This is a genomic window from Paenibacillus urinalis (assembly GCF_028747985.1).
Lineage (GTDB): Bacteria > Bacillota > Bacilli > Paenibacillales > Paenibacillaceae > Paenibacillus > Paenibacillus urinalis.
Genome location: NZ_CP118108.1, coordinates 428,015 through 485,685, shown reverse-complemented (window position 1 = coordinate 485,685; position 57,671 = coordinate 428,015). Strand labels below are relative to the sequence as shown.

Here is a 57,671-nt window from a genome sequence, read left to right as displayed (position 1 = left end):
CTCTGAGTCAGATGTATGTGCGTGTATTGGCACTTCAGAAGCCGACTACAGGTGAAAAATGGTTTGTCCAGCTTCCCTTCCGGATTTATCTTGGCTGGGTCAGTGTGGCCACCATTATTAATGTGACCGTTTGGCTTAGCAAACGGGAATGGGATGGATTTGGCCTTGGAGATGAGACATGGGCAATCCTGCTCCTGATCATCGGGGCGATTGTCGCACTCGCAGTCAGCTTCTCTTATCGTGATGCCGTACTACCGCTGGTCTTCGTATGGGCTTATATTGCAATTAGTGTGAAGCAATCCGATATCACCGCTGTAGCTTATACCGCAGCCGGAATTGCAGCCTTGCTGCTGATTTACTCGATCTGGCTGTTCTTCTCCAAACGAAGACAGTAAGTAATAGAGGCCTTGAATTCCTCGAGTGGCTCCGTGCCGCATATAAATAAAGAAGGACCGTCTGCCCTGTCAAATCAGGGCAAGCGGTCCTTCTTCTTTATTGTATGCTTCTACCTATACACTCTTGTTATTTCTTCAGCGTAATCGTTTCAATCTCGACCAGCGCATCCTTCGGAAGACGGGCTACCTCTACCGCGCTGCGCGCAGGATAAGGCTGGCTGAAGAACGAGCTGTACACTTCATTTACACGGGTAAAATCATTCATGTCCTTCAGGAATACCGTCGTCTTCACGACTTGGTCCAAGCTTGCTCCGGCAGCTTCAAGGATGGCCTTCACATTCTCAAGGGATAGACGAGCCTGCTCCTCAACGGTATCACCGAATTCACCTGTCTGCGGATTGATTCCGAGCTGACCAGACGTAAATATGAAACCGCCTGCTTCAACTGCCTGACTGTATGGTCCAATGGCTCCTGGTGCCTTTTCTGTGGAAATCGGGTTCTTACTCATATGTATCTCCTCCTCTGTAGGTTAGTTTATCCAAGCATTTCTATAGTCATTGTATTCAAAGCAAGCAGGCTTGTCTATTTTTGTTGTTCAGCCAGCTTCCAGATATCCTTGTTCGAATGGCGGTACACCCCGCTCTGATCTCGCATCGCTGCCCTGATCATGGCCTTCGCAACATAAGCACCCGGAACCGCTCGGTACTCCCGTCCTCTTCCTTTGCGAAGCAGCGGATCGGCAAGCGTCAGCACCCATTCACCTATCTTCTCCCCTGTGCGTTTTTCTTCTCTGTCGCCAAGCAGCAAGGATGGTCTTAGAAAATGAATACCACGAAAGCCTAGTCTCGCGATATCGTCCTCAAACTCTCCCTTGGTTCGGCTGTAGAAGATGCGTGAAGTGCTGTCTGCTCCCATGGATGTAACAGCAATCATCTGTCTCGTCCCATGAGACAACGCGAGTCTGGCTGCAGTAACGGGGTACTCCAGATCAACTTTGCGGAACGCCGCCTGCGATCCTGCCTTCTTGATCGTCGTGCCCATACAGCAGAACAATTCGTCTGCTCCGATGAAAGCCTCCTCATGCCTTTCAAGCTCGTCCCAGTTCACAATCACTTGAGACAGTTTAGGGTGGGATATCGGAAGCTCCTGTCTCACGAGCGTGGTAACCTCTTCATATTCATCATGCGCGAGCAGCTGTGATACGAGCTGCTTGCCGACCAACCCAGTAGCCCCAATGACTAATCCTTTTCGTCCCACTAGCTAGACCTCCTGACAAACTCACTTTTCCCTATCATACCATGCAAAGAGAGCACAAATCCTCTATGGGATCTGTGCTCTCTTATTTTGGAAAAATCTATTAAAGTTTCTATATAGAATGAACTAGATATCTCAAATTCACATGCCTGGTTCAATCTATGTTAGCGGTACGTTCTGCTCCAGTTATCATATTCCTTCTCGGCTTCGTCGCGGGAATGACCGTATCGCTCCTGAAGCTTGCCGACCAGCTTGTCCTTCTCACCATCGATGACATCCAGATCATCATCAGTCAGCTTACCCCATTGCTTCTTGGCTTCGCCCTTCACTTGATTCCATTTACCTTTGAATACGTTGTTATCCATTCTTCTCATCTCCTTGTCTGTATGGTGATTCCAAGTTCCTAGAGACTAGAAAGTATGTCACCAGCGTGTTATATTCTTAACCCGAATCAGGATCTTTGAATCGACAAGGCAGGAGATGAAGTTCTTAACGGATTCTTAACAGCAGGATGGTCTGCACCGGTACTGGTCTACAAATATGCCAGCTATAATCGGGTCCCACTGTGTTCCTCGGCCCTGTTCCAGTATAGAGATGGCCTCCTCATCCTTCATTCCTTTGCGGTAAGGCCGGTCCGAGGTCATAGCGTCGAAGGCATCCGCTACTGCAATAATTCTTCCAAATAAAGGAATACGCTCTCCCGCCAGCTGATCCGGATATCCCTTGCCGTCATAACGCTCGTGATGGGAACGTACCCCGGATAGGAAGGGCTTAATCGACTGTGCCGGCTGGACATGCTGTAATATCGATTCGCCAAGCACCGGGTGACGCTGAATCGTCAAATACTCCTCTTCACTGAGCTTACCTTCCTTAAGCAGCACCATATCGGGGATGCCTACTTTTCCGATGTCGTGAATCAGCGCCGTTTTGTAAAGGGTGTCAAGCTCTTCCTCTGCAAGCCCCAGCTTGCGGCCGATCATGACCGAATATTCTGCCACCCGCATGGAATGACCCGCCGTATAAGGATCCCTGGCGTCCAGCGCTGCGGATAAGGTACTAAAATAGCTGTCCTGCAGCTGCTTCACCAGCTCGTCTCTCTCCTTCAGCTCAAGACTTAATTGATTCATCCCTTCCGTCGTAGAGCCTTCCGTCGTAGAGTGATCACTTTTTATAAGACGGGCTGCTGCAAACATAGACAAGCCAATCCCAAGCAGCAGTAGCCATACGCCAAGTCCGGCATACTCCCTCATGACGGTTTCAGAGTAATAAAATTGCTGAATTTCGGTTATAAAAAACACGAGCAGCAAAGGATAGATGATGATAAAGATTAACCTTATCCATGTGTTGGGACCAAGAGAAACAGGCTGCTGCCCTGTAAAAACTAGCTGGGTAACGCTTGCCTCCGCTTTATTTTCGACGGCTAATATGTAAGGTCTAATGGCTCTCGTTGTCATCATAAATTCGATAATGGCATGCAGGTAAGCAGCGAAAAGAAAGCTTATTACAATATATAAAGTATGTATAAATGATAGTTGGAGAAGATCTAACCGCTTCAGGATCGTACTTAGCAGCACGACCGGTAAAGACAAGCAAATATAATGCGAGTACAGTATCCGACAGAAGGCGTGAGCCGGCAAGGTGTGGAGAAAATCATACGCATACTGAAGACCTGTGCCGGTCTCAGCTTGAAGCTGTATATCTTTATAAGGTCTAACCTGCCTGAGGATAAGGTATATTCCAGTCAGCAGTGTAAGAAGTAATGCGGCAGCCAAGATCACTGCCAAATAACGGGACTCTGCTGCATGCAGATGAAGCGTTAAAGATCGTATAGACAGAAGCGCCAGTACAGCAGTTGCAGCCCAGCTAGCGATGTAGTTAACAGCCAATCTTTTGCGCAGCGCTTGATACCGTTGCAAGATGAATACAACCTCGCTTTCCCTAGAAGCTTATTCTCAAGTTCTATTATAGCCCAGAAGTCCCAATAACGAGAATATGCTTTTTCCTGTTTCCCCTGAAGAAGTTCTGTATTTGTAAATTGCTGTAATCTATGATATACTACTTAGTATTATGAATATTTAACCCCATTACATTCCTCTTTGAAGGTCATGCATTTATTCGCGGCTGGCATAAGAATAATGCATATGATCCGGAGTAAGATAACTCTTCATTTAACCCCATGGAGTAATCGCGTTATAACCCAAACACGAGATTTTATGATTTTCATTCAAACTGGCGCGGTCATCGGAGCCGTAAGGACAAAAGAGAGGTAGGGCTTTTGTTGTGTGAAATGTAAGTAGAGGAATACAATGCAGCTGTAGTTTCTACGCTACTACGAAGAGCAGCATTATAATATAGGTTAAATTTATATTGCTGAACCAAGCCGCTTTTGATCATTTAGACGAGGGCGACCTTGGGAGCACAAACATTAAGCCCCCGAGCATTCATCGCACGGGGGCTGTCCAACGTTCTGGAGTGTACCGCTCGCTTGTGCTGATCGAACTCACGTGGTCACGAGCACGGCTCTCTCCTTAGCGTGACGACTATGTACTGTACGCCCATTCAGGCAATGTGATTACATCGTGTACTCTCTGCCAAAACTTAAGGCCTGCCTATGCAGGCAGACCTTAAGTTTATATCATGGTCAAATCATTACCAGCAGAAAGCTTTAACGATAATAACCAAGAGAATAAACAATACCAAGATTGCGCCGATGGATTTACCTCCATCGTAACCGCTGAAGCCGCCTACTTGGCCGCCGCCATATCCGTATCCTACTTCGCTCATTGTAACTCCTCCTTTCTGTGTACTACACTCATACCATATGTTGCTCGACCTTATTTCGACCGGGCTAATTGCCCTTTTATTTCGAATTTTGAGCTGCCGTTGAATCCGAATAGGATGGTGGTCTGTGATTAGGATGGGGACGACCGGGATGGAACGGATGAGGTGGATGGTGCAGTCCTGCTTGGAAATGCGGGCCATTCGAGTGATGATGCGGTGGCTGCTGAGGTCCTGACTGAGGATGAGGGCCATTCGGACCTGGCGGATGGTGCGGGTGTTGATGTAGTGCCTGCTGGACCTGTGGCTTGTTCGGTAATCCCTGCGACGGTCCCTGAGGAGTCGGCAAGGCTTGCACGGATTGATTCACTTCCGCAGGGGAGGGCTGATCCAGATTCATTTGCTTCAATCTCTGACCGAGCTCCCCCAATGCAGCCTTATATTTCTTCGGCAGATTGAGCTGGTCGGATTGATCAAGGAACTGCACGATCAAACCGTGCATTTTCTGCTTCTTCTCAGGCTTCACCTCTTTAAATATGTCGACAACCCCATCCTTCATCTCCATTAACGTACTGCATAGAGCCAAGAACTGCTCCGGGGATAAATTCTCCAGAAGCTTCGATGACAACAGAGAAAAAGCATTAGAGGCAGCTTCACGCTTCGCCTTCTTCTTTGTCCTTTTTCTAGCGGGGGTCTTGGACACTTTCCTTCTTACATCGGTTCGCTGTTTATTCACGGGCTTCTCTCCTTTCGGGCACATATCGCTTGGGAAAGCACCCTTTTTTAGAACGCCTTCCTATGAGTAATCATAAACTAGAAGAAAGAACGGAGGCATCTTGATTAAAGAGGGTGACATGGATGAAAAAAAGCAGCATATCAAGCAAGAATAGAAATAACAATGGCAACAATTCGGAAGAAGCTGCAGCAAGAAAGATCGAATACTTAGCCCTGATCGCTGCTATCCTTGCATTCATTGCTGCAGGCATCGGATTGTACATCGCCTTGAAAGATTTTTCTCTGCCAGATGTGACGGAGGTTATAACCTGATGCGGAGAACTCACCTTACCTAAAGTAGCTTATGCGAACCTTCATCAATTGATATGGGCACTCGTTTTACGATAGACGAATAGCGGGAAGGCTTCGGCAGATTTTTTCATCGTTCATTCGATCTGACCCGGGCTTATCCCGCATTTTTGTATACTGAAATAAGCATTCTTTTGTGGAAAAAAGAGGATGTTTTTTGTCTTAAAATTAAGTATAATCAAATTACTTAACTGTTTTTTTGTTCCATTATTATCATTTGCGACCATCTAGTCGATACATAGAGTATGTAATATTTTTGGAATGGAGGGATTCTCATGCTTGACACACTGAAATATGCAGAAGATAAAGGATACAGCGTATGCTTGGTGATGCATAACGGCACATCCTACTTCGGTGAGATTGAAATCAGCCCTGATTCAGAGAACCTGGTCATTATTTGTGACCAAGGACGGATATCAGCTAACATACATGATATTAAACACTCCTCTACCATCGTTGCTGCTCACTTCTAAGTTGATTCACCCATTGCACAAATCTCACAACAAGATATTGACATACAAGCACCTATATAGCTCTGACAAGACCAAAGAAGCGAGCGCTGTTACAGCGTTCGCTTCTTTATGTGGATCTATCGATAATAATAGGTTGGCATAATACAAGGACATCCACAGCTTCTCGGTGCTCCTGCCCCAGGATAGCCACCAAATCCGCCGCCGAATCCGCCGCCCATTCCACTGCCGATGCCTCCGCCTCCATGTCCCTGACATTCAGGCAGCCACCACATAAAGCTGCAGTATGGCGGTCTTGGCGGTGGTGTTGGTCCAGGACCGGGACCAGGACCGGGTGCAGGAAGTGTTGGGCCAAGGTATTGGGCCCCGATAATATCCACATTGCTCACTTGCATGAATTGTACAGTGCCGTTCGGAAAGACCAAATTCAAGCTGACAATGCCGCTCGTATCTGGAGGAACAGGAGGTGCGTAGCCGAGGAGCTGCCAGGTCACCTGACCATACCCGGTGATGACGGATCGGTAGTAATGCCCTACTCGGCCTCTGTTGATCTCATCCTGAAAGAAATTTGAAGGTAACAAATATACGGACATGAACGTTACACCCTTTCGTGTAAGAAAATGATCTATACACGATATATGCCCATGGTTCGGGCGAGGTTCAAAGAATCCGCACCAGCCCAAATGAGAGCATCTGCTTACGCTAACGGTGCCAAGCCGCCCTTATCATACAGTACGGGTCCCTTAGACCATGCAACAGCAAGATGCATCAGCAGCTCTGTCTTTAGCATTTCCCGGATTCCCGCATGCTCCTCCGCTTCATACAGGTTAACCCACTCACCAGGATCAGCCGCAAGGTCATACAGCTCTCCCTTAGTATGCTGTACTCTAGCCCCAGCATCCCGCACTGCTCCCTCAATATACAAGATCAGCTTCCATTCCTTCGTTCGCCACATATAGGCCGGTGCGGAATGCGGTGCGCTGACTCCTTTTCCATGAAATTCACAGAATGTCCCTTGCCGTCTCAAGTCACCCAGCAGATCAAATCCCGGCAGCATAGGGTTGCGCGGCAATCCAGCAGCTTCGCTTAGCGTCGGAACAAGATCGATAAGCTCTGCTGGGCGATCATCGATGGTACCCCGCTGCGCTTCTGCAATCCAGGAGCCCGATAAGATCAATGGCACCCGGACACTTGCATCATATAAATTATATTTGGAGAACCGGAATTGTCGCTCACCGAGCATTTCTCCGTGATCCGAAACAAAAACGATCAGCGCATTCTCCAGCCTTCCCAGTCGTTCAAGCTTCTCAAGTGCCAGGCCAAAGTAATGATCGAGCCATGAACAATTGGCAAAATATCGGAGCGTTGTACGCCTTCGCTCCTGCTCGCTCATCGCAAGAAAGGCCTTTTTCTTGTCCAGATAGGACTCCCTGCTTCGGCTGTTAAGTTCATCTGATGCGGCAAGGTGAGTATTCTCTTCGTCGAGCCATGGCGGCTGTGGAATATCCGGGATATCGGCAATGGAGTACAAATCTTCGAATCGCTTAGGCACATTAAAGCCAGCATGGGGCTTAAGGAAGGAAAGGTAGAAAAAAAGCGGACGATCCGGGTCTACGTCTTCATTCAGAAACTTGAGACTTTGCTCAGCGACCCATCCATCACGATGCTGCTCCATAGGCACCTGGCTGGTCATGCCTATATAGCCGTGAACATTCTCCTCGCCACTGCCAAAGTGAGCCGTTTCACTGCTGTAAGCTTCCAGATACTCGGGATGTGTGTCGCCCATCATGATTGCATTTTCCTCGTAATGACCGCTGTTCCGCGCGAGTCCCACAGCCCTCACCTCGAACCCTCGGGAAGACGGAATCTCCGTCCGTTCGCCGTGATTCCAATGCGTTTTCCCGAATCCAGCTGTCTGGTATCCTGCCTTGCGCATCAATTCGGGAAGCGGATCAGAGGGCAGCCTGTCCTCATCGTAAATGCCGCCATAATTGGTTCTGACCCCCGTCTGAGAAGGATAGTATCCGAACATCATGGAGGTCCGGCTCGGTACGCACATTGGAGACTGGCAAACTGCCTGACTGTATGTAATGCCCTCCGCAGCCAAACGATCTAAATTAGGCGTGTGTATATGCTCGTTGAATTTACCTATGCAATCCCAGCGCTGCTGATCTGTCATGAAAAAGATAATATTGGGCTTATCCTGCGGCATTTCCCCTTCATCCTCTCTTCATCTATTCGAGAACTTCAAGGCAAGACGGAACATTTAGACAGTCTGGTCATTATATATACATGTAGATGGAGTCGAGTCAGGCAGGTCGCGGAAATGAATGATGAGAAGACATCAAAATCTACAGCTTCTCTCTGACTGAAGCCAGCTTCTGGGCACTGGAAGACGGCTTATCACGGCGGTCATCAATCTTAACCGAAGTCGAGACCCGCTGTGCGCCTGTACCGAACGGAGTCTCGTGCAATGCCCGAATGGCAGCAAATATATCGTCCAGTTCACCTTCGATAATGGTGCTCATGGATGTAAGCTCGTATTGAATTCCAGGCTGCTTAGCCAGCGTACGCTGCAGCTCTGCCACATAAGGACTCAGGCTTGTGCTTCCTGTTCCAATCGGAATAATAGTTACCTCAGCTATAGCCATTTATATCCCCTCCAAATTAGTCGAAATTCCAATTATTTATAATTTACGCCTCGATAGGCTCTTCACTTGATTCAACATTCTGACTTTTGCTGACGATATACCCATTGTAGCATGATCCTGTTCACAGAAAAAAAATATTTAAGAGATTCTACTACTTCTTCCAGCCCTTTTCCTTTGCGGTATGTTGGGATATTTGCTATAATCGCAAATGCGTTTCAACATCAAGCTGGTGTTTACAAGCACAACATATTGGGGTAATCTTGTAATACATCAACCAAATGTAGTGTTGAGACAGAATCGACCATTGTACGAATCTCTATAACTGTCAAGCTTTTTTTAGTAGAAATTTATGCGGCTCCACATTAGGCAATTCTAGAGATTTAAGAGCTCCATGTTACGGGACAACGAACTGAGCAGGTACATATGGGCTATCCAATAATCCTATATTCACACCTTAACTCGCGTACCCCCGGCGTACAGTATAACTATACCAGCAAGCGGGGACGCAAATGGCATTTATCTGGCCGCGAGAAAGCCGGAAAATGCTTTTTCTATGTAAGATGACTTCAAGTACGATTCTCTAGCCCGAAAATCCACGATGTAGATGCGGCGAAATTCACAGCAGGATGATCTTACTTTTTTTAATGCTTTACTCCATTTATCACTATCATAAGAAAGCGAGGGCTCTTCATGCCACAAGTGGTTAACAAACCAAACAATCGTCAGCTTGCCTTTGACGAGATCCGTATTTCCGTGTACGCAGACCGTATTCTTGCTGATCTGCCTATGCTTGATAAAGAAAAACTCGTTCGTGGTGTAACCTCTAAATTGCGCCGTGACGAAGTATCCAGTGAAGAAATCAGCAATGCATTCTCCATGTCTGCTCTTGAACTGGTAACCAAAGAGGAGCCGAACTGGAAATATGCAGCAGCTCGTTCACTGCTCACTTCTCTATACAAAAAAGCGGCTAACAACCGCCGTTACAAAGCATATCCGGAAGAGCCGTACGGTGCATTCTATCCACTGATTACAACACTTGTGAAAAAAGGCATCTATCGCGAAGAGCTGCTCGATTGCTATACAAAAGAACAAATTGAAGAACTCGGTGCCACGATTGAAGCAAAAAATGACCTTCTGTTCGATTACATCGGACTCCTGACGCTGGCTGAGCGTTATCTTGCGAACGACTTCGACGGCAGAGTCATGGAGCTTCCGCAGGAACGCTACATGGTTATCGCAATGTACCTCATGCACAAAGAGCCTGCAGACAGACGTCTTGAGCTCGTTAAGGAAGCCTACTGGGCGATGAGTAATCTCTATATGACAGCAGCTACTCCAACGATGTCCAACGCAGGTAAGAAGGTAGCTGGTCAGCTGTCCAGCTGCTTCATTGATACGGTTGACGACTCGCTGGAAGGAATCTTCGATTCCAATACGGATGTAGCACGTCTCAGCAAAATGGGCGGCGGCATCGGCGTATACCTCGGAAAAGTACGTTCCAGAGGCTCCGATATCCGTGGACACAAGAATACAAGCTCCGGCGTTATTCCTTGGATCCGCCAGCTGAACAATACGGCTGTCAGTGTAGACCAGCTCGGTACACGTAAAGGTGCGATTGCCGTTTACCTTGATGTTTTCCATAAAGACATTCTGGCATTCCTGGATCTGAAGCTGAACAATGGTGACGAGCGCATGCGTGCTCATGACATTTTCCACGGCATCTGCCTGCCGGACTTGTTCCTTGAGCGTGTAGAGAGCCGCGGCGAATGGAATCTGTTCGATCCGCATGAAGTGAAGAGAGTGATGGGCTGGAAGGACGAGAACGGCCGTGCTCTGGGTCTTGAAGACTTCTATGATGAAGAATTCGGCAAAGGCACTTTCCGCGAAAGATACGAGGAGGCTACCAATCATCCAGACCTGTCCCGCATCACGGTTCAAGCGATTGATATCATGAAGCGTGTCATGAAGTCTCAGCTGGAAACAGGCACACCGTACATGTTCTACCGCGATACGGTAAACCGTGCGAACCCGAACCGTCACAAAGGAATGATCTACTCCTCCAACCTGTGTACAGAAATTATGCAGAATCAGTCTGCTACAACGATTGAGCAGGAAGAGCTTGTGACGAAGGACGGCGAGACCCGTATCATCATTACGAAGAAGCCGGGCGATTTCGTTGTCTGCAACCTGAACTCGATCCATCTTGCACGCGCTGTACCACATGGCGTTCTGGATCGTCTGGTTCCGATTCAAATGCGTATGCTCGATAATGTCATCGACATTAATAATATTGAAGTACTTCAAGCACAATATACAAACAGCCAGTACCGCGCTGTCGGTCTTGGAACCTTCGGTCTTCATCACCTGCTTGCGCTTGAGGGCATTCGCTGGGAATCCGAAGAAGCAGTAACCTACAACGACAACCTGTATGAGAAGATCAGCTATATTGCCATCAAATCCAGCATGGAGCTGGCAAAAGAAAAAGGAAGATTCCCTAAATTTGCTGGTTCAGATTGGGAGAACGGTAACTACTTCGCATCCCGCGGCTACACGGACGGAAGCCGTGAAGGTAAATTTGTCAGCACAGCGCAGTGGAATGAGCTTGCAGCAGAAGTAAGTGAGCATGGTGTACGTAACGGATGGATGATGGCGATCGCACCAAACGCATCGACTTCGATCATTGCCGGTTCCACAGCAAGTATTGACCCGTTGTATGAGCTCTTGTCTTATGAAGAGAAGACCACTTACAAGATTGCGAATCCAGCACCGGATCTGTCCGAGAAGACGATCTGGTATTACAAGACTGCATTTAATATCGATCAGCACGCTTCCATTGATATGGCTGCTGCGCGTCAGCGTCATATTGACCAGGCACAGAGCTTTAATCTGTATGTGCGTCCTGATATCCGTGCAAAAGATTTCCTTGATCTTCACCTGCATGCTTGGAAGGCGGGCATCAAGTCCACTTACTACGTACGCAGCCGTGCGCTGACGATTGAGAACGAATGTGAATCATGTGAATCTTAAGGAGGCAACACCCGAATGAATGAGCAAAAGATCTTCAACACTGAGGCACCGAATAAATCCACCCGTATCATTAACGGCGAGAACTCCGGGATTCTGAACTGGAACGACATTCGCATGCCTCATATGTATAAATTGTATAAAGTGCTGCTGCTGAATTACTGGATCGCTGACGAAATTCCAATGTCCAAGGATGCTCAGCAGTTCCCGCATCTGGATGCCGAAGAACAGCGCACATTCAAGATCAACATCGGCCTGCTGGCCGTGCTCGATTCCATGCAGACCATGTTCGTCGGGGACGTTAGAGAATACTTGACCGATTCCTCCCTTGAGGCGATCTCCGCTATTATTGCCCAGCAGGAAGTCGTGCATAATCAATCTTATTCTTATGTGCTCTCATCCCTCGTATCGTGGGATGAGCAGAAGGAAATCTTCGAGTACTGGAAGCATGATCCGGTTCTGCTGGAGCGGAATCGATTCATTGCGGATATTTATCAGAACTTCCGTGACGAAGCTACGCCGCAAACGTTCTTTGAGGCGCTTGTTGCCGATATGATTCTTGAGGGTATTTTCTTCTACAGTACATTTGCTTTCTTCTACAATCTGGCACGGGATCAGAAGATGATGGGAACGGCACAGATGATCTCTTACATTCAGCGGGATGAGAACCAGCATTGCTACTTCTTCGCTGAAGTTTACAAGCAGCTGCTGGCTGACTACCCAGAGCTGAATACAAAAGAGAACAATGACTATGTCTACCGTACAATCAACCGTGCAGTAGAGCTCGAAACCAATTGGGCACACTACACACTGGAAAAAGTACGCGGCATCAATCTTCCTGAGCTTGAAGACTACATCAAGTTCACAGCGAACAAGCGTCTTCGCCTGATGGGAATGGACAAAGCATACGAGGGCGTTGACGTCAACAGTATGCCTTGGATCAAGCCGTTCTCTGATGAGGCATTGAATGCAACGAAGACCGACTTCTTCGAAGCTAAATCCCGTAACTACGGTAAAGTCGGTGATGATAACGGATTCGACGATCTGTAAGATCAGCTGCGTTCTTTCAAGCGATAAATCATTTAACGGATAAACGATTAACGATATCAAAAAGCGATCTTCCGTCTCGGCGGGAAGATCGCTTTTTTTGGTGCAGTTAGTTCAATCGAGAATGTCAGGCATGAACCTCTACACTCGCTTGATGCTTGTCGAGGAAATCAGCCATCGCTGTATATACAAGAATTTCATTCGCCTTACGAGAGAAGCCATGGCCCTCATCTTCCAGAACGATATATTCGACTTCTGTCCCCTGCTCCTTCAACGCCGTAACAATCTGATCTGATTCAGCCTGTACTACGCGCGGATCATTCGCTCCCTGAATGACAAGCATCGGCTTCACCATCTGCTTCAGGTAAGTAATCGGTGAATCCTTGATCAGTCGTTCACGGTCTTTCACCGGATCTCCCAGCCACTGCTCCATCATCGGCTTCCATGAATCCGGAACCGATTCAATGAAGGTAAACAGATTGGACGGTCCGAAGATGTCTACTGCTGCGCGGAACAGCTCGGGATGACGTCCGGCAAGCAGCAGCGTCATATAGCCGCCGTAGCTGCCCCCCACGATAAATAGACGATCTGGTGAGCTTATACCCTGTTCAAACAGCCATTCGATACCTGCTACGCAGTCCAGTCGAGGGCCTTCACCCCAGTCTCCTTCCACCAGCTTGATGAAGGTCGCCCCATATCCTGCACTTCCGCGGAAGTTAGGCGCGAAGATGTTATAACCCCGGGCTAGAAGGAACTGGAACATCGGTCTAAAAAACTTACCTTCCGAAGCCTGCGGTCCCCCGTGCGGCCAGAAGACCGTATAACCGTTAGCCGCTTCAGGCTTCGCCTTAAACAGTAAGGCCTCAATCTCCATTCCGTCGAAGGAGGTATACCTAACGACATCCGGGTAACACAAATCCTCTTCCGTCAGCCCCACGACGACGTTATTCGTGAGCTGCTCCCACTCCCCATTCACATGACGGTAAATGTTGAAGGGCTTCACTGCCCCGCGGCCAAGAATATATACATTTCCCGATTCAGCCACCGATATCTGCTCTACGAAATCAACGGGCAGAGGAACGGACGTATACCCTTCTTCACCATAAGGGACAGCATACATTCGGCTCTCAATTCCCACACTCGTAACCATATACAAAGTCTGAGACTCTTTGTGCCACTCGATGGCTCCAACCTCTTCCTGATCAAAGGCTTGGACCGTTCTAACTTCACCCCTTGAGATGTTATATTCAGCTGCATAAGAGAATTCCTTTCCTTGGTTGGTCACAAACAGCAGCGTATCGTCATCGACAAAAGTAACGCTTCTAATGACTTGAACCTCTTCTTCAGGGAATACATACTTTACCTCAGCCTCTCCATCCGATTGGATGAACAAGGACTGATGTGTATTTGAGAACATCTTCAGATAGGCTCTGCGCTTCTCATCCGGGCTGATCGCTGCAAGATAAGTCGGTCTATTTGCTCCTTCATGAAGCAGCTCGTCCTGCCCGGATTCAAGGTCAAGGCATCTGGAATTCAGATACACCGGATTATCCTTGGAGGTGTCATAGTATATTCTTTTCCCATCCTTCGACAGCTTCACGAAATAGAACTTATCGTCTGCTTCACCGGGCACAATCTTAACCGGCTTGCCGCCGCTCGGCTTCAGCACATACAGATGCAGATTCTCATCACCGTCTTTGTCAAAATCAGCGAGTATAAACTCGCCGTTCGGGTCTGTCTTCATAAAGCTGCCTGACTGATTCTCATATGTAAGCGGGTAAGGAAAGCCGCCGGGCAGGTCCATAGCCCACAGGTTCGGCTGACCGTTCAAGTTGCTGTTAAACAATAGTCTGGATTCATCCTTGGTAACCGTAAAATATCGAATAACACTGGTTTGGAAAAATTGAGCCACGTCCGGGATAGGAAAGTTAATCATTGCGATAAAGCCTCCTTTATATTCGTTTGCTCACTTCCTCTACATCATAATTTACACATCCCTCATGATCAAGATATGGAATGCGCTTAAGCTAACGTATTGTTCGATATTTAAGGCTCATCGAGCCTCTGCCGAGATAACAGACCGAACCAATGTAATCATTCGAGAGATAGAGCGGACGAGTCGTATAGGACTCCCCTGATTCCAATTGTGAATGCCGAATCCAGGTATAATCCTCCGCAAGCGTATTAAGCTTAAGCCACCGGCCTCCGATCCCGAGCCCCGTCGCTTTGGCGAGCGCCTCCTTGCGCGTCAGCATCTGTAGTAATATTCTTGTTCGGTCCTGTTCATTACTCGAGGCAAGACAGTATTTTCGTTCGGATGGGGTCAGAAACCGGGAAGCGATTCGCTCTGCTCTCAGCATGTCCCGCATGCGCTCCACATCAACACCGACAGGACAGCTGCCTGCAATGGCAACGCATGTCAATTGATCCGTGTGGGCCAGATTGAATTCAATCCCTTGGCGGACGAAGGGCTTCCCATTCGCATGGTACTCCAGCTGTACTGACTGGGGAGAACAATCGAGGTGCTGACTGAGCACGTATTTTAAAAAAGCTCTTGAAGCGGCAAACTGGGTCCTGTCCTTCAAGGTTCGGTATCGCAGCATTCTCTTTACCTCACTATCGTTCAAGGCATTCCGCAGCTCAGGCGCCAGTGTACACTGCCCCTGGGCAGAAGTGTACTGAATCCACACCTCTAACGTGCAGCTCATACATTCACCCCCATTACTATAGCAGCTAGGTCATCACTGACATTCGCAGCTTCTCAGGGACTGCATGTTGATACAAAGCGTGCAGTATTTCCTCATCTGAAGGCAGGAGGAACATTTCTCCCATTTTCATATAATCCAGATTCATCAGTGCCGATTCTGATACATACATGCAGGCCTGCTTGAGCGAATCGAGGTCTGCATAATGTCTGCCAATACACTTCATCCGGCTCATTTGCAGTACCTTCCCGCTGATGCCTTTATACGGCAGCTCCATGAGACAAGAGACGACCTGGTTGTACAGCTGCTTGGGATCAATCGAGAACCCGCTCAGAATGGAAAATGAAAATGAGGATCGATAATAATGCTCCCATGCTGCATTTTTATTGATCAAGCCGTTATGAACTGCCTCTTGAAAAAACAGAGAAGCTTCGCCAAAGAGAGCCTCGAGTCCAACCATCAGCATGACGTGCTCTCTCGTCGACATAGAGGCAGGATCGGCTGCAAAGCCAAATTGAACAACCGGAATCGGCTGAAACCTCTGTGTTTCACGGTACATATCTATTGAGGGCTTCCTGGATAAAGCCACCTGTTCACCTGAGGCAGGAGCGATCACAGCTGGTTCGGGGATTACGCTCTCCAAATAATCAATGACAGCATCTGCCTTAACCGGACCTGCTACCGCCAGCGCCATCCGGTTCTGTGTATAATACGTCCCATAGACCTCATGCAGCACGGATGCATGGATCCCTTCAATGCTATCCGGCGTACCCGCGACATCCATAGCCAGTGGATGATTCTCCCCATACAGCATGGAGAGAAGCTGCTGCATACATAACCATACGGTCTCATCGGTATAGCCGGATAATTCCTGCCTGATGATCGACTTCTCTAATTGAATTCGCTCTTCAGGAAAATAAGGCGTGAGGATCAAATCCATAAATAGAGCCAAGTTGCTGTAATACTGATCTGTAGAAGCCATCTGATAGGTTGTTACATCGTACCTGGTAAGAGCCGAAGTCGAAGCACCTTGCCTACGTAGACGCTGATTAACCGAGGGGCCGGGCTGGCAAAACATCATGTGCTCCAGAAAGTGCGCCGTCCCATAAGGAGCATGTATTGAAGCGGATCTGATCTGTGAATCAGAGACTTCCGGTCCATCATGAATAGCTCCGTAGGATACACTGAGCGAAGTGAACGTGTGGGCATGCTCCGGCCTTGGGAGAATCCGAATGAGCATGCCTCCCGGCAGACAGTGCTCTATCACATCCTGATCGAGTGTTATTTTCATGCTTCTATGCTCCCTTCCCGCTTCTGTCCAGATTCTCATTCGGAAAAAGAACCCAGGTTACAGCTTTTTCAAGGTTCGAAGCGATATGTACAATGTCATCTGAAGTTACAGCTGTGATCTGTGCCAAGAAGTCTGCTGTATCCATTGTGGCACCCGTAAGACATTGATCCAGGTGGATATCGATCTCTTGTTCGGGCAGATCGATGCCGACTTTCATGAAATGAAGTACTCCTTCAATCGCCTGTGTGATCTCGGCCGCTTCCACCTTCCCATCGGCGACCTGCTCCAGCTCTCTGTCAATAATGGAGAGAATATCACTCATATTGCCGACTGTCGTACCCGTATGAACATGCATCAGTCCTTGGAATCGATCCAGCTCGCTCATCACTTGATATACAAGCTGGCTCCGTCTTCGCAGTTCCCGATTGAGCCGGGACATGGGGCCGGCGGCAAACAGATTATGAAATACAAAAAGCGCTGCATAGGCTGGCGAACCATAGGATACATGGGTCTTATAAGTAATGTTTAATTTACACTGATTAAAATTACCGTGTTCAATCATAAGGGAAGGCTCTTTCCCGGCGGGTATGCTGCTCCCCAAAGCTATTTGATTCGCAGATGAGATAAGAATCGGATCCCCTTGCTCTTGTACGGCAGAGGATTGCGGTGTGAACCAGGAGAATACATCATCCGTATAATGTTCAGGCAACACATTACCAACAATGTGGATGTGTATAGGTAAACGAATGGCTTTTTCATAAGCCTCATATATATGGTGCTCTTCTATGGTCCACGAGTCCTCTTCACCATCTTCACAGCTATTCGCTGATTGTGATGCATAGCCGATATAGGATAGACAACGGCTCTTTAACAAGGAGCTTGGATCATGTGCCTCTCGATGTACCGCATACTTAAGCCCATCCATTTCCTCCCTCATTCGCTCTGAATCAAAGCGATTGGGCCCGGAAGGTCTCATCATTATTTCGGATAAGAGCTTGAGCGCCTCCCTAGCGGGTGAGCTCTCTGCCTCTGAATCGCCGGGCTGCAGGACCTTAATAGCATAGGAAAGGATCTGATTGGACCCCTTCTGCTCGATGTGATACTTACAGCTTGCTCCGTACAGCATACATAACCGTTCTCTTTTTGCTGATTCGCTCAGACCTGTGCCTCCTGCTGTCCAGAGAAGCCTTCCGAGCAAGGAGTACATCTGTTCATTAATTTCTCCGCTATTGATAATGGATACCGTCAAATAAGCGTTATAGTACTTGGTCGTAGGCATTAAATGAAGAGATACGTTGCCTCGACTCGTTGATATGAAACGATGGGACATGATGACACCTCCCTAATATGAAAGTCCAGGAATCTTAACTTAGGCTTAGGTTGTATACCTCCGCTTGCTGCAAATTCATTCCGAGCTGGCCGAAGCCTTCAACAGGCCGGCTGATCCAGTCAAGCCGGGGAGGCCCAATAGGAGAGGAAGGAGCTGTCGTCTCCTCGCTCTTCCAAGCTAGAACCTGCTCATGATGACGATCCCAGAATCGCCACTGCTCCGGCTGCTGCAGCAGCTGAGCCCGAAAGGGACCATAGATCTGCTCTGCAATGTGCTGAACATCCTCACTCGGCTGAAACGGAGGAAGAAATACAATCCGGCTCTTGTAGTCCGCCGTCATGGTCATGAAGTACAGACACACCGGCTTTTTGGCTTTGGACAATATTCGGAATATTCCGCTTCTTGTTCGTATATTCGATGTCAGAAACGGCAGCTGCAGCTGATAATTGTCTGTGTTATAGCCCGTCTGTCCGTCCACGAACAAGCTGAAGCAGCCGCCTTTTTTCAAATGGGAATACAGCTTGATGCCGATCAGCTCATCCTGGGAGTTCAGCATCTCCGCTCTTGAATATTTACGAATGGACTCCCACTTATCGAGCTGCTTCTCCTGCATAACGGTATCCCTCTCCGCTACCAGATAAAAAGGAAGACCCTCACGGTAATAGCCATTGCGGATTTCTTGTCCAATCGTCACCATATTGTGTCTGACAAACCCATAGTGAAAGGTGAGGAAGGCCCCTCCCTCCTGAAGAGTATGCTGCACGTGCTCTCGTCCATGAACCTCATCCCATTCCAAGAAGGAATACGGTGACTTCTTATGCTCTTCTACCGTCCGCAAGAAGGACAGATAATCAATCCATGTCTCCTCAGCCGTTCTCGGCCCTCCAAGCGGGTTCATTTCCTTCGCAATATTCATAAGCGCATAGAAGTAGCCCAGCTTGATGCCGGCCTCCCTCTGCTGCTCAAGCTCGAGCTGTACTGCATTTCGGTGAAGCTCAAACGATTCTCTAAGATTCATGACAGATCTCTCCTATATGTAGACTGCAATCGCAAGACATCCGGTTCTGATGCAGACCCTCGAGCATGTGGGCCATCAGCCGCAGGGCCAGCTCCATCTGCCCTGGCAGCCGATCAGAGGCGAGAACGCCTTGACCTTCAACCAAATCGCCGCCAATGAAATACAGGTCGGAACGAAGCACCATTTCCATCGCTTGCAGCACGACGTGCCAGGAAGGTCCGCCGCTCAGCGGAAAGTCGACATGAGGGAAGGTGCCGGGGTCCAGACAATCCATGTCAAAGGAGAGATATGCCACGGCCTCAGGATGAATAGCCCGCAGATCCGAAAGTATTTGCTCGATCGTCTGCGGCTCCAAACGTTCTGCAGAAATTTGAATGAGCTTATCATGGGTATACATTTGATCCACAGATCGGATCCCTCTTAGTCCCAGCTGTACGACCGCTGCAATCTCATCTTGTGCCAGCAGATGGCGTACAAAATTGGCATGATGAATTCGATCATGATGCAGCGCGTCAATGCCGCAATCATGGTGCGCATCAAACTCTATCAAAATAATCGGCTTGTTTATATGCTCCAAAAATGCAGATAAGAGCATATGCGTGATCGAATGATCTCCACCAATACTGTACAGCCCTGCCTGCTCTGCAACCGAGAGCTTCACTGCCTCTGAGACGGCTGCCGAGCTCACACCCAATTCATTACCAATGAAGAGCTCTTTCTCGCACGATCCTAAATCCTGCATAATGACGCCCTGCATCAAACGCCGGTCTGTTCCAATGTCATATAGACCGGAAGTATAGGGTGATACAAGAGCAGGGTACACAGTTCTTTTCCACGATTCGGCCCTGAGGCTGTCCTCGAACAAACCGACGGATGAATCATGAATGCTTGTCCCTCCGGCATAAGGAATACCTAATAAATAGAAGTTTGGCTTCGGCTGACCCAGCAGTGGACTGAATTTAAAATAGGGAATGAGCGGATGACGAACACCTGGAATCATCGGAGTATCTCTATCCTTATTCCAGGTGTCAGGCTGCACCTCATAGAATTGTGTAAAGCCTTCATCTGCCGCAACCCATGATTCTCCCAGACGCTGCATCAGATAGTAGGGATTCATAACGTACCTCCTTAGGCTTGTGGTGAGAATACTTTTTCTTGAGCTCTGTGATCTGAGTCCGAAGCTTCTTGGATGTAGCGCTTCTTATACATTCGAAACGTAGGGATAATAACACTGGCACCCGCTAGATTAGCGAAGAATATGCACCAATAGAAGGCTTCTGGCTGATCTAAGAGTGTCGTCATTCCGAAACCGGCAGCCACGATAAGGATAAAATAAACCGCGTTCAGCAGGAGCGCACGATACCCCTGACCTGTCTGTTCCATCGTCAGAAGAGCCGTCATTAATGGACCCATCAGTATATAGGAGGGCGCCACGATGCTCAGATACTGTACCGCTTCCTGCCGGGCTGCTTCCTCTGCGATGAGAAAGGTAACAATGGGCTCCTTGAAGAGCCATACGCCGGCTGCAATCAGCGCATAGGCAGCGTATGAATGCTGCATTCCTTTCTTGAAGCCTTCATATGCTCTCTCTCCTTTCTTCTCAGCCATGTTCTGATTAATGATGATCCCAATGGCGGAACCGATCACGATGCCTGGCAGAATGGCCATGGTCTGGATTCGATAACCTACCCCGAAGCCAGCGATAACACTCTCACCATAGGGACTGATAATCCGGTTATAAAAGAACGTGCTTAGAAAGATAAGACAGTAAGACACAAAGACGGGTACACCTACATGCCGCAATAGAATTAACTGTGACATCCTCCATTGAAGAGGAGGAAGCTTGAAGTGACCCGTGCGAATGAGATAAATAACCGCAGCAGACAGGGATAGCAGACCGCTGATCATATTGGCATAGACGATTCCACTTAAGCTAAGGCCAATAACACGGACCAGTAAATATACAAGCAGAACATTCACTGCCGCTGTTCCTACCGCTATAAGGGAAGCCTGCTGTGCCCTGCCGAGTCCACGCAGGGCAGCACTCGCAATGGCCCCTAGAACGGTTGGGATGGCCGCAATCATCATCCCTCTTACGTAACCTGAGAAGAGCGGATGAATGGAGTCTGCAATCCCATAATAGTAGCGGAATAGCGGCACACACAGAATGACGATCAGACCGATCGTCATCGTCAGCAGAAGGCCGCCTGCTGCATAATGAGCCAGCAGACTTGAGATTTCTGCCTGATCCTTGCTGCGATGGCGAGATATCGTAACCTGTGCAGACAGCTGGAGCGCTTCGACGAGTGCGATCAAGAGGAATGAAATAGGGATATATAAAGACAGTACATACAGCACATCCTGTCCTGTATGTCCCATAAAGAACACATTCGCCATCTGAGTGATCATATTAACGAGAGAGGCTAGAAGCATAGGTACTGCTGTCTTGAGCAGCAGTCCGCTGATCTTTCCTGTCGTGTAATCCAGGCTCTTCATGACATATCTCTCCTTCGTTAAACGTCAGCAAATTTAGTGCAGGCATCGAATGCACAATGACAGAGCAGACCGACAGCTGATGATGATCCCCTGCCACGAGCAGTACTCTGGTGCCGGTTTCAGGCTGGTTCAAGCGGAGCCATTCGGCAAGCTGTACCCAGACATCTCCACTTAGCGCGTCTTCTGCCCTGCTGTTAACAGCGGGTGCTGAATCAGAATCAAATCCATAATGGAGTGCAGACTGGATAAAGGTCTGGTCCGGGCTGTATCTCTTAATGAGTGATGCTATGATCGTCTCTGCATTCGCAGAAGACCACTCCTGCTTCCCCTCGTAATGAAGCTCAAGTGCTCCTCCTGCCGGGTTCACTTCCATCGCAACTGCCATATCCGTTCGAGGATAGGGTCCCACTTCCTTCTGTGGGAGGGAGTTTCCTTGTTCGGGGAAGTCAGTAACCTCTTTCTTCTGAACAATCCTTTGCTCTGAGAAAACAACAAGTGACTGACGCTGGATTGTCAAGTGCATAAGAGGAATGAATTCTACTGCGGCAAGCGGACCCAGATGAGATAAGCCGAGATAGTTTGCGAAGTGAAGCGGAGTCTCCTCCAGCAGCCGGGCCAGAGGAGGATTAAGTGCATACCTGTCAGGATAGGACTGTGCTAATACAATTGAATCCCAGCAGCTGTCCTTCTGAAAGGGCTCCAGTACTTTACAAGCCATGTCCCCGCTGGTCACGCGCTTTCCGTCTCGAATATATGCGCGGATTACAGAATCCATGGGAGTACCGAAATATGCCTTCTCCGCATACAGGTAGGGAGAGAGGACACGATAGTCTTCCGGTGATGCCTCCAATACATAATCCTGATCAGGTATAGTCAGCCAGTTGATACTGTTGACGAACAACGGAGGAATCTTCAATCTCTTATGCATAGCTCATCTTCCCCGTAATATAAGCCTGGAACACATTGACCTTCTGTATATTGGTCGTTCCCTCCATGAACTCAAATGCTCTCGCGTCCCGATACCATTTATTCAATAGCGGATGCTCATACAGCGATCCAGGACCCAAATAATCTGCTGCCAGCTGGGTGGCTTCCTCTGCAAGCTGAGTTGCCCGGATCTTACCCAGTGAAGCAAGGTATCCCTTCTGTCCGTCAGCATCGATCTCCATCGCGGCATAACGGATCAGTGAACGTGTTGCTGCCAGCCGAAGCCACAGCTTCTCAAGCTCCTGCTGCTCCTTCTCCTTATATTGCCTGCGCTCTGCAAGCAGATAATCGTAAGCTGCCTGGGCAACACCAAGACCAAGCGCGGCTACACCGGGGCGCATCTGATGGAAGGTTTGCAGCGCTCCCCAGAAGCCCCTTCTGGATTTGCTCAAATGTCTGCCGAGCACCTGTTCCTCCTCAATCCTGCAGCCGTTGAAGGTAAGATGACTAAGCTGCACAGCACGGACACCCATCGTATCAAGTGGAACCGCACTAAACCCTTCTACCGAGGTGTCGATCAGCAGAACCTGAATTCCGAGCGGCGTATGGCTGGTCTGGGCAAATACAAGTCCCATGTCTGCACGGCAGCCGTTACCAATAAAATATTTCTCGCCATTTAGAATCATGTCTCCATCAACAGCTCTATGGACTCTCGTCTGGATTCCGGTTGCATCAGAGCCCTTCTTGGGTTCAGACAGAGCAAAGAATGTCCAGGAGGGCGCCTTCAGAAATCGGGAGTAGAAGCGCTCCTTCTGCTGAGAATCTGCAAGCTCATTGATGATAATGCCGGACATGGAGGGACCCGGACAGCCCAAGAATGTGCCTGCATCGCCATAGGCCAGCTGCTCGATCGCCGTGACCCGTTCGATACAGCTAAGCCCATAATATTTCTCTGATCCGATCGTAACGATTGGTTCGCCGCCATATTCAGGAGGAATCATCATCCGATTGGCAAGCTGCAGAGAAGGACGGCTGGTGTATAAGGACAAGCGCTCGGGCTGCTCATCTACCAGCTGTCCTACCTCCCTCAAATCGCTGCCGATCTCTTTCATTTCCTGCTCGAAGACTCGTAATTTATCGGTGGTAATCATGCTCATACTCCCTCCTTTAGGACACGTAATAAATGTTCTTAACTGCCTGGGATATGTAATAGCTATACATGACCGGTCCATTCACGTAACCATGTCCCCCGCCCAGCTTTTGAAGGAGACCAAAAGCACGGTCCAGCTCTTGATGAAGCATAGCTCGCAGCGACGCCCGATTCACAGGGCTGCAGCTATACTCCATATGCTCACTACTCGTGCTCTTGATCATCTCCAAAATCGTCAATATATCCGTAATATTGCCTTTAACCAGCTGATTCTGCAGCGTCGGCCCGTTTCCGGATTCACGCCCGGAGAGGTGCTGTCTTACAAGCTCAAGTCCTGCAGCACATAGTTCTGCCCGGTACAGCAGCATTCTCTCCAGCAGCTCACTGTAGAGCGGATCCTCGTGGCTGCCTTCCTGAACACGCTTCTCCTGTGTCTGTGGAAGCCGCAGCAATTGAAGACCCTCCACCTGCAGAATAGAATCCTGGATCAGATGGATATTCTCCAGCTCGGCGATAGAGAACAGCTCATGACCGTCATACAGGAAGCAGTCCAGCTCTTGAAGCAGCCGCTGAGAGATCATAATATAGCCGGTGCTATTGATTGGAACAATCATTTTATCCTTGATCTGAAATAAAGAATTCTCCAGAAGACGCTCGGCTCCCAGATCGGCAGAGGCACTCGCAATTCCGTTGTCAGCCGTCGCGATACTTCGATTATCCTCGTCTCTGTTCATTCTACTGGCTCCCTTCAATGTCTCATTAACACAAATCCGAAAAAGCTGCCCAGACCAATGCTGGTCATCACATAATGACTCCCTTTCTCCATCCATCCCTTCGCCATCGCTTCCGATAGGTTGATGAACGCATCACTTGAGAAGGTATGACCAATGCTCGGAATCATATCAAGGTATACCCGCTCTTGGGCGAATCCGGTCCGATGCAGAAATTCCTTCCACGTCGTCCAGTTCACATTATGCGGCAGGATATAATCCAGATCTGACAGCTCCATGCGGCAAGAGCTCAACAACTTATCTAAGCCGCTGATAATATGGCTTACATAGGTTTGGTTAAACCCTGCCATCTCTTCCTCCGTAGCATAATATCCTGTATGAAATCTTGTATCGTTGAATAGATAAACCGATTGAATCACGTTACGGGTTCCTCCATTTTCGAGCAGCAGAGCTACCGCTGAATCGCCGAGCATTGTAGACTTGCGAATATAACGCCAGGAGTTTGGCAAAAAGTTGAACTGGTCCGCACAGAGCAGCAGGATTTGGCGAATCTCTGGATCACGTTCAATCATCCGGTTTGCCACATCCAGCGCTGCCATAGATGAAGCGCAGTTCAGCTGAGAGATGCCGTAGCACGGAAGGAGCTCCATGGAAAAAGGACGCAGCACCTTGTGCAGCAAGCCATAATCTCCCGGAACCTGCACATGGGCAGAATGGGCGTACAGCACAACGTCGACCTCATCCAGCGACTGCTTCTCCTTCAATTTCTGAATACACTGGATCAGAGCGTCATCCAATGTCTGATCCGTGTCCCATACCGGTGACCCTTTGAGCTTATGGTATTTACTCAGAAGCTGCAGCTCTCCCTTACTGTAGCCAAGCCCATCGAGGAGGTCGGCGGGAGATTCAATCCGTTCCGGAATACTTACACTGATATCCTTAATGCCTAGCCCCATCGCTCCCCTCTCCCTTCAAGCATCCTTCTTACATTTCCAGCAGCAATTGATACAGATATTCCTCCTCTTCCTCGTAGTGAAGCACGCATACATGGGTATAGGAGTGCTCTTCACTTAGAAGAGAAGACAAGGCCATGAAGGGAGCTGCACTCCACCTGCAGGTGTCGTAGCCCCTGACCTCATAGGATGGATCAAGCAGGCCGCACAGCGAAGGGTGAGCCAGGATGAGCAGCCTTTGCGGTACGGCCCTCTTCTGTACCAGCCATTCATCCATCTGATCATTCAGCACCTGTGCATTCAGCGATGGCATATAGTTCATTCGGATATCTACAATATTTCCCGAGCTTCCCTGTACCCTGTCCATGAGCAGGAGAGCCCCGGTGTCCACGCCTGAGACTTCCTGCAGCTCCTTGGTCTTATACGGCAGAGAGGTCTGATCCATCACCAGCAGCATTGCCCGGCTGAAGCCCGATTCCTTCAAGTACTGATTGATGATATGAAGGGCCATAAAGGGAGCAGCAAAGCCCATATCATTAATGGCAAAGCTCAAAAATCCGGCTCCATAACGGTCCATTATATAATTGACGATTGAAATATCCGGCCTTATATTCGGAAAGCTGTAGGCCAGAATGAATAGATCTGTCCTCGATATTTCCTGCTTCCATCGCTCATCATCCAGTATTTCTGCAGCCATATTGTGGTATGAATTGTTGTTCCCTTTCTCGAGCCATTCATAGTCTGGAGTCATGTCGAAGCCGGATAATAGATCATGATGAAACCGCTCTAACTGCGGATGCTCAAAAGGAGGGCTCTTCTGCGTGAATTCCTTTACGAATAACTGCTGGATTCCGAGTGCCATCAGCTTACACCGCTACAAGCTGTCTCTCGATATATTCAGCCAGAGACCCTACTGTACTGAACACTTCCGGCTCCAGTTCATCAGGATCAATCTCCAAGCCGTCAATCCGATCCTCCAATGTCATCAGCAGCTCAAGCACCGAGGTAGAGTCAAGATGCAGCTCTTCAAACAGGGATGTCTCCAGCCCAATTGGACGTTCCTCCTTTGTGTTCAGCACTTCTTCCAATGCACCTTTGATTTCTTCAATAAGCATATTTGTTGTCATCTCTATTTCCTCCTTAGAAATATAATTTATAGAGCCGGAATCATCGGCTTGACTTCAACCAAATGCTGCTTGCCCAGCAGATCCTGCACCTGGTCCCGGTCTCGGATCAAATGAGCCTCTCCCTTAGCAACAAGCACTTCAGCCGGATACCCATGACTTAAAAAGTTTGTAGGTGAAGCTGTCGGCCCATAGGCTCCGGAGTTGAATATGCCAATCAAGTCACCCGGCTGCACTTTGGGGAGAGCTACTTTCTTGCCCACCACATCGTTCGGAGTACACAAGGGTCCGGTAATGTTGTATTCTCCTTCCGCCGGCTCATCACAGCGGCTTAACAGAGCGATAGGAAAGTTCCGTTTAACATAGGAACCGACGCCGACAGCAGCCATATGGCAATTGGTTCCTCCGTCTGTCACAACAAAAGTTTCATCATACGATTCTTTAACGTACAGTGCCTTGCTCACCAATAATCCTGACCGCCCGACCAAATATCTTCCCAGCTCCATAATGAGCCGTGTCTCAGGATGCGTTTCTTTAAAAGCCGCGAACAAGGGATTCAGCTGCTCAGCAAGGCCATGCACATCAAGAGAGGACTCTCCTTCGAAATAGGGAACACCCAGTCCTCCTCCCACATCAACCATATCAAGCTGCACGCCAAGAGCATCCTCGATCCTTACAGCGAGATCCAGAATATGTCCGGTGTTCTGAACAATCGGATCGATGTCCAGCATCCGTGTTCCCATATAGACATGGATACCCCTGATCGTGATATGAGCATATCCATTCATCCATGCTGTGCTGCTGAATAAAGCCGCCTCATCGATGCCGAATTGACGCGGCTTGCCGCCCATAGTCAGACGAGAGCCCTTAACCGAAAAGGCAGGATTAATTCGCAGTGCAACCTTCGCTTTAACATCAAGCTCTTCTGCCAGCCGATTGATGATCTCCAGCTCCTGAAAGGACTCACAAACGATGGCGTAAATGTTGTAGTGCAGACAAGCCTTGATTTCCTCTTCGCTTTTTCCCGGCCCTAGAAAAATAATGTTGTCCGGATCAGTCCCCGCTTTTATACTTGTTATCAGCTCGGCGAGAGAGCAGACTTCTGCATGGGCTCCGAGGTTTTTAAGATAGTTATAGATAGAGATGTTCGGATTGGCCTTCAGGGAATAAAAAATGTCTACTTCCTGATGGAGCACTCGGCGAAGCTCCGAGTAAACCTCTTCAAGGATGTCTCCGTCATAGATATACAGCGGAGTTCCATATTTGCGTGTCAGACTGGATATTGCATAGTTCTGAATCGTATATTCCTGGCTCATTTGACTCCTGCCTCCCATTCCCTCAGCTTATGATCAATTGATGCATCCAGCTCAAGCAGCGCTTCGCGTGAATCTGCCACAAGCAGACCATACAGCCGCCCTGTAAACAGGCTGCCCGGCTCCTTATAAGCGGCATTTACTGTAGCAAAATTATTAATAATGAACCCTTGCCTGCTCTGCGGGCTGTAGATGAACGCTGAGAGCAGTGTTTTGAGCTCTGGGTATGGGAAATAGTCCTTTAGCGTAAGGGTATATTTCTTCGCAAGACCGCACTGCTCTTGTCCAATGAGCCGGTCCTGCAGATTGGTTTGATACGTAGACATGTTGAATCTGGCATTGATCTCAAGATTGGGATACAGTCTTCCTTCCTGATCAAGAATGGCATCAATACCGACCATCCCATAATATCCGTCTGCAAACATGGCCTTGCCGATCAACTGAGCGGCCTCCTGCAGAATTTCGATCTGAGCCTCCGAAAGTCTTGAAGGCATCACATGTCCCTGATGCACGCCGTTCTCAACCAAGGATTCCTTCACACAGAGAAACTCTACCCGGCCATTGCGATCAATAAGAAATTGGTAGTTCAGGTCACAGATTTTATCAATCCACTCTTCAAGTACATAGTTGATACTGCGGGTTTCCTTTTTCCGAGACTGCTGCTCCAGCATTTTGAGCACTTTATCGAACCGCTGCCTGTCGCCAATGACCGTGATGCCCTTGCCCGACACGCCCAGTGCGTCCTTCAAAACCAGGGTGCCGCCTTCTTCAAGCAAATAAGACAATTCATCAAAGCCTTGCTTCAGCTCTTCAATCGTGCTGCACTCCCTGCCATTGATCTGACGTATTCCAAGCTCTCTGTTCAGCCTGCGCGAATACCCTTTATCATTTACTTTCTGAAAAATATCTGCACTTGGAACTGCAAGAGGTATACCTACGAGCTTCGACAGCTCCTCCTCCTTGGCCGAGACGCCAAAAGGAACGAGATATACAGTGTTATGCCGGGCGATTTCCCGAAGTCGGTTTAATGTGGACTCGCAGTCCAATACATTTTCTGTTATATTTAGCTTAGGTGCGTTATTACGCATTGTTAGAAGTAGTGAATTCCCGAATCCAAGTGATTTGGCGTCTGTCATCATCTCTGGGTCAGGACTTTCTTTTAACAACACATAGTCACCCTTCCCTGCAAGAAAGACACCCAATTCCTCCATTCGATTCACCAGCTCTACAGAGGAACCGACAGTGAGAGATGGCAGCTTCAGGGTATGCTCCTGCTTCCATTGCTCTTCCACTTCAAAATTGTTGATATAGATGAAAGTGGACTCTGAGCTGCCGGTCAACGCTTGCTTCAGCTTAACCGAGAAGTCGTTCGTTAACGCTTGAGACATTGTACTCATCTGCATTTCCACCTTTACTCTCATATTTCATAACAGCTGCACTAAATGTTGCACCAAGCCCAACGGATACCAGCAAATAATAATTTGCCGGCTTCAGCCTGTTTTCGGATATTGCCTTCTGCAGATTAATGAAGGGATCTGAGCAGAAGCAATGTCCTAATTCAGAAATATTGTCTATGTAAATCTGTTCAAGAGGATATTCGAGTGATGCAGCAACCTTTTTCCAGGAAGAAATGTTGACATTGTGCGGAATAATCCAGGAGATCTCCTGCAGTGTTATACCAGCCTCCCTCAAGGTATCCTGTATAACGGTGCATAACGTGGGGACATAAATTTCCTGAAACTCCTTCAATGTTTCTTCTTCACCCGTAAGCACGTTGCAGAACTTGCCAATGGTATGATGCTTGCTGTACACCATGCAGCTTCCCTCGCCTTGCGAGCCAAGCAATACGGCAGTCGATGCTTCTCCCATGACGGTCGTATTGGGTATGAGCTGTACGATTGGGCTGAACGTCTTCTCCCCCGTCAGCAGCAGCACGTACTCATCATCTGACATTGCCCGCAGCAGGCGCTCTGCGATATCTAGAGCTACAATTCCAGTTGCACAGTTTTGCTGGGTTAACGAGAACACGATGCTATGCTCAAAATGATATTTCTTTTTTAATTTCTGGATTATTTTCATATTGTATGGAGAAACATCCTGAATGGTATGACAGTAGATGATGTACTTGATCTTCGAGCTATCGATATCAGGATCACTGCTTACTCGCTCGAGCAGATTACCAAGCAGGTTGAACAAGTTTCCTTGCTCCTCCTGACGAATCTTTTTTAATCCATGTATCTTTTCAAGCACTTTGATCTGTGCTGATTTTAATCCTAGATGCGTATTAAGCTGCTGGACTTCTAATGTGTTGCCCGGAATATAGGTCCAAATGTTCTTTAAGTGAAGCATAATAGGTCATCACCTCGGCAGCATAAGGCTGAATGGATTGCGGAGGATCAGGAGAGCTTCTGATTCACATCGCTCTCCTCCTCTGCAATAAAGAACTGGCGGATAGATGGAATGAAAGTGATTAGTGAGCTATGTAATCCCTTATGGCATCCTTTGTTCATCTACCCATTCAAAAGATAAGCATGATTAGTCCGTGTGAGGAGCTTACGCGCGAGCGGCGACTGCGCGGGCGGCAGCTGCACGAGCGGCGGCTGCACGAGCTTCAGCTGCGCGGGCGGCGGCTGCACGAGCTTCAGCTGCACGAGCGGCGGCTGCGCGGGCAGCGACTGCACGAGCTTCGACTGCGCGGGCTTCGACTGCACGAGCGGCGGCTGCGCGAGCTTCGACTGCGCGGGCTTCGACTGCACGGGCTTCGACTGCACGAGCTTCGACTGCGCGGGCTTCGACTGCGCGGGCTTCGACTGCACGGGCTTCGACTGCACGAGCTTCGACTGCGCGGGCTTCGACTGCGCGGGCTTCGACTGCACGAGCTTCGACTGCGCGAGCTTCGACTGCGCGGGCAGCGGCTGCACGAGCAGCGGCTTCGCGGGCTTCGACCTCCTGCTCTTTTGCTTTTAATTGCTCGAGTGTAATCGGTGTCGCTTTGATTTCCATTTTTCATTTCCTCCTTTCGTGGGATAAGCCCATTCTACATCCTTAATTTTCCTTTTTAAACGGTAAATGGGGGTAAACGTCGTTAATCCGATGTAAATGAATTGACAGTTACTTTGTGTTGAAAGGAGCTTATTCAACTGCCATGCTGGGAAAAAAAATTAGAGAAACCAGAGAACAAAAGGGATTATCTCAAAAACAGCTTGCCGGCGAGGAAATGACAAGGGCTTATATCAGCTTGATCGAAAAGGGAAGAGCAGTGCCTTCCTCACGCATGCTGCGAGTAATTGCCAAGCGTCTGGGCAAGCCTGTTGAATATTTCCTAGGTTCGGTGACAGAGGATGAGATCCACGAGGATGTATCCGAAGCCTTACTTGACAAGGCATACATGCGTTTCAAGGCTGAAGACGACGATTCCTGCATCCGAATCGCTGAACATCTTCTGACGCTTGCCGTGCCTGAGCCTGTACAGGCAGAAGCCTACCTGCTCATGATCAGAAGCTGCAATCGGATGAAGCAGTATTCCAGGGCTGCCGAGCATGGAGAGTCCTCCGAATTTTTGTTTATCCGTTCAGGAGACCGCAAGCTCATTACCCAGTTCTATCTGGAAATGGGCAAAGCAGCGATCTATATGGAATCCTATATCCAGGCGAAGAAGCAATATCAGCAAGCCTACACCTACAGCAGCAAGCTGAAGCATTTACAGGAGGAGCATATTACCGCTCTCACCTTTTTGGCGACCTCTCATATGTTCCTGGGTGAAATTCCGGAAGCGATTGATGCTTACTTAAAAGCCGAGGATGAAGCCAGGATGGCAGGTAACCCCGAGTCATATGGCGAGATTGCCATGGGACTCGGCAAAGCTTATTTCAAATCAGATCCCCACTCACAGGAAAGTCTCTACTGGACTCAAAAGTCTGTGGACTGCTTAAAACAAGGGAATAGCGAATCGTATATCTTTGCCCTCCATAATCTTGCTGTCATTATGCTGCACACAGACAAAAAGAAAGAAGCTCTCCCCCTTCTGCATGAATGTGCATCCATTTACGACGAACGCAACATGCCGGATAAGAAAGCTTCGATATTTGAAGAAATGAGTAAGCTCTATTTGGAGGAAGGCAATCTAGAGGAAGCAGAAAAGGCCTGCAAAACAGCCATTCGATTGCTGGATTTAACCGATAGCGGTGTACAGCGCGCGCGCCTGTACAGGCTGATGGGCGCTGTCTACCATGAGCAGGCTAATCCAGAACAGGCTTACTTTTTCTTGAGAATGAGCTATGATCTGCTCAAAAGACTGAATGCAGGCAGTGAGGCCGAATCCAGCTACAAGCTCCTGACACTCAGCGAGCGTAATGATGGTATGGATTATAATGATTACCGAATGTATCTTAAGTGAGGAAATGACCCTCTCGAATTCATTATTTAGGCATTGGGGAGTTCAGATCCTGCGGCTCTACAGTCCCGGGAGGATTCGTCTGATCCTTTGAACTTCCCTCTATATCAGCGAACACAGCGCCTGTATTGACAGTTAATCCAATAACCAAAGTTAATACAACGGAATATAGAGGTGATCTCATTTTTTTCATTGTCCATCGCTCCCTGTTCTTTTTTCTTAAGTTTATTACGCAGTATGGATGTGATGAAGTTGTAAATGAGGATTTACCCCCTCTTACCTGTGGAAACGGTCTAAAGCCAATATGAATTGCTTCACTGAGTATATTCAATTGCTGCACAATACGAGGACTAAAAAAGAGACTTCTGATCGTTCAGAAGTCTCTTTTCACGTGAAATCCTGCATCAAAAAAACTTGATATGCGGCTTATCTTCCCTATAGTAATTCATGCGGTCCTGCAGTGTCCCTGTATGGAACTCAAACATATGCCCGTCCGGGTCGAGAAAATAAATGGACTGTTGATCCCTTGCATCCCGTTCTCTGCCTGGCAATACCTTGGCATTCACCTCTGCGAGCCGTTCCCGCAGCTCATTCAAATCCTGTTCATCTACGGTAAACGCGATATGCGTGTAGGTCGGTGTCGTATAATTGCGCGGGACATTCTCTTGGTTCAGTGCAATCCAGATTCCGTTTAGATCAAAGTAAGCAAGTGTACGTCCTTCAAGCAGAATCTTGGCTCCAAATACAGTCTCATAAAACCGGATGGACTGACTCAGATTGGATACAGAAAAACAAAGATGATTAATACCTTGGATATTCAAGTATGGCTCACCTCCGTTAAATAGGATATACTCCCATAATACCATATTTAACCACGTCTTATTTCTCGATCCGTAGGGAGAACATGCAATACCCTGCCTCTGATACGACTCCCTCCCAACAGAACTTACTTACACCAAAAAGTCCAGCTGACGACGTTCATCCACTGGACTTCTCTGTTCATATCCGCTTATTTCGAATTCTTCTGGTTCTCTCGAAGCTGAATTTCCTCGGTAAATTCTTGGAGTCCGGCTTGCAGACGCTCTACCAGCTCTGGAGCAATATCCAGGCCCCCTTGATCATTACGTGCAACCTGTGCATCCACCGTATAAACACCCGCCAAAATATGACGAGCGCCGAGCACGGAGAGGACAGGCTTCAGTGCATAATCCATCGTCAGCAGATGGGCCAGGCTCCCTCCAATAAAGAGCGGGAGAATGGTCTTGCCGGCAAGTCCCCGTTCCGGAATCAGATCCAGGAACGTCTTGAGCACGCCTGTATATGATGCCTTGTATACCGGGCTCGCAATAATAACCGCATCTGCTTCAGCTACAATACCGTTAGCCTTCACGATGGGCTCACTTTCAAATTTCGTATGGATCAGGTCTCCTGGCGGGAGCTCAGCAACGTTAATGCGTTCAACTTCAAAACCTGCTTCTCTAAGACTCTTTTCTGCAAATTCGATAACCGCATTGATCCGGGAAGTCAGGGAAGGGCTCCCGTTAATGACAGCGATTTTGGCCACGTTATTCACCTCTGACAAGTATTTGTGTTGCTTATCTATTGTTAATTCCTACTTATTTTCTTGGTATATTGTAACATGATTCCCCTTTCCGCTGTCAACCTGGGAACAAGCTGCATCCTGTCTTTTACAGGTCCTTTGCCACGATCAGTAGATCAATATGACGTGCATTACGTACCAGATGATGGGCAACGCCTCTTCTCCTGCTTGATCCCATTAATCGATAGTGATGCCTGGACTGGCCTGCAATGATCTGTGTGGCCTTATCCTGATTGGCCAATTGAATCAGCAGCTCCGGCACCTGGCTTCGATCACCTGCCTGAATCACACGGAATACTCCGCCAAGCCGCTCTGTCATTAATTTTAACTGATCCAGTCTGTGCTCATACTCCTTATGCAAGGAGCTGCCCCGATCCGTAAACTGTACATGATTCACGTACCAGACCGCTTTGAGCCTGTGCGCAATTCGAAACCCTCGCCTGATGAGACGAGCTGCTGCTTCGTGTGCATCTACACAGACATGAATCACCTCCTCCCTGCGCCATGGACCGCGGAGTGAATGGTTTCGCTCCCAGGCTTCCATCCGTTCATCCACATCATCTGCCAGCTCTCGAAGTGCAAGCTCTCTCAGTGCAATCAGATTGGCCTCTTTGAAAAAATGCTGTAAAGCCTGATCGACCTTTTCCAGAGCGTAAATCTTACCCTCACGCATCCGCTTTCTCAGTGCCCTTGGCGCGACGTCGACAATCTGCACCTCGTCGGCAAGGTGCAGGATGGAATCCGGCACTGTCTCTCTTACTTTAACCCCGGTGATGTGCTCGACCGTATCATTCAGGCTCTCTAGATGCTGTACATTCATGGTTGAGATGACAGAAATGCCAGCCTCAAGAATTTCAAGGACATCCTCGTACCTTTTTCTCAGCCGGCTGCCCGGGACATTGGTATGAGCAAGCTCATCCACAAGTACCACATCCGGTGCTTCCCGTCGTATCGCCTCGGTATCCATCTCCGTCAGCTCCGTCCCCCGATAAGCAATTCTCTTCCGTTCGATGAACGGAAGCTGACCTGTCTGTGCCTCTGTCTCCTCGCGTCCATGTGTTTCAAGCAGACCAATCCGGACATCGAGACCGCTGTTGAGAAGCTCATTACCTTCCCGCAGCATGGTGTACGTCTTGCCTACACCCGGAGCAGCCCCAATGTATAGTTTGAAGTGTCCTCTGATGCTGCGATTATGCCGTTCCTTGATCTCTACCAGGGAGGAGCTCCCGGCAGTATTCAAGGATTTCGTAGGCAGAATCCGTTCCCCATCATGATCAGCCCGATCCGCGACCAGAAACAAATCCACATGACGGATCTTGCGGAGCACCTCCTTCACGACGGACCCCTGCCGCAGCTCCTGGATGAAGCTCTGCTTGGAATGACCCATAACGATGCGGGTCACTCCATTTCTCAAGGCATAGTCAACGAGCTGATCGGGCAGCATTCGTCTTGACCGAAGCGGCAGCTCTTCGAATTTGGCCCCCACTTTATCAGCGAGCTGAATCATCGCTTTGCGAAATGCCTCCTCCTCTTTGGTCCGTTTACGGTCAGGGTCAACAAACGTAACAATTCGCAGATCCCCATTCAGTCTTCTTGCAATTTGCTGCCCTCTACGGATATAGATAGAGCCGTTAAAGTGATACTGCACCGAGACAAGGATCCGTTCTCCCGTGCGGGAAGGCCCTGTATATCCCTGTTCTTCTCGCAGCTTGATCAAGGATTCGCCAACGCCTTCTGCCACCAGCCGCAGGGCAAGCTCACGCAGGACCGAGAGATTCCCCTCCTTCACGACGGAGGAGTGCTGATCAACCCGGAGTTTGTGCTGCTCCACCCTGCTGAGCAGCTTCTCTGGCGTCACATCTACAAGTCTTACTTCATCCGCCATCTCGAGCACATGACCAGGCAGAACCTCCGCCGCTTTGATGCCTGTCAGCTGACTGGCTGTATGCTGAACCCCTTCCAGTTCATAGACATTCACGGTCGTGACCACACTGATGCCATGCTTAAGGAGCCGCTCTACTTCCTCAAGCCGAGTTCTTGCAGCTGCATCTGGACGATTACGGTGGGCCAGCTCATCGACCAGAACCCATTCAGGACGACAGCAGAGGATCGCTTCCACGTCCAGATCCTCCGTCTCTGTCCCGCCTCTGCTCCAGATGATGCCAGGAACTCGGTCCAGCCCGTTCATGAGCTGGGATGTCTCGACCCGGTCGGAGGCCGTCATAGAGCCGATCACAACATGGACTCCCTGCTCACTTAACGATCGGCCCTCCAGCAGCATATGATACGTCTTCCCTGTTCCACTCGCTGCACCAATCAGGATGTGCAGCCTGCCTCGGCCCTGCTTCTGAATAACTGCCAATATTTCTTCCGGTGTTTTTCTGCGAAAGGTATCGATTCAGCTCCCCTCCTGCCGCCTTTACTGAATTGTAAACTTCGATTGAAGCTCTAGATTAAGTTCCAGGACACTAACGACAGGCTCTCCCAGGAAACCGAATTGTCTGCCCTTGGTATGCTGGTCAACCATCTGCATAAGCTCTTCCTCGGAGATGCCGGTTTCAGCATGGATTCGTGGAATTTGCACTCTTGCCGCCTCTGGACTAATATGTGGATCAAGCCCCGAGCCTGAATTCGTGATAAGATCTGCGGGCAGCTGGCTTATAGGGACTTCGGGGTTCTCCTTCTGCCACTCTTGTATGGAGGCTTCCATACGAGCAAGTAAATCGGGATTTGAAGGAGCATAGTTGCCCGAGCCCGAGCCTGCTGCATTATACTCGATGCTGGATACTCTTCCATGAAAATACGCGGGCTCTGTAAACTGCTGCCCAATCAGCTCTGAACCGATCGGCTCTTGCTGCTCATTGTAGATCAGACTGCCATTCGCCTGATGCGGCATGGTGAATTGTGCGATGCCGGTGACCAGCAGATTGTAGCCCAGTCCAAGCAGCAGCAGCAGCGCAAGGCTTACCCTCAGTGATATCGTCCATACTTGCATATCTGTATCTTCCTCCTATACCCAAATGTGTACAATCAAGTCAATTATTTTGATGCCGATAAACGGAGCAATTACGCCGCCGATGCCATAGATCAGCAGATTCTGGCGAAGCAGGCCTGCCGTGCTCATGGGTTTATACCGAATCCCCCTCATCGCCAGCGGAATCAGCAGCGGAATGATAATCGCATTAAATATAAGCGCAGACAGGATGGCAGATGACGGTGAGCCCAGCTTCATGACGTTGAGTGCTTCAAGCTGAGGAATAGCCAGCATGAACATCGCCGGAATAATGGCAAAATACTTGGCGATATCATTCGCGATACTGAACGTCGTCAGCGCTCCCCGTGTCATCAGCAGCTGCTTCCCGATCGCGACCACCTCAATAATCTTGGAGGGATCAGAATCAAGATCAACCATATTGGCCGCCTCCTTAGCAGCAACCGTACCACTGTTCATCGCTATCCCTACATCCGCTTGGGCCAAGGCCGGTGCGTCATTCGTTCCGTCTCCAGTCATCGCGACGAGCTTGCCTTCCGCCTGCTCTCGTCGAATCACCGCAATCTTATCCTCTGGGGTACTTTCCGCAATGTAATCATCCACTCCGGCCTCTCTGGCGATGGTTGCTGCGGTCAGCGGATTGTCACCTGTACACATGATGGTCTTGATCCCCATCTCACGCATCTGATCAAAGCGCTCCTTCATCCCCGGCTTGACCGTATCCTTCAGATAGATCAGTCCGTAGATTTTACTGTCGACTGCAACTGCGAGCGGGGTCCCACCGGCTGTTGCAATGGCATCACTGTTCGTATCAAGGTTCGACGGGATGCTGCCTCCTTGCTCCTTCACCCATTTTTTAATAGAATCCACTGCGCCCTTTCGTACCCGTCTTCCATCAGGAAGATCCAGCCCACTCATTCTTGTCTCCGCCCTAAAAGGTACGAACTCCCCTTCGGCCGCATTTTCATCCATCGTAATCGACATCTTCTTCATGAGCTCCAGCACCGATCGCCCTTCCGGCGTCTCATCCTTGACTGAGCTGACAGCCGACCAGTACACTAGCGATTGCTGTGTCTCTTCTCCAACCGGCACAAATTCACTTGCCATTCGGTTCCCATAAGTGATCGTCCCCGTCTTATCCAATATAATGGTGCTCACATCCCCAGAAGCTTCAACTGCCTTACCAGACATCGCCAGCACATTAAACTGAGTAACTCGGTCCATACCTGCAATCCCAATAGCAGACAGCAGACCGCCGATGGTCGTCGGAATCAGACAAACCAGCAAAGCGATAAGGATTGGGATTTCCAGCTGGATTTCCAGATAACCCGCATAAAACGGAAGCGTAACAACAACGAGCAGGAAAATAATCGTAAGGCTCATCAGTACGGTGTTTAACGCGATTTCATTCGGTGTCTTCTGCCGCTTGGCACCTTCCACCAGGGAGATCATCCGGTCAAGGAACGACTCTCCCGGGTCACTCGTAATCCGGACCTTGATCTGGTCACTGACAACCCTTGTGCCGCCTGTCACCGAGCTGAAATCTCCGCCAGCCTCCTTAATGACCGGTGCCGACTCTCCCGTAATCGCCGATTCATCGACGGAAGCAAGTCCTTCAATAACCTCACCATCACCCGGTATCAGCTCACCTTCTCTTACAAATACGACATCGCCTTTACGGAGCTCTGAGGAGGAGACCACCTTGATGTGATCGCCAGCCACCTTGTTTGCTGAAATGTCCTGCTTGGTCTGCTTCAGACTATCGGCCTGTGCCTTCCCCCGGCCCTCAGCAAGCGCCTCCGCAAAATTGGCGAACCAGACAGTAATCAGCAGGATCACTGTGACGGTCAGATTAAATCCCCGTGAGCCATCCGTACCGAGAAGATTCGGAAACAGGGTCAACAGAAACGTGATCACCATACCCACTTCGACGACGAACATGATCGGATTTTGCAGCATTAACTTCGGGTTCAATTTATAGACAGCTTCAAGCATCGCTCTCTGCACGAGCTTCTTGTTCAGCATTGATTTCTTTTGTCCCATTGACGATCGTTCCTCCATTCAAATAAGAGCTTCAACTTTTTTATGAAAATCGTCCCTACACTATCTGCTCAGCGTCAAATGCTCTACGATCGGTCCAAGCACCATCGCCGGGAGATAAGTTAGTGCCCCTACAATCAGCACGGTACCGACAAAGACCGCGGCAAACAAATAGGTGTCCGTCCTAAATGTACCTGAGCTCACAGGGATGCTCTTCTTCACAGCCAGTGATCCTGCAACCGCAAGCAGCAGTACAATCGACAGATATCTGCCCAAGTACATGACAATTCCGGTCGAAATGTTCCAGAACGGTGTAGCATCTCCTAAGCCTTCAAATCCGGAGCCATTATTGGCAGCCGATGAAGTGTACTCATACAGCACCTGCGACAGACCATGGTATCCGGGATTCGATATCGTGTCCGCATTGGTGAACAGTGCCAAAGCTGTAGGAGCCAGAATAAGCAGCGGCTGAATCAGCAGGCTGATTGCAATCAGCTTAATCTCTTTGCCTTCCAGCTTCTTGCCGAGAAATTCCGGAGTGCGTCCCACCATCAGACCGGATAAAAAGACAGCAATGAGTGCGTACATGAGCACATTCAGGAAGCCGGCTCCCATACCGCCGAACACCGTGTTCAGCATCATATTAGCCAAAGTGACAAGACCGCCAAGCGGTGTCAGCGTATCATGCATCGTGTTAACTGCTCCTGTCTCGGAAGCGGTCGTTACGACCGAATACAGAGATGACAAGGCCACACCGAAGCGGGCTTCCTTCCCCTCCATACTGCCGCCTTCCTGCTGAACTCCTACAGCCTCCATCGCAGGGTTACCGTTCGTTTCAGCACCAAGTGATACCCCCATCAGCACGAGAAACATGATCGCCATCGAGACGAACAGGACACGCCCTTGCTTCTTGTTCCCCACCATCTTGCCATATGCGAAGGGCAGGGAGACCGGGAACAGAAGCATCAGCACCATCTGCAGCAGGTTCGTGAATCCATTAGGATTCTCAAACGGATGAGCCGAGTTTACTCCGAAAAATCCACCGCCGTTATTCCCCACCTGTTTAATGGACAGGAAGGAACCTACTGGACCTCTCGCAATTTCCTGAACACCACCCTCAAGCGTCGTTACGGCTGCTGTTGCTTTTAACGTCTGTGGAACACCAGCAGCAATAAACAGAATAGCGGAGACAATAGCGACAGGAAGCAATACCCTTGTTATACTTCGCACGACATCTACGAAGAAGTTACCGAGCGGCTTGCCTGTAAGTCCTCTAATAAATGCGATCGCCACCGCAAAGGCCGAGGCCGGAGCAGTAAACATCATGAACACAATGGCGATCATCTGTGATAAATAGCTGAGACCAGATTCCCCGCTGTAATGCTGCAGATTCGTATTGGTCATGAAGCTAATCGACGTATTAAAAGCAAGCGTCGGCTCCATACCTGCTACACCGCTTGGATTCAGCGGCAGATGGGCCTGTATCCGAAAGATCAGATAGACGAGTACAATCATGACCGTGTTACTGATGACAAAGGAAGCTGCGTACTGCTTCCAGGTTTGATTCGTCTCCTTGATGCCGCTGACAGCATAGAGGGGTCTCTCTATCCATTTGAACCACGGATCGATCCGGGTTGGTTCATAACGGAATGCACTTGCAATATATAGACCTGCAGGGCGAGCCAGCAGGAGCACGACCGCGAGGGTCACACAGATGGATATAACGGTTAACATATCGACTTATCAGCCTCCTGTTAGTGAATGTCGTTTATTCATTGTTAAATGAATCTAGTTCTTTGTTCTGTCTCAAAATTTCTCTGGGTTAAGCAGTGCGTAGACCAAATAAATGAATACAGCAGCTGCAATAGCAAGCAGCACCCACATCATTTTTGTTCACTCCCTTCCGAGGTGATTAAGTCTGAGCCTTTGATAACTCCGATTGAAATAAGCGTCAACAAGCTGATCAATACGATCATGATAAAATCCAGCATTGGTTTAGCACCTCCCGATTCCGGTTTAGAGTAAGAAAGAGCAGTCGCTGCCGCGGCTGTAGATGACATGTGTTGCACCAAGCCCTCTGTAGATGAGCCGCGGCTTGCTTCGCTCTGTAATGACATAGATTGGCTTACAGGTCCATGACCGGCAGACTTGGATGTACTTACAGCACACGGGCAGACTCTCCTCGAACAGAAATACGTGACCTACGTGGAAATCAGGGGGCTCAGGTGCCTGTTCGAAAGAATCCACTTGAATGACCGGTTCCACATAGAGCCTTTGCATTTCTTTACGCTCATGCTCAGAGCTGACCAAGATGGCAAACGGCAAACCCTTCATGAGCAGGGTCTTTATAAAGGATCTGCCCGGCTTACCCCCAGCTGCAACAATTATGACGTCATCGTCATCAACGGACATTTGTGCATTCCCCTCCTGTTTCTCCCTTCATCCGGCAATAAAAAGAAGCCGAGCAAGAGAAATCTCTCTCGCGCAGCTTCTTATTCGTAGGCAGGCGGGAACAAGCCGCTGCCACTTAAGAGCTCGGATATAAGAAAGTCTCTCTAGATACGCTGACGAGGTTAGCTGTCGGATTCGGGCGTGAGAGTCGCCCTACCTGTACTAAGCACATATGGTGTGCTCTTCAGGATTCACCCCTCGAAGCCTGCATAGCAAACCTCACTGGTTCCCCCGCTCCTTTTCATTCATCAAAGGATTAAGCGGTATGAAATTGTATGGCGAAAGCTTTTATGCCAAGAATCATAATCCTGACCGAATGTGCTGTAAAGAAAGTCCGCTCCTCATATAAGACGAATTTCGAATCATTGACTTCGCATAGCGGATTGTTATCTTTATTTTCCTCTTCGTTCCTCTCTCTAACTCCACTTTCCTTGCTTTTTGCGCAAGAAGCTGACAACGATAGATATAGGTCCGATCGGTCGAGATTGGCCCTTAATTAACCGCTTACTTTCATCCATTTCGTCCGATTTGCTGAAAAACCGGTTTTTTTAGAACAAGGATCATTTTACTCGTCTGTGACATTTGCTATATGATGATCAACATAATAATGAGGATGATTAATGGAGGATGAATACTCGTGGCACTCGCCTATATGGGGAATAATTCAGTACCTGCTTATACAACGGATGCGATCAGCTCGATGGAAATCATACGCTATGATTCACGCCGGCTTCCTTATTTGACAGAGGAGAAATATCATTACTGCGGATTGTTTAAAATAACCTGCGGGACAGCACACGGCTTTGCTGAATTTGAGCTGCCACAGGAGAGTGCTCCCGGGGATCTGATTCCATGGATCTCTGTGTTTGCCATCCTGAAGGAGCTGACCGTGGAGCAGGCCAAGCTCTGCGTTGCAGATCATGAACAGGAATGGGGAATGGAACGAACCCGAATAGCCGAGGAAGCACTCGCAGATCTGCAAATGATGCAGGACGCGGATGAAGAGCTGCATCCTGTTATCAGTTCCAGACTGCTCGTTCGTTCTTTTTTGATGGAGTATGGGCTGACGTATTATTCCTTCTAAGTTCCTGGTCGTCAAGATTTACTCCAATACTAAACGTAAAAAGGACACGCTTCTGCGTGTCCTTAAATTTGACTTGTAAATCTGTGTGCAGACGCCTTACCGGCGGCTCCTTGCCAATACGCTGTATTACAATGCGTCAATAATGTCGCCGGCAATAATGCCTCCCGGATGATGCCGCTTGTATGCAGCACGTTCTCCGGAGAGTCCATGCAGATATACACCGTATGCTGCTGCCTGCTCAGCGCTCCATCCCTGAGCCAATAGACCCGCTATAATGCCGGTCAGCACGTCCCCTGCACCGCCGGTTCCCATACCGGGATGTCCGGTCAGGTTAATATAGGTGCTGCCTGAAGGAGCAGCAATGACCGTGCGCGAGCCCTTGAGTACAAGGATAACGCCCGTCTTCTCTGCATATGCCGCCGCATGGGTGATCCGGTCTCGCTGGACGTCCTTCGTGGATATCCCCATCAAACGAGCCATCTCCCCCGGATGCGGCGTCAGAATGAGCGGTGCAGTCCGGTTCATCCCCAAGAAGAAATCTTCCCCTCCTGCTGCGACCATATTGAGTGCATCAGCATCAAGTACAATAGGTACATCACATGCTTCAACAATGCGGCGAAGCCACCCTGTATCTCCTTCAAAGCGCCCAAGTCCCGGCCCGATGGCCAGCACATCCTTGCCCTCCGCGAGCTGTATAACTCGCTCTGCTGACTCTTCCGTCCACAGCCCGTCATTTCCGCTCACCGCATCGGCGAGCATCAGCTCAGGCACCTTGCCGATGACATGCGGCATCAGCTCGTAAGGCAGCGCCCAAGTGGCAAGACCGCAGCCTGACCGGAGCGATGCACGTGCACTCAGAAGCCCGGCCCCGCTCATGGCAAGTGTCCCGGCAGTAAGCAGCACATGTCCATAGGTTCCCTTATGCCCTTCGCCTGATCTTCGGAGCGCCAGATCCATTCCAAGCGTCCCTTCCAGCACTTCTTCTGTAAGGACTTGTACAGATATGCCCTGATCCGCTGCGAGCTTAGGAGGGATTCCAATGGATCGCACTTTGACGCGGCCTGCTGCCTCTGCACCGGGATACTGAGTCAATCCGCGTTTTAACAACCCGAAGCACACCGTCATCTCTGCCCGGATATGAGGCTCATAGAGCTCTCCCGTATCTGCATTTAAACCGCTTGGAATATCAGCGGAGACAATAGGGAGCCCGCTCTCATTAGCCTCACGGATCAAGGCTGCATAAGCCTTGCGCGGCGCACCGTTGCTTCCAGTACCCAGCAGCGCATCTACAATACCGGTAATGCCATGAAATGACAGCGGCTCCTTCTCGCTATATACGACTGCCGGAATCCTATATGCCGTTGCCGCGTCTCTTTGAAGTGCAGCATCCTGCTCCAGTGCTGAAGGCGGAACAGCATAAACAATCGTTACTTTGATACCCGCCTCTTGCAAATGCCGGGCACACACGAGCCCATCTCCGCCGTTATTTCCTTTTCCAATGAGTATAAACCAATGTTCCTGGCTTCGGTCTTTGATGCGTAATGTCTCCTCGGCACGAATCGTACCTCTCACACCACGCCACTCCTCAAATGCCCTGCGATTGTTATTCTCATCTTCCTGCAGCGGGTCCCGCGGTGTTCCTCGTTCTATTCGCCCATTCTGCTCTTCACGGCACAGCTTCACCACTTCTTCGGCGAGCGCCTTGCCTGCATTCTCCATCAGGCTTGCCGAAGGAACGCCGATCTTCTCAATTACGATGTGATCAAGCTCACGCATCTGCTTCGCGGTTACAACATACATCTTGTCCAGCCCCTCCTATCAAAAAGAGCGAGAGATAGATCCCTCGCTCGCTAAGATGAATTCTCTTCTAATAAGCCACGGTAAATCGGGACCCGCTGAAATACGGATCATCCGCTTCATCCACCATAGCCGCTGCATAATCTTCGACCGATATACGGCTCTGCCCTGCTTCATCCAGGATCAGACGATCTGTGCCAATTCGGAAATTGCCTGTACGGCGTCCAGGTTCGATCGTTGCTGCCGGACTCAAATAAGTCCAGTCCAAGTCGGACTCCTCGTAAATATGAAATGCATCCCGATGTGCGAGCGCCAGCGGTCTAACCTCTTCCGGGAATTCCGGAGTCTCCATCAGCGGAACTCCGCTATCGGTCAGCAGACTGCCTGCTCCTCCAACGACGAGCAGACGCTGGACTCCACTGTTTCGAATGCCCTCTACGAGGGAACGTGCCGCCTCGACCAGCTCTTCCTCCTTACCGAATTCAGGACCGTATGCGCTAATGACCACATCATGTCCCTTTACGGCTTCAGCAACCGATTCAGGCTTAAGAATGTCACCCTCAACAACGGTGAGTCCCTCTCGCTTCTCGTTAAATTTAAACCGATTCCGCACAATGGCAGTTACCGTCATTTTTCTGCCCAATGCTTCCTCCAAGATCGCTTGTCCAATCGTTCCTGTTGCTCCAAATAAAGCTATATTCATATTATTCAGTCCTCATTTCTGTTCTATGCTAGCGTAAGCTTACTTTATATTAATCAGGTATGCTCTCTATTAAAACGTCAATTGTTTACAACTCAAGCTCCGTAGCTTAGTTATGCTTCTCTCATTCAAAAAAGATACGTCATAATAATGTTAGAGACAATCCCCTGCTCACCTTACATTATTCGATATTCACAAGAAAAGCCACCTTGCCCGGCTGGAGCGAGATGGCTTCCTGCTATTCATTTGTATTATAAGTTCGATCATGTCAGCGCCTTGGGAATCGTATCTCCCGGGTTCAGCAGTGGAACATTGCCGGATATCGTTTCCGGATACTTAATGCCAGAGCCCGTATTCAGGACGATCACCTTCTCGTTGTCCTGAATCCATCCGTTAGCCCGAAGTATTCGTGCGGCAGCAAAAGCAGCGGCGCCTTCCGGACAAATGAACGATCCTTCCAACCGGGCTGACAAACGCTGTTCAGACAAAATTTCCTCTTCTGTCACAGCGATGGCAGCTCCATCCGTCTCATATATGGCGTCAAGTACAAGAAAATCTCCGATCGCTTTGGGCACATTAATACCAAAGGCAATCGTCTGCGAGTCGGACCAAAATTCCGATTCAGACGCATTCTGCTCCCATGCTTTTACAATCGGGGCACAGCCTGCAGCCTGTACAGCAACCAGCTTCGGCAGACGACCGGTTACAAAGCCCAGCTCTTGAAGCTCTAGCAGACCTTTATAGATCCCGATCAAGCCGACACCGCCGCCTGTCGGATACAGAATAACGTCCGGCATCTGCCAGCCCAGCTGTTCTGCAATCTCCAGTCCCATCGTCTTCTTACCCTCAATTCGATAAGGCTCCTTCAGCGTGGATGCATCGTAGATCCCCTCTGACCGGACCTTATCTGCAACAATCTTCCCTGCATCACTGATTAGTCCGTTCACGAGGTACAAATCCGCACCTGCGGCAATACATTCATTGCGCGTAATCAGCGGCGCGTCAACAGGCATTACAATCGTTGCCTGTATACCTGCACGAGCTGCATATAAGGACCAGGCTGCGCCCGCATTCCCGTTCGTCGGCATCGCAAATTTGGATACGCCAAGTTCTTTGGCTTTGGATATACCGACAGCAGCGCCGCGTGACTTGAATGATCCGCTCGGCGTCAAGCCTTCATCCTTCATATACAGCTGAGGAATCGCCATATCCATTCCGAGACTTGGCATACGAAGCAGCGGTGTCATCCCTTCGCCCAGAGTGATCACATGCTCCGGTTCCCTCACAGGAAGCAGTTCATGATATCTCCACAGGTTCATCTCCCTGCCTTGTATGGCTTCAGGATTCCATTCCTTCTTAAGACTATCCAGATCGTATCGGGCGTTTAACGGAGATCCGCAAGTGCACAGCTGTTGAACGCCTGTTGTATGATAAATCAGTCCGCACTTTGGACATTCCAAATGACTCAAATAGCTGTACTGTCCCATATGAACATACATCTCCTCACTTTATAACGACCTAAGTGATGTGAAAAAGATTGATGCTATGACTGTAAATAAGAGTTCACCCTTCTGTTTCAGAGTGAGGACCCAGCGATATCTTAATGCAGCAAAATGCTGCCATGACCCAAAAAATGGCCTCCTTATTCCTTCTGAACCATCTCAGAATACCAGGGGCCATTTGCAAGCATTCGCATCTAAATGTATATCTATCATCTTTTCATAGTGAAACTTATTTGTCAATTCGACCAATTGATTATTTTCCAATAATTTCTATTTTTGTTTCCAATGCATGCCTTGAGATTCCGGCGCTGAATGCGTAAAGCCATACTGCTCATATAACCGATCAGCCGGGATATCTGCCAGAAGTGACACGAGGCCCTTCGCAGGGACATGATTATCGAGGTATTTTCGAATCTCTCCCATAAGGGTCTTTCCATATCCTTCGCCCTGGTAATCGGGATGAACAGCAATATCCGTCACAAAAAACTGTAAGCCTCCATCACCGACAACTCTGCCCATGCCGATGAGCTTGCCCTCTTCCATTAGACTGACTGCGAACAACGTGTTCGGCAGCCCTTTCTGAGCTCCGTCAAGACTCATCAAGGACAGCCCTGCAGCTATGCGAAGGTCCAAATAGTCCTGCGGCGAAGGAATTTGATATGTAATTTCCATGTCTATAGTCACCCCGTATGTTTTTTTGAATGATCCACCGATTCTTCCTTTCTAGATTTGCCCAATCAAGGATTAATTATGTCGAAATGCAGCTTTACTTGATCCCCATTCCTAGAACTATTTTACGATATTTATAGAAATAAAGAAAACACATGTTCCAGTCCTGCATGCTCCTCCGGTTTAATTTTAGCTTCGTCCCCTTTTCGACTTGAAAACCCCCGATTCGTATGCAATAGTGAGAGAAGATATCGCCGCTATTCGTGTAAAGGAGGGAGAAGCCTGAGCTCTATTGTACAAATTGACGGCATCTCGCTGTCCGCACAGGTGATTGCTATTGCCGCCTTCATGATCGTGCTGCTGCTGTGGCTCTACATATATCATGCATCCAGCTTGCGACAGGGCAAGTACCGACGAATGGATGATCTTCAGGACACCCTCTACACCTATTCCAAGCTTGCAGGACATTTGACCCTGGGGCTGAAGAAAGACGGTCTTCCTGGGGAGCCTCTGCACGGAGCACTCATCCTCGCGCTTCAGGAGAGCAAATCCGCACCCTGCCTTACGCCGCATCTAAGAGAACAGATTCAGGCCTGCCTGGCAGAAGGTGACGAAGCAGGGCTCCAATTACTCTCACGTTCGCTGGAGCGGGAAATGACCCGGCTGGCTGCCGAACGAGACCGATTGTTCTCGTCCGTGCACTCCCCAAGATGGGGACAAGCACTATGGCAGATTATCCAGCCTATGTTTGCTCCTCTTGCAGCGGTAGGTATCGCGGTCCTGTTGTACCAATTCATGACAGGAGCAAGAGATATCACTGAGGGAAGCACTGCATGGGAATGGGTGTTACTGAGCGCAAGACTCGTATCCGGCATGATATCCATCGCATACGTTTACATCCTCATCTTGATGAGGCCGCGTACGGCCGCCGGATTAATAACCAATCTGCTGTCCTTAGCCATTATTCTGGCAGCACTGTTTCATCTGATCGGGCTCGCTGCTGCACCTTATGTTCTGGGAGGACAGCTGATTCTGTTCCTGCTCGGATTCAAATGGAGCAAACCGCCTTCCCGCAAAGAACGGCCTTATGCCGGACAATTCGCAGCCATGGATAAGCAAGAATCACAGCTCTATCGTTAGCAAAGCCTAAATAAGCAGCTCCTCACGCTTCTAATAGAAGACAGAGGAACTGCTTATTTTCATTTTGACATACAAGCGAATCCATTCATAATACCTTTAGCTGCTTTCAATCAAGGGTATAAGCTATGAATGTTTATGAAGACCCGGATTTGCGAAGTGCACGTGGACCACTCGATCTGGAATCAGCGGCTCCTGACGCCGCACTGCGAGATTTGCCCGATTTAGAGGTATTGGATGATGTGTTCTCATAACGTTTGCGCTCGGTCCGCTCCATCTGTACAATCTGCCCTTCATGGACGATGATGGACAACGAGCCAAATTCCATTTCATTCAACAAACTGGCGATACGATCCATCCACACTTCATCGACTTTCAGCGGTTTAGTCATTATTAACGCCTCCTATTAAATCGGGCCTATTAGCGTACCCTGCTTACTTATTCAAACACATAGCTCGAATCTGCAGGAACACACCCTGACTTCAGAAAGCTCTAATGCGTACCCTTCCTAGTAAACCAGCTCTTGAGTATAAGTGTAATCAGGGCAAGCACGAGCAGCAGGGATGCAACCGCAAATGAAGCGGCAAACTGATACTCGTTATACAAAATCTCCACGTGGAGCGGCAGTGTATTTGTCAGTCCGCGAATGTGACCCGATACGACAGACACCGCTCCGAATTCCCCCATCGCTCTGGCATTACACAAGATGACACCATACAGCAGACCCCATTTAATGTTAGGAAGCGTCACTTGGAAGAACACTCGCCAGCCCTTGGCTCCCAGCATCACAGCGGCTTCTTCCTCCTGTGTTCCCTGATCCTCCATCAGCGGAATCAGCTCGCGTGCTACAAATGGGAACGTGATAAACAAAGTGGCAAGCACAATACCTGGAACCGCAAAAATGATGCTCATATTCCATGACTCTAATAAAGGTCCGAGCCAGCCGTGAGATCCAAAGACAAGAACAAGCATCAAGCCGGCAACAACCGGCGAAATGGAGAAGGGCAGATCGATCAAGGTAATGAGCAGACCCTTCCCGCGAAATTGAAACTTCGTAATAACCCAAGCGGCCGCGATGCCGAACACCGTATTCAGCGGTACAGTAATCACAGCGACCAGCAGTGTAAGTCTAAGCGCAGACAGCGCATCCGGATCCGAGAGTGCAGCAAAGAACACCCCCGCCCCTTGCTTCAACGCTTCAGCAATAACAATAACCAGCGGCAAAATCAGCAGCCAGCCCATAACGAGTATGGCCGCTCCGATGAGCACCCACTTCACCCAAGGCGCTTCTGTCGTCGCCCGGGACTGTTTTGCATTCGTCCGTGTATTTGCTCCTACAGGTACGGTTCCTGCCATAATGCATTCCTCCTATTTGCGGGATGTCTTCCGGCTCCAGCGCTGTAATGTATTAATAAGAAACAACAGGACAAAGGAGACGATAAGCAGCAGCAGCGCAACCGCTGTTGCCCCTGCATAATCAAACCGCTCAAGCTGGGTCATGATGAGGAGCGGAGCAATCTCCGTCTTCATCGGCATGTTGCCTGAAATGAACACAACCGAGCCGTATTCACCGATTCCTCTCGCGAATGCAAGAGCAAATCCGGTAAGCAAAGGAGGAATAAGCTCTGGCAGAACGACCTTGCGAAAAGTAAGCCAGCGTCCAGCTCCCAGAGTAGCTGCCGCTTCTTCTACATCCTTCTCCAGTTCAGCCAGTACCGGCTGGACTGTACGTACCACAAATGGAATACCGATGAACATCAGGGCAAGCGTAATCCCAAGCTGCGAGAATGCGATCTGAATTCCCAGCGGTTCAACAATGGAGCCAATCCACCCGTTCGGTGCATAGAGCGCCGTGAGCGCAACCCCCGCAACTGCGGTTGGAAGTGCAAAGGGCAGATCGATGATGGCATCAAATATTTTCTTGCCAGGGAACTCGTACCGGACCAGCACCCAGGCTAGCAGCAGCCCTAGAAACAGGTTGGCGAATGCAGCAAAGCCCGCAGTCGTAAAGCTGACGCGGAAGGACGCGAGAATTCGCGGATCCGTAGCCATATCTGCAAACTTGGCCCATGTCAGACCTGTTGAATTGAACAGCAGTGCTGCTAGTGGAATCAAGACAACCAAACTTAAATACAGCACCGTAAATCCCATATTTATCCCAAAACCCGGAAGTACTCTGACCCGGGCTGTTCCTGCCCTGCTCATGCTTACTCATCCCTTCATGCCTCCGGCCGTCTCCGGTCGGCATCTCTAGTCTTGTATGGCTGCAATAATGTCGAGTTCATATGAATAGTAATTTAAAATGTAAATTCATTGCTTAATTGCTTGGCACATAGATTTGAGAGAATATTCCGTTCTCGCTGAAATGCTTCTCTTGTGTTTCTTTCCATGTACCAAATACATCGTTCAGTGTGAACAGCGCAAGCTCTGGAAAATTCTCTTTATACTGTTCAGCAACAGCAGGAAGAGTCGGACGGTAGAAGTTCTCGGCAGCAATCTTCTGCCCTTCTTCACTGTACAAGTATTCCAGATAAGCCTCTGCTGCTTCACGTGTTCCATTTTTATCTACATTCTTGTCTACTACAGCTACAGGCGGCTCAGCCAAAATACTGATCGATGGGTAGACAATATCGAATTTATCTGCACCTTGTTCCTTGATCGACAGCAGGGCCTCGTTCTCCCATGCGAGCAGAACATCGCCTATTCCCCGTTCTACAAAGGTCGTCGTGGAGCCGCGGGCTCCTGTATCAAGTACAGGCGTATGCTTGAACAGCTCTGTAATAAATTCCTTTGCCTTGGCCTCATCATTGTTATTCTGCTTCAGTGCGTAACCCCATGCGGCCAAATAATTCCAGCGGGCTCCTCCCGATGTCTGTGGATTCGGGGTTATGACCTCCACACCTTCTTTAATGAGATCATCCCAATCCTGAATATCCTTCGGATTCCCTTTTCTCACAAGAAACACAATGGTTGATGTATAAGGTGAGCTGTTAAGCTCATATTCATCCTGCCAGCCTGCATCAATAAGTCCAGCTGCTTCAATGGCATCAATATCATAGCCAAGAGCCAGTGTAACTACATCGGCTTTCAATCCGTCGATCACTGAACGGCTTTGTTTCCCTGATCCGCCGTGTGACTCGTTAATTGTGACCTTCTGCCCCTTCTCCTTCTCCCAATAGGCAGCAAACGCCGCATTGTACTGTTCATACAGCTCACGAGTAGGATCATAGGACACGTTCAGCAGCTTCAGAGAACCATTATCGGCATTTCCACTTCCGCAAGCGGTAAGCGATGCAGCAAGTGAAGCCGCAAGCAATACCCCAACCCCTATTTTCAGACGGTTACGAACACCCTTTTTCATATAGTAGACATCCTTTCTTTTATAGAAGCCGCCCATCATTGAATAGTAAAAACGGAGGAGCCTGGCTCGCGATAGAAGGGTCAAACCGGTTATCTTCCGTGTCTGCTGTTCTATGCTGCCGCTGCTCATCCGCTGCCCTGCGGTAGGCTGATAATAAATCGTTTATTCCTACCTGTTTAGTATGTTATGTTACATTTTAATAACGCAGACCAGCGCTGTCAAACATTTTTTAACAATTATAGATAGGAAAAGATACGTGCTCTCTTTTTTCCAAATCACCTCTCAACCTCCTCTATTCTATTGGATAAACAGAAAAAGAACCGCATTAAAAACGCGGTCCCTGATATTCTGATTATTTAGTTCTTCATTAGGGTCCTCCGACCAGTCGGATGCTCGGTGCAGGCGGTGTGCTCATCCCTGTGCCCAAGTAGAAGCTGGTATGCGGCGGCTGATTGTAGGCCACATTTTGCCATGCGATGCCAAGACGATAGATGGGGTCATGCATCAAGGTGTAGATCCGCTGATCTGTAATTGCAGTCGTTGTATAGATCCGAAGGGCTGTGCTGTCATCTGTCCGCCACACGGCTTCCTCCCGCCAGTCTCCCAGCAGGTCAGCCTGAAGGTTTGGAGTTGCCTTCGTTCCGTTGTTGCTCGCTGCTCCTGTCGCCGTCAGCAGATTCGTTGTTGTGGATGTCTGATGATTCCATTTATCGATCCGATTATTATCCAGCAGCTCTCTGCTCAGATCTCCGTCCCACCAGATGCCGAAATTCGTAGACGGTACCTTGTTAACAATAACCTGTCCCTTCGCTGTGTACAGTACTCCATTGGCCCAGACCTCAGCGCCTTTATACCGAGGATCAATATCTGAGGCCATGCCCCTGCCTATATCCTTGGTCGTTGGAACTCCCCAGATTAAGGACCCGGAATCAGCATCTCTGAATTCGATACCTGCATTCGAAGGAACCTCATGAACCTGGAATACCTCAAGTCCAGCCCGATCCGGATCCAGATCGCTCAGGTGCATCGCATCGCCGTGGCCAAGTCCTGTCGTATACAAGCCCTGACCATTATCATCAACCGCCATTGCGCCATATATAATTTCATCTCTTCCATCGTTATCCACGTCGCCAACACTTAAATTATGATTCCCTTGACCGGCATAACCCGAATTCCCGGACGAATTGGAATCAAAGGTCCATCGCTTGGTGAGCTGACCATTTCTATAATCATAGGCTACTAGAACAGACCGGGTGTAATATCCTCTCGCCATGACCAGACTCGGTCTTTCTCCATCAAGATAGGCGATACCTGCAAGGAAGCGATCAACCCGATTGCCATAATTATCTCCCCAATTGCTTACGGTGCCGCGCGGCGGCTCGTAATTCACTGTAGTAAGCACTCGGCCCGTCTGGCCGTTAAATACGGTCAGATACTCCGGCCCCGATAATATATAGCCGCTGCTGTTCCGATAATCCTTGCTTCCATCACCGATGACCGTGCCTGCAGCGTCTTTGGTACCGTCAGCCGTTTTCATTGCAACTTCGGCCTTGCCGTCGCCATCCAGATCGTAGACCATAAACTGAGTATAATGCGCGCCTGCACGAATATTTTTGCCGAGACTGATCCGCCAGAGTCTTGTTCCATCAAGCTTGTATGCATCAATAAATACTTCCCCCGTATAGCCGCTCTGCGAATTGTCTTTGGAGTTCGACGGGTCCCATTTTACGATCAGCTCATATTTCCCGTCGCCATCGAGATCCCCTGCGCTCGCATCATTGGCACTGTACGTATAAGCTACACCGTCAGGGGTTGTCCCGCCAGCAGGCTTCATCAGAGGTACATTCAAATGATTTGTCCCCCACACGCTTGCTGCCGGAGAAGCAGCCTGTTCCGCACCATTCACGACAGCTCTTACTGTATACTTCGAGCTCGCTGTACCGGCATTGTCCTGCAGATTCGTACTATTCGTTATGGGAGAAGCATTCACCTTGGTTCCATCGCGATATACATTGAATCCGACGTTAGAGCCTTCAGTTCCGAGAAGCCGCCAGCTGACGAATACACCTGTACCTGTTTTTACAGCCACCACTCCGCGGTCCAGATACTCCATTTGCCTTGGATTCGCCGCCCCCGCCTCGCCTGGGGAAACACCAATGCAACCCCCAATCATCGCTGCACTGAGCATCGCCAGCCCCGCAGTTCGCCAGCTTCGTTTTTTGCTTAACATGATATAGCCTCCTTTAATTAGGTAACTACCTGCTTTGGATACACATGTTTGTAAGCGCTTCATATTGTGAGTAGAATTATATTTTATACAATGAATCCCATAAATAGGTCCTTTAGCATAATTGATATTTAAAAATCCGACTTCTTTTTGAGCAGAGAGATGGATTCGCCCATTGAAGGATACAAGTTTAGCCCTTAGGGGATGAACGCTTATACGAGATCAACTCCCCCGGCATACAACTAAAGAAGAGCCGACAAAGACCTGTGACAATACAGGCCTGTTAGAAAAGAGGGGATTTTCTTGAGAATCGATCTAGGCTGTGGACAGCAGAAATTTCCCGGATGTATCGGTATCGACTTGATTCCTTATGATGGGGTCGATCTGGTCCATAATTTAAATGATCCTCTTCCGTTTGATGACGACAGCGCTGAATTTCTTATTGCTTCACACAGCCTCCAGTATGTTCATAATTTGAACAACGTCCTGCATGAGATTTACCGGGTATGTAAGCATAAAGCCATTGTATGTATCGTGGCTCCTTACGCCCACGTAACGGCCAATATGGTGAATCCGCTGTATAAGCAGCAGTTCAACGAGCATTCTCCGCGCTACTGGACACAGGATAATCACAAGCTCATTGGTGATGAGGAGCATTCCTTCTCCTGGCCGCCCGCATGGTCCCTCGCTGAACCTGTCCCGGGAGCTGCTCCCATCGATTTGAGACTGATCCGAATGGAGTTTTTTTATTTCCCCGAATACGGAGCGTACGATGATCTGGAGCTCGTGCTGCTTCGGCAGAGCCAATTAAATGTGGCCTATCAAATTATGTATCATTTTCTTGTTATCAAGGAACCCGTATCAACACCAGATCTTGAAATGTGGAGATCCTGCGAGCTGGAAGAGCCGCTGTACGTTAAGGAACAGAGAGCGGCATTCCGAAATCTCCGTTATGGAGATCGATGGGTACAGACTGAGCATCTCTCTGCAATATTGGACGCGGATCAGTTACATCCTTCCCTTGAAGCAAGCACCGCACCATCCGCTGATAATCCTCATTTGGCCGCTCCGAAGCCTACTTCTGATATCCCTCCTCCGGATACCAAGCATCCTTACTATGGGTCCGGCAGAAGAACGAAGGCAAATCCATCTCGCGTTTCCAGACACAGCAGATCACAGGAGCCATCTGCCAAAAACAAGTCAAAGATAAACAAAAAGAAGCCCGGGAAAAGGAATTGATTCCCCCGGGCCTTTCATTTGTGCTTTTTCATTACTATTCTGCCTTATTCATCTCCACCCGGAACGACCCTGATATTGACGATGACCGTATAGGTCTCGCCCGAAGCAAGCGTAACGATGAACGTAATCTGATCAGGCCCGATATAATCGAGATCCGGTATATAAGTGAAGGTTCCATTGGCATTTAGTGTAACCCTTCCGTTATTCGGCGGATCCACGAGCTGTGCTGTTGTCAATCGTCCAAAAGCGTTCAGATCGCCGGATACAGAAGTATTCTCCTCTGTTCTTAGATCAATCAGCACCGTGTTGGATAACGCCACTACATTCACGGTCACTACATATAGATAGACAGCTCCTCTGGAATCGATATATCGGATGGTAAACGTATCGCTGCCGATAAAGCCTGGATTTGGCGTATACGTAAACGTGCCGTCTGGACGAAGTCTTAGATTTCCATTCGCAGGCTGGCTATACACCTGGTATACGGCCCCCGGTCCGCCATCTGCCGCTCCGCTTACCGGCCTGCCTTGAGGTGTTGTCAGTTGAACTCGAATGGTCGTCTCTCCTCCCGTATTTGCCGGAGGATAAACAACGACGGTAACGGTGGATACGGCAGTACGGCCCTGACTGTCTGTTACTGTGACCGAAAAAGTATCCGTACCACTAAAGCCTGGATTCGGTGTATAGATAAAGCTTCCATCCGGGTTCAGCTCCAGTGATCCGTTAGCCGGCGATTGCAGGACTGTATATGTTAATGTAAGCCCTGCTGGACTGCTGGCCAGAATCTGTCCGGTGACCGGCTGCCCCTGATTTGTTCCTATGCCGATATCAGTCGTAATCGGTCCCGCTGTAAAAGGAGGACTTTCCTGAAGCACCGTTACCATAGCAAAAGCCACTGTAAACAGTCCTGCACTGTTGGTCACAATGACAGTAAAGGAATCGGTTCCGACAAAGCCCGGATCAGGCGTGTACGTAAACGTACCGTCTGGATTGACGACCACCGTGCCATTTGATGGAGGAATGCCCAGCGAGAACGTCAGCGCGAGTCCATTCGGATCGTTCGCGATGACTGTACCACTAACCGGCTGACCCTCTGTCGTTCTTACATTTACCGGAGATGCAACTGGCGAGTCGCCGCCTACAATGACCGTAACCGGTGCAACCGCCGATATTCCTGCACTGTTCGTCACGATCACACTAAACGTATCTGTACCGGTAAAACCAGGATTCGGTGTATACGTAAACGTACCATCCGGGCTCACGACAGCCGTCCCGTTCGTCGGCGGATTCCCGAGTGTGAAGATCAGCGGCAACCCGGCGGGATCCTCTGCCGGTATAAACCCGGTAACCGGCTGCCCCGCTGCAGTCCCCACATTCACCGGAGTGGCAATCGGTACATCCTCACCTACCACGATGGTCACTCGAGAAATCGCGTTCTCCCCAAACAAATCAGATACTATGATCGGGAAGGTATCAACCCCCGTAAAGCCCGGGTTTGGTGTATACGTAAACGTACCGTCCGGATTGACCACCACCGTACCGTTGCTCGGCAGAGGTACATATTGAGTGTAGATCAAGGTGCTTGCTTGCGGATCGGATGCAATCACTACTCCGCTTACCGGCGTATTAATCGGGGTGGTCAAGAAAATATCAGGTGCCACCGGTGGAGCAGAGAACACGGTAATCGTCACCCTTCCGGTGGTTGAAGCTCCAAATGGGTCAGTTACAACTACTGTGAAGGTATCTGTTCCGATAAAGGCGACATCCGGAGTATACGTAAACGTCCCATCTGGATTGACTACGACCGTACCGCTCAATGGCGCCGTTCCTAGCGCATAAGTGAGCGGATTACCCTCCGGATCCACGGCTGGAATCTGTGACGTTACAGGTGTGCCGACAAGTGTGCTTGTTGCAAAGTCAGATACAATGGGCGGCAGGTTCGGTATCGTAATACTGACTGTGGATACGGCAGACCCTCCTGTTCCATCCAGTACCCATACCGTAAATGAATCGGTACCTACAAAGCCGGTATTCGGGGTATAGATGAAGCTGCCGTCGGCATTCAGTACGACGGTGCCATTCGTCGGGAGAGATCCAATAACATAAGTCAGCGGATCGCCATCCGGATCTGACGCAATAATCTGTCCGTCTACACTTGTGTTTGGTCCCGTTTCAATGGATTGATCCTGCGTAATCGGCGGACGACCTGTGACGGTAATCGTCACCAGCGCAATCGCCGTACCTCCGAGTCCGTCACTGACCAGAACGGTGAAGGAATCTGCACCGACAAAGCCGGTGTTTGGTGTGTACGTAAATGAACCGTCCGCATTCAAGATCACCGTTCCGCTTGAAGGTGTCGAATTCAAGGTGAACGTTAGTGGATTACCGTCCGGATCACTAGCTGTCACCGCTCCTGACACAGACGTATTCTGGATTGTTGTTAAGCTTGCACCATCTGCGGTCGGAGGCACGTTGGACACGGTCACCGTCACGGTACCCACACCCGATCCGCCTGCTGAATTCACCGCCTGAACCGTGAAGCTATCGGTACCTATAAACCCGGGATCCGGCGTATAAGTGAACGTTCCATCTGGATTCACCACTACCGTTCCACTGAGAGGAGGCGAGAGCAGCGCCACCGTTATCGGTAATCCGTTCGGATCTGTTACCACTACCTGCGAAGATACAGGTGTATTGCCTCCTGTACTTACGCTCAGGTCCTGCACAACCGGTGGATTA

At 49.2% G+C, this 57,671-nt stretch carries 54 protein-coding genes and 1 riboswitch (2 of these 55 running past the window's edge); of the genes, 9 read left to right on the top strand and 45 right to left on the bottom strand.

Features of this window, described 5'->3' with window-relative positions; translation table 11 throughout:
* Positions 1 to 395: the 3' portion of a TspO/MBR family protein gene (locus PUW25_RS02260; protein ID WP_047911467.1), read on the top strand. Its footprint begins 367 nt before the window's first position; 395 of the gene's 762 nt are visible here — the last part of the coding sequence; the start codon falls outside the window, past its left edge; it ends in the stop codon at positions 393 to 395.
* Between the two features lie 127 nt (positions 396 to 522).
* Here the strand turns inward: PUW25_RS02260 and PUW25_RS02255 are convergent, their stop codons facing one another.
* The 6 genes from PUW25_RS02255 to PUW25_RS02230 all read right to left on the bottom strand — a co-directional run bounded on the left by PUW25_RS02255 (position 523) and on the right by PUW25_RS02230 (position 5,163).
* A complete protein-coding gene (locus tag PUW25_RS02255; protein WP_047911466.1) occupies positions 523 to 903 on the bottom strand; it encodes a RidA family protein in 381 nt (126 codons plus the stop codon).
* Positions 904 to 977: 74 nt separating this feature from the next.
* On the bottom strand, positions 978 to 1,652 hold the full coding sequence (locus tag PUW25_RS02250; RefSeq protein ID WP_047911465.1) for an oxidoreductase: 675 nt from the start codon (positions 1,650 to 1,652) through the stop codon (positions 978 to 980).
* A 161-nt stretch (positions 1,653 to 1,813) separates the two neighbouring features.
* Positions 1,814 to 2,014 carry a CsbD family protein gene (locus tag PUW25_RS02245; protein ID WP_047911464.1) on the bottom strand — a complete coding sequence of 67 codons (201 nt, stop codon included), beginning with the start codon at positions 2,012 to 2,014 and terminating at the stop codon, positions 1,814 to 1,816.
* 135 nt (positions 2,015 to 2,149) lie between these two features.
* Entirely contained in the window at positions 2,150 to 3,565 is a 1,416-nt protein-coding gene (locus PUW25_RS02240) for an HD-GYP domain-containing protein (protein WP_047911463.1), read from the bottom strand.
* Positions 3,566 to 4,298: 733 nt separating this feature from the next.
* Positions 4,299 to 4,433 (bottom strand): YjcZ family sporulation protein, encoded by a 135-nt coding sequence (locus tag PUW25_RS02235; RefSeq protein WP_238546338.1) that lies wholly within the window; start codon positions 4,431 to 4,433, stop codon positions 4,299 to 4,301.
* 76 nt (positions 4,434 to 4,509) lie between these two features.
* Positions 4,510 to 5,163, bottom strand: coding sequence for a hypothetical protein (locus PUW25_RS02230; RefSeq protein WP_047911462.1), 654 nt, complete (start codon positions 5,161 to 5,163; stop codon positions 4,510 to 4,512).
* Positions 5,164 to 5,285: 122 nt separating this feature from the next.
* Between PUW25_RS02230 and PUW25_RS02225 the strand changes: the two genes are divergently transcribed.
* Together PUW25_RS02225 and PUW25_RS02220 are read left to right on the top strand one after the other, a co-directional pair.
* Positions 5,286 to 5,474, top strand: a complete 189-nt coding sequence (locus PUW25_RS02225; protein WP_047911461.1) for a hypothetical protein — start codon at positions 5,286 to 5,288, stop codon at positions 5,472 to 5,474.
* 311 nt (positions 5,475 to 5,785) lie between these two features.
* Positions 5,786 to 5,983: a hypothetical protein gene (locus tag PUW25_RS02220; RefSeq protein ID WP_047911460.1), complete on the top strand. Its 198-nt coding sequence runs from the start codon at positions 5,786 to 5,788 to the stop codon at positions 5,981 to 5,983.
* A gap of 116 nt (positions 5,984 to 6,099) precedes the next feature.
* Here PUW25_RS02220 and PUW25_RS02215 read toward each other — a convergent pair whose 3' ends face one another.
* From PUW25_RS02215 to PUW25_RS02205, 3 genes are all read right to left on the bottom strand, one after another.
* Positions 6,100 to 6,573, bottom strand: coding sequence for a hypothetical protein (locus PUW25_RS02215; protein WP_047911459.1), 474 nt, complete (start codon positions 6,571 to 6,573; stop codon positions 6,100 to 6,102).
* A gap of 104 nt (positions 6,574 to 6,677) precedes the next feature.
* Positions 6,678 to 8,192, bottom strand: a complete 1,515-nt coding sequence (locus PUW25_RS02210) for a sulfatase family protein (RefSeq protein WP_047911458.1) — start codon at positions 8,190 to 8,192, stop codon at positions 6,678 to 6,680.
* Between the two features lie 139 nt (positions 8,193 to 8,331).
* Positions 8,332 to 8,631 carry an MTH1187 family thiamine-binding protein gene (locus PUW25_RS02205; protein ID WP_047911457.1) on the bottom strand — a complete coding sequence of 100 codons (300 nt, stop codon included), beginning with the start codon at positions 8,629 to 8,631 and terminating at the stop codon, positions 8,332 to 8,334.
* 690 nt (positions 8,632 to 9,321) lie between these two features.
* Here PUW25_RS02205 and PUW25_RS02200 point away from each other — a divergent pair.
* Both PUW25_RS02200 and PUW25_RS02195 read left to right on the top strand, forming a co-directional pair.
* Positions 9,322 to 11,658: a ribonucleoside-diphosphate reductase subunit alpha gene (locus PUW25_RS02200; RefSeq protein ID WP_047911456.1), complete on the top strand. Its 2,337-nt coding sequence runs from the start codon at positions 9,322 to 9,324 to the stop codon at positions 11,656 to 11,658.
* Positions 11,659 to 11,673: 15 nt separating this feature from the next.
* Positions 11,674 to 12,705: a ribonucleotide-diphosphate reductase subunit beta gene (locus PUW25_RS02195; RefSeq protein WP_047911455.1), complete on the top strand. Its 1,032-nt coding sequence runs from the start codon at positions 11,674 to 11,676 to the stop codon at positions 12,703 to 12,705.
* 124 nt (positions 12,706 to 12,829) lie between these two features.
* On the opposite strand, the gene PUW25_RS02190 is transcribed toward PUW25_RS02195, so the two are convergent.
* From PUW25_RS02190 to PUW25_RS02110, 17 genes are all read right to left on the bottom strand, one after another.
* Positions 12,830 to 14,638: a S9 family peptidase gene (locus PUW25_RS02190; protein ID WP_047911454.1), complete on the bottom strand. Its 1,809-nt coding sequence runs from the start codon at positions 14,636 to 14,638 to the stop codon at positions 12,830 to 12,832.
* 91 nt (positions 14,639 to 14,729) lie between these two features.
* Positions 14,730 to 15,410 carry a 4'-phosphopantetheinyl transferase family protein gene (locus tag PUW25_RS02185; RefSeq protein WP_047911453.1) on the bottom strand — a complete coding sequence of 227 codons (681 nt, stop codon included), beginning with the start codon at positions 15,408 to 15,410 and terminating at the stop codon, positions 14,730 to 14,732.
* A gap of 25 nt (positions 15,411 to 15,435) precedes the next feature.
* Positions 15,436 to 16,698, bottom strand: a complete 1,263-nt coding sequence (locus tag PUW25_RS02180; RefSeq protein ID WP_047911452.1) for a M16 family metallopeptidase — start codon at positions 16,696 to 16,698, stop codon at positions 15,436 to 15,438.
* A 4-nt stretch (positions 16,699 to 16,702) separates the two neighbouring features.
* Entirely contained in the window at positions 16,703 to 18,028 is a 1,326-nt protein-coding gene (locus tag PUW25_RS02175) for an insulinase family protein (RefSeq protein WP_205054420.1), read from the bottom strand.
* Positions 18,029 to 18,062: 34 nt separating this feature from the next.
* Positions 18,063 to 19,046: an LpxL/LpxP family acyltransferase gene (locus tag PUW25_RS02170; protein WP_274337968.1), complete on the bottom strand. Its 984-nt coding sequence runs from the start codon at positions 19,044 to 19,046 to the stop codon at positions 18,063 to 18,065.
* A complete protein-coding gene (locus PUW25_RS02165; RefSeq protein WP_274337967.1) occupies positions 19,036 to 20,163 on the bottom strand; it encodes an arginase family protein in 1,128 nt (375 codons plus the stop codon). The genes PUW25_RS02170 and PUW25_RS02165 overlap by 11 nt, the downstream gene beginning before the upstream one ends.
* A gap of 11 nt (positions 20,164 to 20,174) precedes the next feature.
* Positions 20,175 to 21,542: an MATE family efflux transporter gene (locus tag PUW25_RS02160; RefSeq protein WP_274337966.1), complete on the bottom strand. Its 1,368-nt coding sequence runs from the start codon at positions 21,540 to 21,542 to the stop codon at positions 20,175 to 20,177.
* Positions 21,457 to 22,470: a hypothetical protein gene (locus PUW25_RS02155; protein ID WP_274337965.1), complete on the bottom strand. Its 1,014-nt coding sequence runs from the start codon at positions 22,468 to 22,470 to the stop codon at positions 21,457 to 21,459. Before PUW25_RS02155 ends, PUW25_RS02160 begins: the two co-directional genes overlap by 86 nt.
* The gene (locus tag PUW25_RS02150) at positions 22,463 to 23,620 is read right to left on the bottom strand and encodes an acyl-CoA dehydrogenase family protein (protein ID WP_274337964.1); all 1,158 of its coding nucleotides are present in this window, start codon (positions 23,618 to 23,620) and stop codon (positions 22,463 to 22,465) included. The genes PUW25_RS02155 and PUW25_RS02150 overlap by 8 nt, the downstream gene beginning before the upstream one ends.
* A 16-nt stretch (positions 23,621 to 23,636) precedes the next feature.
* On the bottom strand, positions 23,637 to 24,353 hold the full coding sequence (locus tag PUW25_RS02145; RefSeq protein ID WP_274337963.1) for a hypothetical protein: 717 nt from the start codon (positions 24,351 to 24,353) through the stop codon (positions 23,637 to 23,639).
* A gap of 14 nt (positions 24,354 to 24,367) precedes the next feature.
* Positions 24,368 to 25,306, bottom strand: coding sequence for a 3-oxoacyl-[acyl-carrier-protein] synthase III C-terminal domain-containing protein (locus tag PUW25_RS02140; RefSeq protein WP_274337962.1), 939 nt, complete (start codon positions 25,304 to 25,306; stop codon positions 24,368 to 24,370).
* 28 nt (positions 25,307 to 25,334) lie between these two features.
* A complete protein-coding gene (locus PUW25_RS02135) occupies positions 25,335 to 26,165 on the bottom strand; it encodes a hypothetical protein (RefSeq protein WP_274337961.1) in 831 nt (276 codons plus the stop codon).
* 4 nt (positions 26,166 to 26,169) lie between these two features.
* A complete protein-coding gene (locus tag PUW25_RS02130) occupies positions 26,170 to 26,430 on the bottom strand; it encodes an acyl carrier protein (protein ID WP_047911441.1) in 261 nt (86 codons plus the stop codon).
* Positions 26,431 to 26,456: 26 nt separating this feature from the next.
* Positions 26,457 to 27,743 carry a diaminopimelate decarboxylase gene (gene lysA, locus PUW25_RS02125; protein ID WP_047911440.1) on the bottom strand — a complete coding sequence of 429 codons (1,287 nt, stop codon included), beginning with the start codon at positions 27,741 to 27,743 and terminating at the stop codon, positions 26,457 to 26,459.
* On the bottom strand, positions 27,740 to 29,137 hold the full coding sequence (locus PUW25_RS02120; RefSeq protein WP_274337960.1) for a preATP grasp domain-containing protein: 1,398 nt from the start codon (positions 29,135 to 29,137) through the stop codon (positions 27,740 to 27,742). Before PUW25_RS02120 ends, lysA begins: the two co-directional genes overlap by 4 nt.
* The gene (locus PUW25_RS02115; RefSeq protein ID WP_274337959.1) at positions 29,094 to 30,089 is read right to left on the bottom strand and encodes a 3-oxoacyl-[acyl-carrier-protein] synthase III C-terminal domain-containing protein; all 996 of its coding nucleotides are present in this window, start codon (positions 30,087 to 30,089) and stop codon (positions 29,094 to 29,096) included. The genes PUW25_RS02120 and PUW25_RS02115 overlap by 44 nt, the downstream gene beginning before the upstream one ends.
* A gap of 161 nt (positions 30,090 to 30,250) precedes the next feature.
* A complete protein-coding gene (locus PUW25_RS02110; RefSeq protein WP_274338510.1) occupies positions 30,251 to 30,661 on the bottom strand; it encodes a hypothetical protein in 411 nt (136 codons plus the stop codon).
* Positions 30,662 to 30,885: 224 nt separating this feature from the next.
* Here PUW25_RS02110 and PUW25_RS02105 point away from each other — a divergent pair, with 224 nt between their 5' ends.
* Positions 30,886 to 32,136: a helix-turn-helix domain-containing protein gene (locus tag PUW25_RS02105; protein WP_274337957.1), complete on the top strand. Its 1,251-nt coding sequence runs from the start codon at positions 30,886 to 30,888 to the stop codon at positions 32,134 to 32,136.
* Between the two features lie 22 nt (positions 32,137 to 32,158).
* On the opposite strand, the gene PUW25_RS02100 is transcribed toward PUW25_RS02105, so the two are convergent.
* The 9 genes from PUW25_RS02100 to PUW25_RS02065 form a co-directional block, all read right to left on the bottom strand.
* On the bottom strand, positions 32,159 to 32,326 hold the full coding sequence (locus tag PUW25_RS02100; protein WP_274337956.1) for a hypothetical protein: 168 nt from the start codon (positions 32,324 to 32,326) through the stop codon (positions 32,159 to 32,161).
* 211 nt (positions 32,327 to 32,537) lie between these two features.
* Entirely contained in the window at positions 32,538 to 32,999 is a 462-nt protein-coding gene (gene fosB / locus PUW25_RS02095; RefSeq protein ID WP_202964132.1) for a metallothiol transferase FosB, read from the bottom strand.
* A gap of 143 nt (positions 33,000 to 33,142) precedes the next feature.
* On the bottom strand, positions 33,143 to 33,697 hold the full coding sequence (gene ssuE / locus PUW25_RS02090; RefSeq protein WP_047911433.1) for an NADPH-dependent FMN reductase: 555 nt from the start codon (positions 33,695 to 33,697) through the stop codon (positions 33,143 to 33,145).
* A 124-nt stretch (positions 33,698 to 33,821) separates the two neighbouring features.
* Entirely contained in the window at positions 33,822 to 36,095 is a 2,274-nt protein-coding gene (locus tag PUW25_RS02085) for a histidine kinase (protein ID WP_337999897.1), read from the bottom strand.
* 57 nt (positions 36,096 to 36,152) lie between these two features.
* Positions 36,153 to 36,728 carry a potassium-transporting ATPase subunit KdpC gene (gene kdpC / locus PUW25_RS02080; RefSeq protein WP_047911431.1) on the bottom strand — a complete coding sequence of 192 codons (576 nt, stop codon included), beginning with the start codon at positions 36,726 to 36,728 and terminating at the stop codon, positions 36,153 to 36,155.
* Positions 36,729 to 36,743: 15 nt separating this feature from the next.
* Positions 36,744 to 38,768, bottom strand: a complete 2,025-nt coding sequence (gene kdpB / locus PUW25_RS02075; protein ID WP_047911430.1) for a potassium-transporting ATPase subunit KdpB — start codon at positions 38,766 to 38,768, stop codon at positions 36,744 to 36,746.
* A 60-nt stretch (positions 38,769 to 38,828) separates the two neighbouring features.
* Positions 38,829 to 40,499: a potassium-transporting ATPase subunit KdpA gene (kdpA, locus tag PUW25_RS02070; protein WP_047911429.1), complete on the bottom strand. Its 1,671-nt coding sequence runs from the start codon at positions 40,497 to 40,499 to the stop codon at positions 38,829 to 38,831.
* Positions 40,500 to 40,571: 72 nt separating this feature from the next.
* Positions 40,572 to 40,649 carry a K(+)-transporting ATPase subunit F gene (gene kdpF, locus PUW25_RS27470; RefSeq protein WP_370510332.1) on the bottom strand — a complete coding sequence of 26 codons (78 nt, stop codon included), beginning with the start codon at positions 40,647 to 40,649 and terminating at the stop codon, positions 40,572 to 40,574.
* A 132-nt stretch (positions 40,650 to 40,781) separates the two neighbouring features.
* Entirely contained in the window at positions 40,782 to 41,177 is a 396-nt protein-coding gene (locus tag PUW25_RS02065) for a hypothetical protein (protein WP_047911428.1), read from the bottom strand.
* A gap of 134 nt (positions 41,178 to 41,311) precedes the next feature.
* Positions 41,312 to 41,489, bottom strand: a riboswitch (cyclic di-AMP (ydaO/yuaA leader).
* A 364-nt stretch (positions 41,490 to 41,853) separates the two neighbouring features.
* On the opposite strand from PUW25_RS02065, the gene PUW25_RS02060 reads away from it, so the two are divergent.
* Positions 41,854 to 42,300: a hypothetical protein gene (locus PUW25_RS02060; protein WP_047911427.1), complete on the top strand. Its 447-nt coding sequence runs from the start codon at positions 41,854 to 41,856 to the stop codon at positions 42,298 to 42,300.
* 126 nt (positions 42,301 to 42,426) lie between these two features.
* On the opposite strand, the gene PUW25_RS02055 is transcribed toward PUW25_RS02060, so the two are convergent.
* From PUW25_RS02055 to PUW25_RS02040, 4 genes are all read right to left on the bottom strand, one after another.
* Positions 42,427 to 44,100: an NAD(P)H-hydrate dehydratase gene (locus tag PUW25_RS02055; RefSeq protein ID WP_205054424.1), complete on the bottom strand. Its 1,674-nt coding sequence runs from the start codon at positions 44,098 to 44,100 to the stop codon at positions 42,427 to 42,429.
* Between the two features lie 67 nt (positions 44,101 to 44,167).
* A complete protein-coding gene (locus tag PUW25_RS02050; RefSeq protein WP_047911426.1) occupies positions 44,168 to 44,800 on the bottom strand; it encodes an NAD(P)-dependent oxidoreductase in 633 nt (210 codons plus the stop codon).
* A gap of 260 nt (positions 44,801 to 45,060) precedes the next feature.
* A complete protein-coding gene (locus tag PUW25_RS02045; RefSeq protein ID WP_274337954.1) occupies positions 45,061 to 46,284 on the bottom strand; it encodes a threonine synthase in 1,224 nt (407 codons plus the stop codon).
* A 285-nt stretch (positions 46,285 to 46,569) separates the two neighbouring features.
* Positions 46,570 to 46,971: a GNAT family N-acetyltransferase gene (locus tag PUW25_RS02040; protein WP_274337953.1), complete on the bottom strand. Its 402-nt coding sequence runs from the start codon at positions 46,969 to 46,971 to the stop codon at positions 46,570 to 46,572.
* 324 nt (positions 46,972 to 47,295) lie between these two features.
* Between PUW25_RS02040 and PUW25_RS02035 the strand changes: the two genes are divergently transcribed.
* Positions 47,296 to 48,108, top strand: a complete 813-nt coding sequence (locus tag PUW25_RS02035) for a hypothetical protein (RefSeq protein WP_205054427.1) — start codon at positions 47,296 to 47,298, stop codon at positions 48,106 to 48,108.
* Positions 48,109 to 48,241: 133 nt separating this feature from the next.
* Here PUW25_RS02035 and PUW25_RS02030 read toward each other — a convergent pair whose 3' ends face one another.
* The 5 genes from PUW25_RS02030 to PUW25_RS02010 form a co-directional block, all read right to left on the bottom strand.
* Positions 48,242 to 48,496 (bottom strand): YezD family protein, encoded by a 255-nt coding sequence (locus PUW25_RS02030; protein ID WP_274337952.1) that lies wholly within the window; start codon positions 48,494 to 48,496, stop codon positions 48,242 to 48,244.
* A 101-nt stretch (positions 48,497 to 48,597) separates the two neighbouring features.
* Positions 48,598 to 49,461, bottom strand: a complete 864-nt coding sequence (cysW, locus tag PUW25_RS02025; protein WP_205054429.1) for a sulfate ABC transporter permease subunit CysW — start codon at positions 49,459 to 49,461, stop codon at positions 48,598 to 48,600.
* Between the two features lie 12 nt (positions 49,462 to 49,473).
* On the bottom strand, positions 49,474 to 50,310 hold the full coding sequence (gene cysT / locus PUW25_RS02020) for a sulfate ABC transporter permease subunit CysT (protein WP_205054430.1): 837 nt from the start codon (positions 50,308 to 50,310) through the stop codon (positions 49,474 to 49,476).
* 112 nt (positions 50,311 to 50,422) lie between these two features.
* Positions 50,423 to 51,466 (bottom strand): sulfate ABC transporter substrate-binding protein, encoded by a 1,044-nt coding sequence (locus PUW25_RS02015; RefSeq protein WP_047911420.1) that lies wholly within the window; start codon positions 51,464 to 51,466, stop codon positions 50,423 to 50,425.
* Positions 51,467 to 51,833: 367 nt separating this feature from the next.
* Positions 51,834 to 53,696: a rhamnogalacturonan lyase gene (locus PUW25_RS02010; RefSeq protein WP_420799966.1), complete on the bottom strand. Its 1,863-nt coding sequence runs from the start codon at positions 53,694 to 53,696 to the stop codon at positions 51,834 to 51,836.
* 300 nt (positions 53,697 to 53,996) lie between these two features.
* On the opposite strand from PUW25_RS02010, the gene PUW25_RS02005 reads away from it, so the two are divergent.
* Positions 53,997 to 54,932, top strand: coding sequence for a class I SAM-dependent methyltransferase (locus tag PUW25_RS02005; protein WP_274337951.1), 936 nt, complete (start codon positions 53,997 to 53,999; stop codon positions 54,930 to 54,932).
* A 44-nt stretch (positions 54,933 to 54,976) separates the two neighbouring features.
* Here the strand turns inward: PUW25_RS02005 and PUW25_RS02000 are convergent, their stop codons facing one another.
* Positions 54,977 to 57,671, bottom strand: partial view of an Ig-like domain-containing protein gene (locus PUW25_RS02000; RefSeq protein ID WP_274337950.1) — the 3' end only. 5,156 nt of this gene lie beyond the right edge of the window; only the last 2,695 of its 7,851 coding nucleotides appear in the window; its start codon lies off the right edge, out of view; the stop codon is at positions 54,977 to 54,979.

What these genes read in the sequence shown, in the direction of transcription:
- kdpC (WP_047911431.1), bottom strand. Translation starts at nt 36,728, where the DNA reads ATGCAAGTATGGACGATATCACTGAGGGTAAGCCTTGCGCTGCTGCTG.
- PUW25_RS02050 (WP_047911426.1), bottom strand. Translation starts at nt 44,800, where the DNA reads ATGAATATAGCTTTATTTGGAGCAACAGGAACGATTGGACAAGCGATC.
- PUW25_RS02155 (WP_274337965.1), bottom strand. Translation starts at nt 22,470, where the DNA reads ATGCATAAGAGATTGAAGATTCCTCCGTTGTTCGTCAACAGTATCAAC.
- PUW25_RS02130 (WP_047911441.1), bottom strand. Translation starts at nt 26,430, where the DNA reads ATGACAACAAATATGCTTATTGAAGAAATCAAAGGTGCATTGGAAGAA.
- PUW25_RS02180 (WP_047911452.1), bottom strand. Translation starts at nt 16,698, where the DNA reads ATGAAAATAACACTCGATCAGGATGTGATAGAGCACTGTCTGCCGGGA.
- PUW25_RS02235 (WP_238546338.1), bottom strand. Translation starts at nt 4,433, where the DNA reads ATGAGCGAAGTAGGATACGGATATGGCGGCGGCCAAGTAGGCGGCTTC.
- PUW25_RS02245 (WP_047911464.1), bottom strand. Translation starts at nt 2,014, where the DNA reads ATGGATAACAACGTATTCAAAGGTAAATGGAATCAAGTGAAGGGCGAA.
- PUW25_RS02010 (WP_420799966.1), bottom strand. Translation starts at nt 53,696, where the DNA reads ATGTTAAGCAAAAAACGAAGCTGGCGAACTGCGGGGCTGGCGATGCTC.
- PUW25_RS02195 (WP_047911455.1), top strand. Translation starts at nt 11,674, where the DNA reads ATGAATGAGCAAAAGATCTTCAACACTGAGGCACCGAATAAATCCACC.
- PUW25_RS02165 (WP_274337967.1), bottom strand. Translation starts at nt 20,163, where the DNA reads ATGAATCCCTACTATCTGATGCAGCGTCTGGGAGAATCATGGGTTGCG.
- PUW25_RS02140 (WP_274337962.1), bottom strand. Translation starts at nt 25,306, where the DNA reads ATGGGGCTAGGCATTAAGGATATCAGTGTAAGTATTCCGGAACGGATT.
- PUW25_RS02220 (WP_047911460.1), top strand. Translation starts at nt 5,786, where the DNA reads ATGCTTGACACACTGAAATATGCAGAAGATAAAGGATACAGCGTATGC.
- PUW25_RS02120 (WP_274337960.1), bottom strand. Translation starts at nt 29,137, where the DNA reads ATGAGTACAATGTCTCAAGCGTTAACGAACGACTTCTCGGTTAAGCTG.
- PUW25_RS02175 (WP_205054420.1), bottom strand. Translation starts at nt 18,028, where the DNA reads ATGTCCCATCGTTTCATATCAACGAGTCGAGGCAACGTATCTCTTCAT.
- PUW25_RS02215 (WP_047911459.1), bottom strand. Translation starts at nt 6,573, where the DNA reads ATGTCCGTATATTTGTTACCTTCAAATTTCTTTCAGGATGAGATCAAC.
- PUW25_RS02115 (WP_274337959.1), bottom strand. Translation starts at nt 30,089, where the DNA reads ATGCTTCACTTAAAGAACATTTGGACCTATATTCCGGGCAACACATTA.
- kdpB (WP_047911430.1), bottom strand. Translation starts at nt 38,768, where the DNA reads ATGGGACAAAAGAAATCAATGCTGAACAAGAAGCTCGTGCAGAGAGCG.
- PUW25_RS02160 (WP_274337966.1), bottom strand. Translation starts at nt 21,542, where the DNA reads ATGAAGAGCCTGGATTACACGACAGGAAAGATCAGCGGACTGCTGCTC.
- PUW25_RS02065 (WP_047911428.1), bottom strand. Translation starts at nt 41,177, where the DNA reads ATGTCCGTTGATGACGATGACGTCATAATTGTTGCAGCTGGGGGTAAG.
- PUW25_RS02190 (WP_047911454.1), bottom strand. Translation starts at nt 14,638, where the DNA reads ATGATTAACTTTCCTATCCCGGACGTGGCTCAATTTTTCCAAACCAGT.
- cysT (WP_205054430.1), bottom strand. Translation starts at nt 50,310, where the DNA reads ATGAGCAGGGCAGGAACAGCCCGGGTCAGAGTACTTCCGGGTTTTGGG.
- cysW (WP_205054429.1), bottom strand. Translation starts at nt 49,461, where the DNA reads ATGGCAGGAACCGTACCTGTAGGAGCAAATACACGGACGAATGCAAAA.
- PUW25_RS02205 (WP_047911457.1), bottom strand. Translation starts at nt 8,631, where the DNA reads ATGGCTATAGCTGAGGTAACTATTATTCCGATTGGAACAGGAAGCACA.
- PUW25_RS02105 (WP_274337957.1), top strand. Translation starts at nt 30,886, where the DNA reads ATGCTGGGAAAAAAAATTAGAGAAACCAGAGAACAAAAGGGATTATCT.
- PUW25_RS02255 (WP_047911466.1), bottom strand. Translation starts at nt 903, where the DNA reads ATGAGTAAGAACCCGATTTCCACAGAAAAGGCACCAGGAGCCATTGGA.
- PUW25_RS02210 (WP_047911458.1), bottom strand. Translation starts at nt 8,192, where the DNA reads ATGCCGCAGGATAAGCCCAATATTATCTTTTTCATGACAGATCAGCAG.
- fosB (WP_202964132.1), bottom strand. Translation starts at nt 32,999, where the DNA reads ATGGTATTATGGGAGTATATCCTATTTAACGGAGGTGAGCCATACTTG.
- PUW25_RS02055 (WP_205054424.1), bottom strand. Translation starts at nt 44,100, where the DNA reads ATGTATGTTGTAACCGCGAAGCAGATGCGTGAGCTTGATCACATCGTA.
- PUW25_RS02170 (WP_274337968.1), bottom strand. Translation starts at nt 19,046, where the DNA reads ATGAATCTTAGAGAATCGTTTGAGCTTCACCGAAATGCAGTACAGCTC.
- PUW25_RS02045 (WP_274337954.1), bottom strand. Translation starts at nt 46,284, where the DNA reads ATGGGACAGTACAGCTATTTGAGTCATTTGGAATGTCCAAAGTGCGGA.
- kdpA (WP_047911429.1), bottom strand. Translation starts at nt 40,499, where the DNA reads ATGTTAACCGTTATATCCATCTGTGTGACCCTCGCGGTCGTGCTCCTG.
- PUW25_RS02135 (WP_274337961.1), bottom strand. Translation starts at nt 26,165, where the DNA reads ATGGCACTCGGAATCCAGCAGTTATTCGTAAAGGAATTCACGCAGAAG.
- PUW25_RS02200 (WP_047911456.1), top strand. Translation starts at nt 9,322, where the DNA reads ATGCCACAAGTGGTTAACAAACCAAACAATCGTCAGCTTGCCTTTGAC.
- PUW25_RS02150 (WP_274337964.1), bottom strand. Translation starts at nt 23,620, where the DNA reads ATGATTACCACCGATAAATTACGAGTCTTCGAGCAGGAAATGAAAGAG.
- PUW25_RS02225 (WP_047911461.1), top strand. Translation starts at nt 5,286, where the DNA reads ATGAAAAAAAGCAGCATATCAAGCAAGAATAGAAATAACAATGGCAAC.
- PUW25_RS02145 (WP_274337963.1), bottom strand. Translation starts at nt 24,353, where the DNA reads ATGAACAGAGACGAGGATAATCGAAGTATCGCGACGGCTGACAACGGA.
- PUW25_RS02030 (WP_274337952.1), bottom strand. Translation starts at nt 48,496, where the DNA reads ATGACTAAACCGCTGAAAGTCGATGAAGTGTGGATGGATCGTATCGCC.
- PUW25_RS02185 (WP_047911453.1), bottom strand. Translation starts at nt 15,410, where the DNA reads ATGAGCTGCACGTTAGAGGTGTGGATTCAGTACACTTCTGCCCAGGGG.
- PUW25_RS02015 (WP_047911420.1), bottom strand. Translation starts at nt 51,466, where the DNA reads ATGAAAAAGGGTGTTCGTAACCGTCTGAAAATAGGGGTTGGGGTATTG.
- PUW25_RS02100 (WP_274337956.1), bottom strand. Translation starts at nt 32,326, where the DNA reads ATGAAAAAAATGAGATCACCTCTATATTCCGTTGTATTAACTTTGGTT.
- lysA (WP_047911440.1), bottom strand. Translation starts at nt 27,743, where the DNA reads ATGAGCCAGGAATATACGATTCAGAACTATGCAATATCCAGTCTGACA.
- PUW25_RS02040 (WP_274337953.1), bottom strand. Translation starts at nt 46,971, where the DNA reads ATGGAAATTACATATCAAATTCCTTCGCCGCAGGACTATTTGGACCTT.
- kdpF (WP_370510332.1), bottom strand. Translation starts at nt 40,649, where the DNA reads ATGTGGGTGCTGCTTGCTATTGCAGCTGCTGTATTCATTTATTTGGTC.